The organism is Arthrobacter sp. MA-N2 (assembly GCF_000517125.1).
Classification (GTDB): Bacteria; Actinomycetota; Actinomycetes; order Actinomycetales; family Micrococcaceae; genus Arthrobacter; species Arthrobacter methylotrophus.
This window is the reverse complement of sequence record NZ_KI912155.1, coordinates 827,179-882,064: the sequence shown is the minus strand read 5'-3', so window position 1 is coordinate 882,064 and position 54,886 is coordinate 827,179. Positions and strand designations below refer to the sequence as shown.

At 63.6% G+C, this 54,886-nt stretch carries 58 protein-coding genes (1 of these 58 cut by a window edge); 34 read left to right on the top strand and 24 right to left on the bottom strand.

Annotated features, from left to right (window positions below):
* Positions 1-93, bottom strand: partial view of a potassium channel family protein gene (locus A3M3_RS0104605; protein ID WP_028265361.1) — the beginning only. 546 nt of this gene lie to the left of the window's left edge; 93 of the gene's 639 nt are visible here — the first part of the coding sequence; its start codon is at positions 91-93; its stop codon lies off the left edge, out of view.
* 40 nt (positions 94-133) lie between these two features.
* Complete coding sequence (locus A3M3_RS0104600; RefSeq protein ID WP_028265360.1) at positions 134-1,567, bottom strand: TrkH family potassium uptake protein; 1,434 nt, start codon at positions 1,565-1,567, stop codon at positions 134-136.
* Between the two features lie 111 nt (positions 1,568-1,678).
* On the opposite strand from A3M3_RS0104600, the gene A3M3_RS0104595 reads away from it, so the two are divergent.
* Positions 1,679-2,890 (top strand): acetoin utilization protein AcuC, encoded by a 1,212-nt coding sequence (locus A3M3_RS0104595; RefSeq protein ID WP_028265359.1) that lies wholly within the window; start codon positions 1,679-1,681, stop codon positions 2,888-2,890.
* Between the two features lie 96 nt (positions 2,891-2,986).
* On the top strand, positions 2,987-3,577 hold the full coding sequence (locus A3M3_RS0104590; protein WP_028265358.1) for an ArsR/SmtB family transcription factor: 591 nt from the start codon (positions 2,987-2,989) through the stop codon (positions 3,575-3,577).
* 84 nt (positions 3,578-3,661) lie between these two features.
* On the opposite strand, the gene A3M3_RS0104585 is transcribed toward A3M3_RS0104590, so the two are convergent.
* Positions 3,662-4,960: an alpha-hydroxy acid oxidase gene (locus A3M3_RS0104585; RefSeq protein ID WP_028265357.1), complete on the bottom strand. Its 1,299-nt coding sequence runs from the start codon at positions 4,958-4,960 to the stop codon at positions 3,662-3,664.
* 80 nt (positions 4,961-5,040) lie between these two features.
* On the opposite strand from A3M3_RS0104585, the gene A3M3_RS0104580 reads away from it, so the two are divergent.
* On the top strand, positions 5,041-5,745 hold the full coding sequence (locus A3M3_RS0104580; RefSeq protein ID WP_028265356.1) for a FadR/GntR family transcriptional regulator: 705 nt from the start codon (positions 5,041-5,043) through the stop codon (positions 5,743-5,745).
* On the opposite strand, the gene A3M3_RS0104575 is transcribed toward A3M3_RS0104580, so the two are convergent.
* Positions 5,735-6,748, bottom strand: a complete 1,014-nt coding sequence (locus tag A3M3_RS0104575; RefSeq protein WP_028265355.1) for a LacI family DNA-binding transcriptional regulator — start codon at positions 6,746-6,748, stop codon at positions 5,735-5,737. The genes A3M3_RS0104580 and A3M3_RS0104575 overlap by 11 nt on opposite strands.
* 319 nt (positions 6,749-7,067) lie before the next feature.
* On the opposite strand from A3M3_RS0104575, the gene A3M3_RS0104570 reads away from it, so the two are divergent.
* From A3M3_RS0104570 to A3M3_RS27260, 3 genes are all read left to right on the top strand, one after another.
* Positions 7,068-8,243 (top strand): 3-deoxy-7-phosphoheptulonate synthase, encoded by a 1,176-nt coding sequence (locus A3M3_RS0104570; protein ID WP_035741356.1) that lies wholly within the window; start codon positions 7,068-7,070, stop codon positions 8,241-8,243.
* A 158-nt stretch (positions 8,244-8,401) separates the two neighbouring features.
* The gene (locus tag A3M3_RS0104565) at positions 8,402-8,614 is read left to right on the top strand and encodes a helix-turn-helix domain-containing protein (protein ID WP_028265353.1); all 213 of its coding nucleotides are present in this window, start codon (positions 8,402-8,404) and stop codon (positions 8,612-8,614) included.
* Positions 8,615-8,786: 172 nt separating this feature from the next.
* On the top strand, positions 8,787-8,885 hold the full coding sequence (locus A3M3_RS27260) for a 30S ribosomal protein bS22 (protein ID WP_003792170.1): 99 nt from the start codon (positions 8,787-8,789) through the stop codon (positions 8,883-8,885).
* 239 nt (positions 8,886-9,124) lie between these two features.
* Here A3M3_RS27260 and A3M3_RS0104555 read toward each other — a convergent pair whose 3' ends face one another.
* Positions 9,125-9,943 carry an HAD family hydrolase gene (locus tag A3M3_RS0104555; RefSeq protein WP_028265352.1) on the bottom strand — a complete coding sequence of 273 codons (819 nt, stop codon included), beginning with the start codon at positions 9,941-9,943 and terminating at the stop codon, positions 9,125-9,127.
* Positions 9,944-10,048: 105 nt separating this feature from the next.
* Between A3M3_RS0104555 and A3M3_RS0104550 the strand changes: the two genes are divergently transcribed.
* Together A3M3_RS0104550 and A3M3_RS0104545 are read left to right on the top strand one after the other, a co-directional pair.
* Positions 10,049-10,303: a glutaredoxin family protein gene (locus A3M3_RS0104550; protein ID WP_028265351.1), complete on the top strand. Its 255-nt coding sequence runs from the start codon at positions 10,049-10,051 to the stop codon at positions 10,301-10,303.
* A 51-nt stretch (positions 10,304-10,354) separates the two neighbouring features.
* Positions 10,355-11,077 (top strand): redox-sensing transcriptional repressor Rex, encoded by a 723-nt coding sequence (locus A3M3_RS0104545; protein WP_035741354.1) that lies wholly within the window; start codon positions 10,355-10,357, stop codon positions 11,075-11,077.
* A gap of 73 nt (positions 11,078-11,150) precedes the next feature.
* On the opposite strand, the gene A3M3_RS0104540 is transcribed toward A3M3_RS0104545, so the two are convergent.
* The 3 genes from A3M3_RS0104540 to A3M3_RS0104530 form a co-directional block, all read right to left on the bottom strand.
* Positions 11,151-11,966 carry a hypothetical protein gene (locus A3M3_RS0104540; RefSeq protein ID WP_028265349.1) on the bottom strand — a complete coding sequence of 272 codons (816 nt, stop codon included), beginning with the start codon at positions 11,964-11,966 and terminating at the stop codon, positions 11,151-11,153.
* Positions 11,967-12,137: 171 nt separating this feature from the next.
* Positions 12,138-12,824 (bottom strand): hypothetical protein, encoded by a 687-nt coding sequence (locus A3M3_RS27855; RefSeq protein ID WP_155854284.1) that lies wholly within the window; start codon positions 12,822-12,824, stop codon positions 12,138-12,140.
* A 183-nt stretch (positions 12,825-13,007) separates the two neighbouring features.
* The gene (locus A3M3_RS0104530) at positions 13,008-13,556 is read right to left on the bottom strand and encodes a YceI family protein (protein WP_028265347.1); all 549 of its coding nucleotides are present in this window, start codon (positions 13,554-13,556) and stop codon (positions 13,008-13,010) included.
* Between the two features lie 202 nt (positions 13,557-13,758).
* Between A3M3_RS0104530 and A3M3_RS0104525 the strand changes: the two genes are divergently transcribed.
* From A3M3_RS0104525 to ccsB, 5 genes are read left to right on the top strand one after another with little or no spacing between them, the layout of a single operon-like run.
* Positions 13,759-14,424, top strand: coding sequence for a histidine phosphatase family protein (locus A3M3_RS0104525; protein ID WP_028265346.1), 666 nt, complete (start codon positions 13,759-13,761; stop codon positions 14,422-14,424).
* A complete protein-coding gene (locus tag A3M3_RS0104520; RefSeq protein ID WP_081736684.1) occupies positions 14,421-15,047 on the top strand; it encodes a TlpA disulfide reductase family protein in 627 nt (208 codons plus the stop codon). Before A3M3_RS0104525 ends, A3M3_RS0104520 begins: the two co-directional genes overlap by 4 nt.
* Before the next feature lie 14 nt (positions 15,048-15,061).
* Positions 15,062-15,817: a cytochrome c biogenesis CcdA family protein gene (locus A3M3_RS0104515; protein WP_028265344.1), complete on the top strand. Its 756-nt coding sequence runs from the start codon at positions 15,062-15,064 to the stop codon at positions 15,815-15,817.
* Entirely contained in the window at positions 15,817-17,502 is a 1,686-nt protein-coding gene (resB, locus tag A3M3_RS0104510) for a cytochrome c biogenesis protein ResB (RefSeq protein WP_028265343.1), read from the top strand. The genes A3M3_RS0104515 and resB overlap by 1 nt, the downstream gene beginning before the upstream one ends.
* Positions 17,502-18,566 carry a c-type cytochrome biogenesis protein CcsB gene (ccsB, locus tag A3M3_RS0104505; RefSeq protein ID WP_028265342.1) on the top strand — a complete coding sequence of 355 codons (1,065 nt, stop codon included), beginning with the start codon at positions 17,502-17,504 and terminating at the stop codon, positions 18,564-18,566. The genes resB and ccsB overlap by 1 nt, the downstream gene beginning before the upstream one ends.
* A 117-nt stretch (positions 18,567-18,683) precedes the next feature.
* On the opposite strand, the gene A3M3_RS0104500 is transcribed toward ccsB, so the two are convergent.
* Positions 18,684-19,061 (bottom strand): PLD nuclease N-terminal domain-containing protein, encoded by a 378-nt coding sequence (locus A3M3_RS0104500; protein ID WP_028265341.1) that lies wholly within the window; start codon positions 19,059-19,061, stop codon positions 18,684-18,686.
* A gap of 81 nt (positions 19,062-19,142) precedes the next feature.
* On the opposite strand from A3M3_RS0104500, the gene A3M3_RS0104495 reads away from it, so the two are divergent.
* Positions 19,143-19,451: a DUF4229 domain-containing protein gene (locus tag A3M3_RS0104495; protein WP_028265340.1), complete on the top strand. Its 309-nt coding sequence runs from the start codon at positions 19,143-19,145 to the stop codon at positions 19,449-19,451.
* 91 nt (positions 19,452-19,542) lie between these two features.
* Here A3M3_RS0104495 and A3M3_RS0104490 read toward each other — a convergent pair whose 3' ends face one another.
* From A3M3_RS0104490 to A3M3_RS0104470, 5 genes are all read right to left on the bottom strand, one after another.
* Positions 19,543-20,424 (bottom strand): 1,4-dihydroxy-2-naphthoate polyprenyltransferase, encoded by an 882-nt coding sequence (locus A3M3_RS0104490; protein WP_028265339.1) that lies wholly within the window; start codon positions 20,422-20,424, stop codon positions 19,543-19,545.
* Between the two features lie 62 nt (positions 20,425-20,486).
* On the bottom strand, positions 20,487-21,617 hold the full coding sequence (locus A3M3_RS0104485; protein WP_028265338.1) for an AMP-binding protein: 1,131 nt from the start codon (positions 21,615-21,617) through the stop codon (positions 20,487-20,489).
* Between the two features lie 9 nt (positions 21,618-21,626).
* Positions 21,627-22,595: a 1,4-dihydroxy-2-naphthoyl-CoA synthase gene (locus A3M3_RS0104480; RefSeq protein ID WP_028265337.1), complete on the bottom strand. Its 969-nt coding sequence runs from the start codon at positions 22,593-22,595 to the stop codon at positions 21,627-21,629.
* Between the two features lie 21 nt (positions 22,596-22,616).
* Entirely contained in the window at positions 22,617-23,054 is a 438-nt protein-coding gene (locus A3M3_RS0104475; RefSeq protein ID WP_028265336.1) for a VOC family protein, read from the bottom strand.
* 161 nt (positions 23,055-23,215) lie between these two features.
* Entirely contained in the window at positions 23,216-23,944 is a 729-nt protein-coding gene (locus A3M3_RS0104470) for a CPBP family intramembrane glutamic endopeptidase (RefSeq protein ID WP_028265335.1), read from the bottom strand.
* Positions 23,945-24,146: 202 nt separating this feature from the next.
* Between A3M3_RS0104470 and A3M3_RS0104465 the strand changes: the two genes are divergently transcribed.
* Positions 24,147-25,625 carry an amino acid permease gene (locus A3M3_RS0104465; RefSeq protein ID WP_028265334.1) on the top strand — a complete coding sequence of 493 codons (1,479 nt, stop codon included), beginning with the start codon at positions 24,147-24,149 and terminating at the stop codon, positions 25,623-25,625.
* On the opposite strand, the gene A3M3_RS0104460 is transcribed toward A3M3_RS0104465, so the two are convergent.
* On the bottom strand, positions 25,618-26,349 hold the full coding sequence (locus A3M3_RS0104460; protein WP_051422928.1) for a dienelactone hydrolase family protein: 732 nt from the start codon (positions 26,347-26,349) through the stop codon (positions 25,618-25,620). The two genes, A3M3_RS0104465 and A3M3_RS0104460, sit on opposite strands and share 8 nt — an antisense overlap.
* A 196-nt stretch (positions 26,350-26,545) precedes the next feature.
* On the opposite strand from A3M3_RS0104460, the gene A3M3_RS0104455 reads away from it, so the two are divergent.
* The 4 genes from A3M3_RS0104455 (at position 26,546) to A3M3_RS0104440 (ending at position 30,231) form a co-directional block, all read left to right on the top strand.
* On the top strand, positions 26,546-27,202 hold the full coding sequence (locus tag A3M3_RS0104455) for a pentapeptide repeat-containing protein (RefSeq protein WP_028265332.1): 657 nt from the start codon (positions 26,546-26,548) through the stop codon (positions 27,200-27,202).
* A gap of 148 nt (positions 27,203-27,350) precedes the next feature.
* Positions 27,351-28,580 carry a thiolase family protein gene (locus A3M3_RS0104450; RefSeq protein ID WP_028265331.1) on the top strand — a complete coding sequence of 410 codons (1,230 nt, stop codon included), beginning with the start codon at positions 27,351-27,353 and terminating at the stop codon, positions 28,578-28,580.
* Entirely contained in the window at positions 28,580-29,371 is a 792-nt protein-coding gene (locus A3M3_RS0104445; protein ID WP_028265330.1) for an enoyl-CoA hydratase/isomerase family protein, read from the top strand. The genes A3M3_RS0104450 and A3M3_RS0104445 overlap by 1 nt, the downstream gene beginning before the upstream one ends.
* Positions 29,368-30,231 (top strand): 3-hydroxyacyl-CoA dehydrogenase family protein, encoded by an 864-nt coding sequence (locus tag A3M3_RS0104440; RefSeq protein WP_028265329.1) that lies wholly within the window; start codon positions 29,368-29,370, stop codon positions 30,229-30,231. The genes A3M3_RS0104445 and A3M3_RS0104440 overlap by 4 nt, the downstream gene beginning before the upstream one ends.
* A gap of 98 nt (positions 30,232-30,329) precedes the next feature.
* On the opposite strand, the gene A3M3_RS0104435 is transcribed toward A3M3_RS0104440, so the two are convergent.
* Entirely contained in the window at positions 30,330-31,283 is a 954-nt protein-coding gene (locus tag A3M3_RS0104435; protein ID WP_028265328.1) for an endonuclease domain-containing protein, read from the bottom strand.
* A gap of 146 nt (positions 31,284-31,429) precedes the next feature.
* Between A3M3_RS0104435 and A3M3_RS0104430 the strand changes: the two genes are divergently transcribed.
* The 4 genes from A3M3_RS0104430 (at position 31,430) to paaZ (ending at position 35,965) form a co-directional block, all read left to right on the top strand.
* Positions 31,430-32,029, top strand: coding sequence for a GNAT family N-acetyltransferase (locus tag A3M3_RS0104430; RefSeq protein WP_028265327.1), 600 nt, complete (start codon positions 31,430-31,432; stop codon positions 32,027-32,029).
* A gap of 161 nt (positions 32,030-32,190) precedes the next feature.
* Positions 32,191-32,826 (top strand): LysE family translocator, encoded by a 636-nt coding sequence (locus A3M3_RS0104425; protein ID WP_051422927.1) that lies wholly within the window; start codon positions 32,191-32,193, stop codon positions 32,824-32,826.
* Between the two features lie 70 nt (positions 32,827-32,896).
* Positions 32,897-33,646, top strand: coding sequence for a tyrosine-protein phosphatase (locus A3M3_RS0104420; RefSeq protein WP_028265325.1), 750 nt, complete (start codon positions 32,897-32,899; stop codon positions 33,644-33,646).
* A 216-nt stretch (positions 33,647-33,862) separates the two neighbouring features.
* Positions 33,863-35,965 (top strand): phenylacetic acid degradation bifunctional protein PaaZ, encoded by a 2,103-nt coding sequence (paaZ, locus tag A3M3_RS0104415; protein ID WP_028265324.1) that lies wholly within the window; start codon positions 33,863-33,865, stop codon positions 35,963-35,965.
* Between the two features lie 90 nt (positions 35,966-36,055).
* Here paaZ and A3M3_RS0104410 read toward each other — a convergent pair whose 3' ends face one another.
* Positions 36,056-36,376: a GYD domain-containing protein gene (locus A3M3_RS0104410; protein ID WP_028265323.1), complete on the bottom strand. Its 321-nt coding sequence runs from the start codon at positions 36,374-36,376 to the stop codon at positions 36,056-36,058.
* A 209-nt stretch (positions 36,377-36,585) separates the two neighbouring features.
* Between A3M3_RS0104410 and A3M3_RS0104405 the strand changes: the two genes are divergently transcribed.
* Positions 36,586-36,993 carry a VOC family protein gene (locus tag A3M3_RS0104405; protein WP_028265322.1) on the top strand — a complete coding sequence of 136 codons (408 nt, stop codon included), beginning with the start codon at positions 36,586-36,588 and terminating at the stop codon, positions 36,991-36,993.
* 122 nt (positions 36,994-37,115) lie between these two features.
* Here A3M3_RS0104405 and A3M3_RS0104400 read toward each other — a convergent pair whose 3' ends face one another.
* From A3M3_RS0104400 to A3M3_RS0104390, 3 genes are read right to left on the bottom strand one after another with little or no spacing between them, the layout of a single operon-like run.
* On the bottom strand, positions 37,116-37,718 hold the full coding sequence (locus A3M3_RS0104400; protein WP_028265321.1) for a TetR/AcrR family transcriptional regulator: 603 nt from the start codon (positions 37,716-37,718) through the stop codon (positions 37,116-37,118).
* Between the two features lie 53 nt (positions 37,719-37,771).
* Positions 37,772-39,124: a phenylacetate--CoA ligase PaaK gene (paaK, locus tag A3M3_RS0104395; RefSeq protein WP_028265320.1), complete on the bottom strand. Its 1,353-nt coding sequence runs from the start codon at positions 39,122-39,124 to the stop codon at positions 37,772-37,774.
* A gap of 7 nt (positions 39,125-39,131) precedes the next feature.
* Positions 39,132-39,650, bottom strand: a complete 519-nt coding sequence (locus tag A3M3_RS0104390; RefSeq protein WP_028265319.1) for a hotdog fold thioesterase — start codon at positions 39,648-39,650, stop codon at positions 39,132-39,134.
* A gap of 137 nt (positions 39,651-39,787) precedes the next feature.
* Here A3M3_RS0104390 and A3M3_RS0104385 point away from each other — a divergent pair, with 137 nt between their 5' ends.
* The 3 genes from A3M3_RS0104385 (at position 39,788) to A3M3_RS0104375 (ending at position 41,562) form a co-directional block, all read left to right on the top strand.
* The gene (locus A3M3_RS0104385; protein WP_028265318.1) at positions 39,788-40,363 is read left to right on the top strand and encodes a GNAT family N-acetyltransferase; all 576 of its coding nucleotides are present in this window, start codon (positions 39,788-39,790) and stop codon (positions 40,361-40,363) included.
* A 78-nt stretch (positions 40,364-40,441) separates the two neighbouring features.
* Positions 40,442-41,293, top strand: a complete 852-nt coding sequence (locus A3M3_RS0104380) for a response regulator transcription factor (protein ID WP_028265317.1) — start codon at positions 40,442-40,444, stop codon at positions 41,291-41,293.
* 83 nt (positions 41,294-41,376) lie between these two features.
* A complete protein-coding gene (locus A3M3_RS0104375; protein ID WP_028265316.1) occupies positions 41,377-41,562 on the top strand; it encodes a hypothetical protein in 186 nt (61 codons plus the stop codon).
* 117 nt (positions 41,563-41,679) lie between these two features.
* Here the strand turns inward: A3M3_RS0104375 and A3M3_RS0104370 are convergent, their stop codons facing one another.
* From A3M3_RS0104370 to A3M3_RS0104355, 4 genes are all read right to left on the bottom strand, one after another.
* Positions 41,680-43,317 carry a hybrid sensor histidine kinase/response regulator gene (locus A3M3_RS0104370; RefSeq protein ID WP_051422926.1) on the bottom strand — a complete coding sequence of 546 codons (1,638 nt, stop codon included), beginning with the start codon at positions 43,315-43,317 and terminating at the stop codon, positions 41,680-41,682.
* A gap of 53 nt (positions 43,318-43,370) precedes the next feature.
* Positions 43,371-45,605 carry a S9 family peptidase gene (locus tag A3M3_RS0104365; RefSeq protein ID WP_028265314.1) on the bottom strand — a complete coding sequence of 745 codons (2,235 nt, stop codon included), beginning with the start codon at positions 45,603-45,605 and terminating at the stop codon, positions 43,371-43,373.
* A 71-nt stretch (positions 45,606-45,676) separates the two neighbouring features.
* Positions 45,677-46,705: an LCP family protein gene (locus A3M3_RS23760; protein WP_035741344.1), complete on the bottom strand. Its 1,029-nt coding sequence runs from the start codon at positions 46,703-46,705 to the stop codon at positions 45,677-45,679.
* Positions 46,706-46,807: 102 nt separating this feature from the next.
* Complete coding sequence (locus A3M3_RS0104355) at positions 46,808-47,725, bottom strand: DUF5996 family protein (RefSeq protein ID WP_028265313.1); 918 nt, start codon at positions 47,723-47,725, stop codon at positions 46,808-46,810.
* A gap of 159 nt (positions 47,726-47,884) precedes the next feature.
* Here A3M3_RS0104355 and A3M3_RS0104350 point away from each other — a divergent pair, with 159 nt between their 5' ends.
* The 7 genes from A3M3_RS0104350 (at position 47,885) to A3M3_RS0104325 (ending at position 54,270) form a co-directional block, all read left to right on the top strand.
* Positions 47,885-48,232, top strand: coding sequence for a UBP-type zinc finger domain-containing protein (locus A3M3_RS0104350; protein ID WP_028265312.1), 348 nt, complete (start codon positions 47,885-47,887; stop codon positions 48,230-48,232).
* A 344-nt stretch (positions 48,233-48,576) separates the two neighbouring features.
* On the top strand, positions 48,577-49,023 hold the full coding sequence (locus A3M3_RS27850; RefSeq protein WP_155854283.1) for a hypothetical protein: 447 nt from the start codon (positions 48,577-48,579) through the stop codon (positions 49,021-49,023).
* Between the two features lie 63 nt (positions 49,024-49,086).
* Positions 49,087-49,707, top strand: a complete 621-nt coding sequence (locus A3M3_RS0104345) for a signal peptidase I (RefSeq protein ID WP_028265311.1) — start codon at positions 49,087-49,089, stop codon at positions 49,705-49,707.
* Positions 49,708-49,745: 38 nt separating this feature from the next.
* The gene (locus A3M3_RS26845; RefSeq protein WP_051422925.1) at positions 49,746-50,414 is read left to right on the top strand and encodes a TasA family protein; all 669 of its coding nucleotides are present in this window, start codon (positions 49,746-49,748) and stop codon (positions 50,412-50,414) included.
* 6 nt (positions 50,415-50,420) lie between these two features.
* Entirely contained in the window at positions 50,421-51,026 is a 606-nt protein-coding gene (locus tag A3M3_RS0104335) for a hypothetical protein (RefSeq protein WP_028265310.1), read from the top strand.
* Positions 51,027-51,084: 58 nt separating this feature from the next.
* Positions 51,085-51,486, top strand: a complete 402-nt coding sequence (locus tag A3M3_RS23750) for an Hpt domain-containing protein (RefSeq protein WP_035741340.1) — start codon at positions 51,085-51,087, stop codon at positions 51,484-51,486.
* Between the two features lie 93 nt (positions 51,487-51,579).
* Entirely contained in the window at positions 51,580-54,270 is a 2,691-nt protein-coding gene (locus tag A3M3_RS0104325) for a PEP/pyruvate-binding domain-containing protein (RefSeq protein WP_028265309.1), read from the top strand.
* The last annotated feature ends 616 nt before the right edge of the window (positions 54,271-54,886 follow it).

The following is a 54,886-nucleotide window of genomic DNA, read 5'->3' as shown; positions in this document are numbered from 1 at the left end:
GCGGTCCCGCTCGATGGCCAGGACTTCGCGTCCCTGCTTGACGAGCTGCTCGGCGGTGGCCGCACCGAAGCGGCCCAGACCTATCACCAGCACGGGCGCGTTGTGCGCCGGTCGGTTGGGGGCGCCTGTTGAATTAGCCAATGATCGGCCTCTCTTCGGGGTAATGGAACAGCTGCCTGCGTTGGCGGAGGGCCAGTGCGGAGGCAAGGGTAATGGTGCCGATACGGCCGGCGAACATGACCGCGGCGAGGATGTAGACCCCCGCGGGCGGCAGCTCGGCACTAAGGTTCGTGCTGAGGCCCACCGTTGCGAAGGCCGAAATGGTTTCAAAGAGTACCCGGTCCAGGCTGGCCCCGCTGATGGACAAGAGCAGGAATGCTGCCACGCACACCAACGTGGCACCGGCCACGATGACCGAGATGGCAACGCGCATGGTGCCCTCCGGAATGGTGCGGCCGTAGGCCTTGACGTCGGCGTCGCCTCGCGCCTCGGCGACAATGGCAAGGAACATGACCGCGATGGTGGTCACCTTGATGCCGCCCGCTGTCGACGCCGAACCGCCGCCGGCAAACATCAGTGCGTCGGACAAGAGCCGAGTGGTGGCATCCATATGGCTCTGGTCAACGAGGTTGAAGCCTCCGGAGCGCGTCATGACGGAGGCGAAAATGGAATGCGTGATCTTGTCGCCGACGCTCATGTTGGCAATAGTGCGGGTGTTGTCCCACTCCATCAAAGCCCAGAGGACGGAGCCCGCAACCAGCAGGATCAGGGACACCTGAATGGTCAGCTTGGTGTGGAGGCTCCATTTCTTCCACCGGAGGCCGTGCCTCCGGAGCACCAGCATGACGGGGAAACCGAGGCTGCCGAGGAAAACGCCCAGCATGAGCGGCACCAGGATCCACAAGTCCATCTGGTACGGCACGATGCCGTCGGAGTGGGGCGTGAACCCGGCGTTGTTGAACGAGGAAATCGAGTAGAAGACCCCGTGCCATAACGCCTCCCAGAAGCCTTCCCCCAGTGTCAGGAAGCGCGGAACCAGTGCGATGGCCAAGATGGCCTCGATGGTCACGGACGTCGAGATGACGGTCCGCAACAGAGTGCCCACTTCGCCTAGACGACCTGCGTTGTTCATAGCCTCCTGGGCGATGAGCTTGCCCCGTACGCCCAGCCGTTTGCTGACCATGAGGGCCAGGAGGGAAGCGAGGGTCAAGGTTCCCAAACCGCCCACGAAGATGCCTACAAGGATGACCAGCTGGCCGAAGAAGGTCCAGTGGACCGCCGTTGAGACAACCGTCAAACCGGTCACGCACACGGCGGATACGGCTGTGAACAACGCCTGGTAGAGGGGAGTGACACCGCCGTCGGCCGACGCGGCTGGCAGCGAAAGCAGGCCCGTGAACAAGAAAATTGCAAGGCAGTAGGCCGTCAGGGCCAATCGCGCCGGCGAGGTGTTGGCGATATTGTCGACGAAGTCCCGGATCCCCGTGAAAATCCACAGGCTTCCGCGCTCCGGCTGGACGGTTTGCCAGGTGGCCGGGTCTCGGGTCCTCGACTGGCTCTGAGTCATGGCAGTGCTGTTCGCTTCTGGTCGATTGATTCTGCTTTCTTGAGTAGTAAACCACTAATCGCCCGCTGTAACGGGCGGATGCCTTCCCGCCGCTCGGGTAGCCTGTGATTGATGACTTCCTGGGCTGGCCTCCGTCCGTCCGCGCTGCCAACGACGGTCGCGTGGGATCCCGCCATGACCGCATACAATTTCGGTCCCTCCCACCCCATGGCCCCGGAGCGGCTTGAACTGACGGCCAGGCTGGCCGAGGCGCTCGGACTGTTCAACCTGGAGCACGTGTCGGTTCAAGCGCCCGACCCCGCGTCCGACGTCGAACTCCTGGCAGTCCACAGTGCCGAATATGTCGCCGCCGTGCGGCGTGCAAGCGAAGACCCGACGACGCCGGACCCGGAACGCGGACTGGGTACCGAAGATGACCCGGCCTTCGCAGGAATGCACGAAGCAAGCGCCCGGCTGGCCGGCGGTTCCTTGCTCGCCGCTGAGGCGATCCTGTCCGGAACGGCCGTCCGGGCCGTGAACTTCGGCGGCGGCATGCATCACGCCTCGCGGGAGCGGGCCAGTGGCTTCTGTATCTACAACGACGCCGCACTCGCGGTCCAGAGGCTGCTCGACGGCGGCGTCGGGAAAGTCGCGTACATCGACGTCGATGCCCACCACGGGGATGGCACCCAGAGCATCTTCTGGAACGACCCAAGGGTCCTCACGATCTCTCTCCACGAAAGCGGCCTTTCGTTGTTCCCGGGAACGGGATTCGCCAATGAGATCGGTGGCCCGGATGCGCTGGGGACCGCCGTCAATGTGGCCTTGCCTGCATGGACGGGCGACGCCGGGTGGTTGCGGGCCTTCCATGCCGTGGTCCCGCAACTCGTGCAGGCCTTTGAACCGGAGGTCATCGTGAGCCAGCACGGCTGCGACTCCCACAAACTCGATCCCCTCACTCACCTCAACCTCAGCGTGGATGGCCAACGCGAGGCGGCCACCGCCGTCGCAGGCCTTGCTGCCAGGTTCTGCGAAGACCGTTGGATTGCCACCGGGGGAGGGGGCTACGAAGTTACAGGGGTGGTACCGCGCACGTGGAGCCACTTGATAGGCATCGTCGCGCAACATCCCGTGCAGTTGACGGCCCCGGTCCCGGAAATATTCCGAAGCTACGTCAAGGAGAAGTACGGGGAATCGGTTCCGGAACTCATGGGCGACGGCGTGGATACCTGGTGGCGCTCATGGGAGGTCGGATACGATCCCTCCGACGCCGTGGACCGGACTGTCATTGCCACGCGCAAGGAGATCTTCCCGCTTTACGGGCTGGACCCATGGTTCGACTAGATTTCCCTGCACCATCCGGGCGTTGGGATGACCGCAAAGCCCGCCAGCGTGAAATAGTTGATGCCTTTTGGCGTATATGTCGCTAGGGTGGGAGTCATGGTGACTGACGACGTATTTGCCGTCATTGCTGAGGCAACCCGGCGTGACATTCTGGTTTCCCTCCGCTCTGGGGATAAGGCTGTGGGGGAACTGGTGGAGGAGCTCGCAGCGAGCCAGCCCACTATTTCGAAACATTTGAAGGTACTCCGCGAGGCGGATCTTGTCAGCATGCGCGCCCAGGGGCAGAAACGTTACTACGCGTTGAACCCGAAGCCGCTCGCGGGGGTTGCCAGCTGGCTGGAGACATTCGACGTCGCTCGCGTCCAGCCCGCGGCCGAAGCCGCCACCCCGGCCCGCAACACGCGCCCCCGTGCGGTTGCGCAGCAGGGTGCGGTTGGCCAGCAGGGTGCCGCCCAGCTCAAGCAGCCCGACGGCGAGTCGATCGGCACATCTCAGCCGAGCACCGACGTCGGGCGCTCGCTGGAACCGGCGCCGGTCTCCGGTGCTGTTGTCGCAGTCGCCGGAATCGACGACACGATGCCGCAGCAGATCGGCCGCACCGTTGGACGTGCAGCCACGAAGGCAGCAGACCTCTTGGCGAACCTGCCCAATCTGCCCAATCTGCCGAAGTTCGGCCGCAAGAAGTGACACCCAACTAACTCGCAGTTGTTGTCGTTTTGAGGCGTCATAACGACAACAACTGCGAGTCAGTTGGGCCAGTCCAGCGGGAGCCTAGTGCTGCAGCAACCGCACGTGGTCCGGGTTGAGTTCCGAAACCTTGGTGACTCCAAGCAGGGCCATGGTACGGGCCATATCCTTCTCCAGGATCTGGATGGTGCGGTCCACGCCGGCCCGGCCACCGGCCATGAGCCCGTAGAGGTAGGCCCGGCCGATCAGCGTGAATTCGGCACCGAGCGCCAAAGCTGCCACGATGTCCGCGCCACTCATGATGCCAGTGTCCAGGATAACGGCGGCATTGCTGCCTTTCAGCGCGGCGGCAACCTCCGGAACGAGGTGCAGCGGAATCGGGGCCCGGTCGAGTTGACGACCGCCATGGTTGGAGATGACCACGCCGTCCGCACCGTGGTCAACCACTTTGCGGGCATCTTCGACCGTCTGGATGCCCTTGACCACCAGCTTGCCCTTCCAGGTTTCCCGCAGCCAGTCGAGGTCATCGAAGGTCAGGGTGGGATCGAACATGGAGTTGATGAGGTCCGCCACGGTGCCCGTGTATCGGGAGAGCGAGGCGAAGGTCAGCGGTTCGTGGGTGAGGAAGTTGAACCACCAGGCGGGCCGGTAGGAGGCGTCCAGCACGGTCTTCACCGTAAGCGCCGGCGGAATGGTCATGCCGTTGCGGACATCCCGCAGCCGGGCGCCCGCGACGGCGGTGTCCACTGTGACCATGAGGGTGTCGTTTCCGGCTCGGGCGGCGCGCTCGATCAGTTCCAGGGAGCGGTCGCGGTCGGTCCACAGGTATAGCTGGAACCAGTTCCGTCCGTTCGGCGCTGCCGCTGCAACGTCCTCGATGGAGGCGGTGCCCATCGTGGACAGAGTGTAGGGAATGCCAGCGGCTTCGGCAGCCTGCGATCCCGCGTACTCACCCTCTGACTGCATCATGCGTGTGAAGCCGGTGGGAGCGATGCCGAAGGGAAGCCGGGACTGCTTGCCCAGGATGGCCGTGCTGAGGTCGACGCCGGAGACGTCCCGCAGGATCCCGGGCCGGAATTCGATGTCCTGGAACGCCTGGCGGGCCCGGCGAAGGGTGATCTCCGCCTCCGCCGCACCATCTGTGTAATCGAACGGTGCCCGGGGAGTGCGTCGCTCGGCCATGTCCCGCAGTTCCCAGATGGTGGATGCGCGGCGCAGCTTTGCCGAGTTGCTGAACTCGGGCTTCTTGAATTTCATCAGGGGCGCAAGGTCCGAATACTTGGGAACCCGGCGCTTGAGCGCGGCTGGGCGCCCGACGGCGGTGGGGACGTTCGTGGGCACCTCACCGGAAGGGGCGCTGCTCGGCTGGGCGGTCTGCGTCATGGTGCTGTCTCCAGAGTCGACTATGTGGTTGGACCACACTCTAGGCCATGTGGTCCAACCACATCAACTACTATTTATGAATGCGCACGCACGAGCTCGTCCTGGGGTGGATCGAAAAGCAATTGTCCGAGGGGCACTTGCTGCTGGGCGGCCGGCTTCCCGCTGAGCGGGCGCTGGCCGAACAGCTGGAAGTCTCAAGGACATCGGTCCGCGAAGCCATCCGGATCCTCGAGGCAATGGGCGTCGTGCGGGCGGGCGTGGGCTCAGGCAAGGACGCTGGAACGGTGGTCATCGCGGAACCGGCGGCGGCACTCGGCTCGGCGCTCCGCCTCCATGTGGCCACGCAGCATTTGCCTGTCGCCGACATCGTGGAAACGCGGGTCCTGCTCGAATCATGGGCGGTGTCCCACGCGAAAGCCGACGCCCCCGAACTCAAAGAAGCAGAGAGGCTCCTGGACGAAATGGACGTGAGTCCTGCCGTCGACGACTTCCTTGCGCTGGACGTGGCTTTCCACTTGGCGCTTGCGGAAGCCGCAGGAAATGCCGTGGTGAGCACCATCATGGGCTCGCTGCGTGAAGCGATTGAGGGGTACGCCGAGGCGCTCACGGCAAATCTGCCGAACTGGAAGAACACCGCCGATCGCCTGCGGTCCGAGCACCGCGCCATTTTGGCGGCAGTGACCGATGGCGACGGCGGCCGGGCCGCGACGCTCGTGACCTCCCACATCGAGGGGTACTACCGTGAGGCCGGGCTAGGGCAGGCCCCTGCGGAACCTACGCCTTGACGGGTCCGGTGCTGCCCCTGAGCTCAATCCGTGGCGGGAAGTAGTTCGTGGGGGACGCGGCGTCGTTGGTCTGGATCTGCTCACGCATGCGCCGCCACGCAAGATCCCCGAGGTCGGAAATGGGCACGGCGGCGGTGGTCAGGGGAGGCATGGTGTATCGGGCAAACGGCATGTCGTCGAAGCCCGTGAGTGACAAGTCTTCCGGCACGCGGACCCCCCGCTGGCTCAGTCCGCTCAAGAGGCCCATCGCCGCGACGTCGTTGAAGACGAGGATGCCGGTGGCGCCGCATGAGACGACGGCGTCGCTCGACTCGAATCCGGCGTCGAACGTGTTGCCGCCGGGAATGAATTGCAGTTCGACGTCCGGGAAATCTGCCTTGAACTTCTCGAGCCCGCGGAGCCGCTGCACGTTGGACGCGCTGCGGTCCGGTCCCGTCAGATAGGCAAGTTTGCGATGGCCCAGCCCAACGAGATGGGCGGCAAGTTCCTGGATGCCTTGGCCATAGTCCACCACGAGGCTCGGCGTCGGAACCGACTCGGTGGTCCGGTTGATGAGGACGAGCGGGTAGAGCGTGGGGGCGAGTTCTTCGAGCTCGGCGTCGCTCATGCGAGGGGCGCAGAGGACGACGCCGTCGCAACGCCGCCGGGCTTCCCCCGCGAGGATTGCCTCTTCACTGGAGACCTCGGAAGAGTCGGCGATCAGCACGCGGTAGCCGTCGCGGGCCGCGGCAATGCTGAGCCCGCGAAGAATGGCCTGGAACGTGGGGTTGGACAGGTCCGGAACCACGATTCCGATCGTGTCTGTTTTGCCGAGGGCCAGGCTTCGTCCGACCGGGTTCGGCTTGTATTTCAGCTCGGAGGCGGCTGCGCGAACGCGCGCGGCGATGTCCGCGTCGACGGTTGTATTACCGTTCATGACACGGGAAACGGTGGCATGCGAAACGCCGGCCATGGATGCCACATCTGCGATGCCCACCCGCCGGCTGTTTCTTCTGCCTGGCATGGTTTCCTTCCTGGGGCTGCCTGCTTGCTCATGGGCGGGCAACGTTGTTCTAAGGTGAAGTTTATAGTGCGCGGGGAAACGGTTTCCCTTGATGTCGTTGCATTTCGATTTGCGGACGTTGCCGGGCCGAAGCTATGGTTTGGCTATGACTAACCGTTGGTATGCGTATTTTTCGTTGGCTCTGGAGGGGCCCGCGTCTAACTGACACGCATCCAACTTTCCTTCAGAGCCAACAGGGCAGAGATCATTCTCTGCCCTTCGCCATTTCCAGGCGGGCTCTGACCAGGGTCCGCACCTCTTTCGGAACAGGACCCCTTTCATGACCAGCATCGCCGCAGAGCCCGCCACACATCACTCCGACGCCGGGAACGCCGGCGTCGAGGCCATCGCCGCGCAGCCGACGTCGAACGCGCAGCCGACGTCGAACCTGCGCGTCAGTCGCTTCGAACCGCTCCCCACACCACAGGAGATTAGCGCTGAACTGCCGCTGGACGCGAGGGCCTCCGCCGTCGTCGAGCGTGGACGCGATGGAGTCCGCGCCATCATGGACGGCGTGGACGATCGCCTTCTGGTGATCGTGGGCCCGTGTTCCATCCACGATCCGAAAGCGGGCCTGGAATACGCACGCCGGCTGGTCAGCCAGGCGGAGAAACACAAGGAAGACCTCCTGATCGTCATGCGGGCCTACTTCGAGAAGCCGCGCACCACGGTGGGTTGGAAAGGCCTCATCAACGATCCCCGCCTTGACGGCAGCCATGACATCGCCGCCGGGCTCCGGGCGGCGCGGGGATTCCTGCAGCAAGTCACGGCCCTGGGCCTGCCGACGGCCACCGAGTTTCTGGAACCGATCAGTCCGCAGTACATGGCCGACCTTGTTGCGTGGGGAGCCATCGGTGCCCGTACCACCGAGAGCCAGATCCACCGTCAGCTGGCCTCCGGGCTGTCCATGCCGATCGGCTTCAAGAACGGGACCGACGGCGACCTCCAAGTAGCGATCGATGCCTGCGGTGCGTCCGCCGCCCCTCAGGCGTTCTTGGGGATCGACGGCGACGGCCGCGCCGCCCTCGTTGCGACCTCGGGGAACCCGGATACCCACGTGATTCTGCGCGGTGGACGCAAGGGGCCGAATTACTCCGCGGACGATGTCGCTGCGGCCTCGGAGAAGCTCTCGGCAAAGGGACTGAATCCCCGGCTGATTGTGGACGCGAGCCACGCCAACAGCGGCAAGAACCACCATCGCCAGGCCGAGGTTGCCCTGGAGATCGGTGCCCAGCTGGAGGATGGTGCAGCGTCACCGATTGCCGGGATCATGCTGGAAAGCTTCCTGGTGGGAGGGGCCCAGAACCTGGATGTGGAGCTGCAGCTGACTGGCGAACAGGAGCTGGTGTACGGCCAGAGCGTTACCGACGCCTGCATGGAGTGGGACGTCACAGTGTCCGTGTTGGACCAACTGGCTGCCTCGTCCCGCAAGCGTCGGGTGGCGGCTGAGGACTAGCCGAAACCAAGCTCTGAATTGGCCGAAATACTTTCACTTTGGTACCTCTAGCCTCTAGAGTGTCTAGCACATGGTTGTTTGATGGCTCAGCATCGGCACGCCAGGTAATGAATGCTGGGGGTCGCCGCTAACAGCTGAGAGCAAAGGAATATGGAGAAATGTCCGCAGAGGCTAACTTCTCGAACGCGCGTTTCATGACTGTGGCTGAAGTCGCCGAAGTCCTCCGGGTTTCCAAAATGACGGTGTACCGCCTGGTCCACTCAGGAGAAATGCCAGCCGTCCGATTTGGGCGATCATTCCGTGTCCCCGAGGAAGCAGTGGGCAACTACCTCAAAGGCGCGGTTGTCGATGGACACTCGGAGACCGCTTGAGTCTTGCTGGGTTCCCTTCGGAACGGCGGTCATTGGGTACCCCCGATAGGCGGTACCCTGTTAAGGAACGTTTTACGTCATTGTAAGAATCTGTCAGTTGTAAAGTCTATTGCTCAGTTCAAGGACCTCACCCAGCAGACAGAATCTCAATCTAGTTTGGTAAGGAACTTACGTGGGTTCAGTTATTAAGAAGCGCCGCAAGCGTATGGCCAAGAAGAAGCACCGCAAATTGCTTCGCAAGACTCGCCACCAGCGCCGCAACAAGAAGTAGAGATACTTCCTACAGCGTGAATGCCCGTCGCCTCTCGAGGCTGCGGGCATTTTTGCGTGCATTCCCGGCCGACGCCCGCTCACCTATGCGGCCAATTTCGACGACGCCCGCTCACCTATCGCGGCCAAACGGCAAACCCTCCTTCACGTGATGATGTGCAGGAGGGTTCCGTCATTTGGCTTCATAGCTGAGCGAGGGACGCTGGTTAGGTGGTCATAGCTGAGCGAGGGACGCTGAAGCTAGGCTTTCGGGCCGCGGAACCTGGAGAAACCCCGCCACAAGCCGTAGACGGCGCCGCCGACCGTTGCGGCTTTGAGGCCCAGCGTGGCTGCCCTCCGGCCTGATCGGAAGTCATAGACCGGCCAATTGTTCTCGCGCGCATGGCGGCGTAGCTTGGCGTCGGGATTGATGCACACCGGGTGGCCCACCAAAGTGAGCAGCGGGATGTCGTTATGTGAATCGCTGTATGCCCAGCAGCGGTTCAGATCAAGGCCCTGTTCGTCCGCTACGCGCTGTACGGCCACGGCTTTGGCTGGACCGTGCAGGATCTCTCCGACCAATCGGCCTGTATATGCGCCGTCTTCAACCTCGCCCACGGTACCCAGGGCGCCCGTCAGACCGAGGCGCGTGGAAATTACGGTGGCGACTTCGATGGGGGTGGCCGTCACAAGCCACACCTTCCGGCCAACACGCAGGTGCTGTTCCGCCAAGGCCTTGGTACCCGGCCAGATCCGGGACTCGATCATCTCGTCGTAGACCTCTTCGCCCAGCTCCCTGATCTCGGACACCTTGATGCCCGCAGCAAGGACCAGCGCGGAATCCCGGACGGAATGGACGTCCTCCATCTTCTCGCCCCGGAGGACAAACTTGAACTGCTTCCAGGCGAATCCCGCAGCTTGGGAGAGGGTGAACGCCTTGCGTTCGTACATCTTCCGTGCAACATGGAAAAGGCTGGCACCCTTCATCAGGGTGTTGTCGACGTCGAAGAATGCAGCTTCGCCGTGCTGCTGCGTTGCGGCCGGCGCGGTGGCCACAGCGGCGTTCTTCTCGACGGGCATGCCATGAGTCTAGTCAATCGCCCGGCCCCGTGCCGTCCGCGGAGCTGCCGAAGCCTTCCGCGTCGAGTCTTCGGGCCGCGGCCGTCGAGTTGATACCTTTAAAACATGCCAAACCCCGACGTCGTGCTCCTCACCAAAGCTGACTGCCACCTGTGCGCCGCGGCGCGTGACGCCGTCGAACGCGTGACCTCAAGCCTGGGGCTCGGGTGGACAGAACAGTCGATCGACGCCGACCCGACCCTGCGCGAGCGCTATGCCGAGGAGATTCCCGTGGTGTTCGTGGACGGAGTCCAGCGGGATTTCTGGAAGATTGACGAGGCGCGGTTGGTGCGCGTCTTGAAGAAGGCCTTGGCTGCCTGAACATGCATGCAGTGCTTTGTTGGCAATAGAGTGGGAAAACAAAGCGATGCAATGGAGAAGAACGTGACTGCGCTGGAACCGTCCGCCGAAGCAGTACCCGGGGATGCTGTGCCTACGGACAGGGACCCTGCTGCCAAGCAAATACCACCCGCGGCCGTGGCCCGGATGACGCTCTACCTGCGCGCGCTGAATTCCCTGCTGGGCGAAGGAGTGGAACGGGTTTCCTCCGAGGCGTTGGCCGAGGCATCAGGAGTCAGCTCCTCCACTCTCCGCAAGGATCTCTCATACGTTGGTTCGTATGGAACGCGTGGTGTGGGCTACGAGGTCCAGTATCTGAGCCGGCACATCGCGGCTGCGCTCGGCCTGACCCACGATTGGAAAGTCGCCATTGTGGGCGCCGGTAACCTTGGCAAAGCCTTGGCGCGGTACGGCGGATTCGAGTCGCGCGGTTTTGACGTGGTGGCAATCCTCGACGCAGATCCCATGATCATCGGTAACGAAGTGGGCTGGCTGCGGGTCAGCAATGCCGCGAATCTTGAAGTGGTCCTCAAACGGACCGGCGCAAACATGGTGGTGTTGGCTCTGCCCGCCGCGGTTGCCCAGGACGTCTGCGACCGCGTCATCAATGCGGGAATCCGCAGCATCCTCAGCTTTGCTCCCGTGCTGCTGCAGGTTCCGCCCCATGTGAATCTGCGCAAGGTGGACATGGCCACCGAGCTTCAGATCCTTGCGTATCACGCACAACGGGCGCAGACCCCGGGCCAGGCCGTTTAGGCCGGGCCGGGACTGCGCCCATTGCTGGTTTCGGGTTCGTGTTGTTCCAGACAGCGAGGCCGGGAACAGAAGCCTAGCGGCCGTATGGCGCCTGGCTGTAAGGATTCGAGAAGGGCTGGGCCTTCCGGAAATACGGTGCTGAGCCCGGCAAATACAACATCACGATTGCGGCGATGCCCAAGAGGATGGTGATAGTCCCGAGGCCGATCTGGGTCAGGCCGAGGAGGGAAACTGCCGCAAAGACGGTTCCCAGGATGCGGGCCCAGTTCTTGCCCTTACGGACATTGAAGGCAACCAGCGCATAGAGCCCGGCAAAGATGACCGAGAAGACCACGAGGATGGTCACCATGATGTTGATGAAGCTGCTGGTGTCTATGCCTGAAGCGTTGGCTCCCTGCGCTGTCAAAGCCTGGTCGATCATGTTCTTGCCCGCCGGGGAATTCAGCGAAGCGACGACGAACGGGATGCCGATCAGAGTCAGTGCGCCGGCGGCAATGATGAGCCAGAATGAAATATTGACTAGCTGGGGGATACCGGAGGTCGCCGCGGGCTGCTGGCTTGGCCACGTAGTCGGAGTGCCCTGGCCGTACTGGGGGACGGAAGGCTGGCCGTACTGGGACTGACCCGGTTGCGGTGCTTGCTGGCCGTACTGCGGGACGGAAGGCTGGCCGTACTGCGGGGCTTGCTGGCCGTATTGGGGTTGACCTGGTTGCGGTGCTTGCTGGCCGTATTGGGGTTGACCTGGTTGCGGGGCCTGCTGCCCATACTGGGGGGCTTGCTGGCCGTACTGCGGCTGCTGACCCGGTTGCGGTGCCTGCTGGCCGTACTGCGGCTGCTCAGGCGTGGGGTTTTCGCCGGGAGTGGACGGCGGATACGGAGGGGTGCTCATGGCATTCCTTTGCGATTCGACTGCAGATACGGCTGCCGGGTGCAACGTGCCCTGCCCCCAGCTCGGCTTGATTCCACCGTACCCCGGCGGCACTACCCCGCGGCTGATTCACGGGAAGAATTCTCCCTTGTGGGACCTGCCGCGGCCTTCGGTGCTAGGCGCTGGGAGCTGCTACGCGAAGTGCCTCTTGGACTCCGGAAGCCACATCAAGACCGCTGCAGCGACGGCTACCGCCGATCCGATGAAGTTGAGATTCAAGGTGATCACTTGGAATAGAAGGGAAAATACCGCTAGCGCGCCCAGGATGGTCAGGACAAGCCGTGCCCATCGCGAGCCCTCTTTGAGCCGGATGGCAATGAAAATGTAAAGCGCCGCGAAAATCAGGCTGAAAATCAGGCCCACAATTCCTGGGCCCACCATCATTTCTCCGAACAATCCGCGGACCGTGAAGATATTGATGAAACTGGCGACAACACCCAAAGCTGCAGCCGCAACCCACAACCAGTAGGAAACGGTCAGCTGCTGCGGCACGCCTGTAGTGTCCTGAAAGCGCTGTGCGACGTTTTTGAAGTGGAGCCCAAAGGTATTCCGCGCGGGGGCAGGATAGCTAAGTCCGGCGGGCGGGGCAGTGCTCGCGCCGGCCTGGGGCATGCCATAACCGGGTTGCCCTGGCTGGGGGTAGCCAAGTCCAGGCGCCTGGTAGCCCGGGGCTGGCTGCTGGTAGGAGGGTGGTGCTTGGTATGAAGGGGGTTCCGGGATTCCCTGCGGAGGCTGGTAACCCGCAGGAGGGACGTTGCCTGGCTGCGGTGGCTGGGCACCGGGCTGCTGAGGCTGGGGAGCTTCATTTGGGTTACTCATGGCATCACTTTAGACCTGAGGTTTAAGGATTCCTAGGAAATTCTTGGCTAATTCGCCGCTAAGTACCGGGTTTTGGCCGAACAATGGGCGGGTGATTCCGCAACGACAAAATGGCGCCTTCGGGGCTGCACGATGAATTGCGTGCAGCGCCGAAAGCGCCATTCGGGAGAGGAGCCGCGGGTATTAAGCCGCCGGTGCGATAAAGGCCAGTTCGAGGTTGATGACGACCTTGTCGCTGACCAGTACGCCACCGGCTTCGAGCACTGCGTTCCAGGTCAGGCCGAAGTCCTTGCGGCTGATGGTGGTCTCACCGGAGACGCCTGCGCGGGTGTTGCCGAACGGGTCCACCGCTACGCCGTTGAATTCGGTTTCGATGGTCACCTCTTTGCTGACGCCCTTGATGGTCAGATCGCCCACGAGATCGAAGCCGTCGCCATTGGCGGTGACGTGGCGGGAAACGAAAGTGATTACCGGGAACTTCTCCACGTCGAAGAAGTCCTCGCCCTTGACGTGGCCGTCGCGGTTGGCGTCGCCCGAGTCGAAGCTGGCCGTCTGGATGGTGGCGGTGATCTTGGAATCGCTCAGGCTGCTACCGAGTTCCAGGGTGGCGTCGGCTTCGGTGAACTGGCCGCGTACCTTGCTGATGCCCGCGTGCCGGACGCTGAAGCCGATCTCGCTGTGGGAGTTATCGAGGGTCCAGACGCCGGCGGTGACGTTTGCGGGAAGAGTCATGGGGTTCTCCTTGGGAAGGTGTGGTCGTAGGTCATCGGGCGTTCGATCAAGCTTAGTTGAAGTGTCAACCGAACCTTGTGCCCAGTATAAACATGCAAATACATCTTTTATTCCACCTAGAGGGAACATTCTGAAGAAACTTTCAGTTCTACGAAACGTAGAAGATTTCAGATCGCCCGCCATCTTTGAGAAACTGGTAAACATGCCCCAAGCAACTGTCCATCTGCTCCGCCATGGCGAGGTCTACAATCCCGACGGCATTCTGTACGGCAGGTTGCCGGAATTCCACCTCTCCGAACGCGGCCGCGAGATGGCCAAGATGCTCGCGGAGCATTTCGCTGCCCGCGTCGCGCAGGGGGCGAACATCGTCCACCTTGCCTCCTCGCCGTTGACCCGCGCGCAGGAAACCGCCCTTCCCACTTCCCAGGCGTTGGACCTCCGGATCCACACGGAACCGCGGATCATCGAGGCCGGGAACCACTTCGAAGGACTCAAGGCCAACATCTCCGAATTCATCAAGCCCAAGCACTGGATCGAGTACCGCAATCCGCTGCGACCGTCCTGGGGCGAGTCCTACCAGGATCAGGTCACCCGCATGCGTGCCGCCGTCGAAGACGCCCGCCTGAAGGCCATCGAGCTCGGTGGCGACGGCGCGGAAGCCATCCTCGTCAGCCACCAGCTTCCCATCTACGCCACGCGCCTCAGCGCGGAAGGCCGCCGCCTGTGGCACGATCCCCGCAAGCGCGAATGCACCTTGACCTCCCTGACGTCACTGGTGTTCGGCGACGAAGGCAAGATCGTGCGGGTGGAGTACAGCGAACCCGCCGCCGTGCTGTTGCCCGGTGCCGCGAGGACCCCCGGAGCATGACAATGGACCGAACAAGCAACAGCAAGGCCACCTCCCGCCGGAGCTTCCTCGCCGTCGGTGGAGTGGCCCTCTCTGCCTTGACCATGGGTTTGTCCGCCTGCGCCCAGGAAGACGCGCTTGCCCAGCAAGCCAAAGCCGGAGACAACAAGAATTACGTCGCCGGGGACGGCTCGGTGACCGAATTCGCCAAAGCAGACCGTAAGGCCGCCGTCGAGCTCAAAGGCACTTTGTTTGACGGAACCGCCGTAGCCCCGAAGGACCTGATCGGCAAGGTCACTGTCCTCAACTTCTGGTTCGCCGCGTGCGCCCCATGCCGGGTCGAGGCTCCGGTCCTTGAAGAACTGCACCAGGAATTCAAGAGCAAAGGCGTCCAGTTCTACGGCGTGAACCTCCGGGACGAGAAGGCGACCGCCGATGCGTTCGATCAGACCTTCAACCTCACGTACCCCAGCTTCAATGACAAGGACGGCGCGGTGCTGCTGTCTGTCTCCGGCATCGTGCCTCCCGGTGCGGTGCCCACCACGCTGGTCCTGGACAAAGAGGGCAAAGTTGCTGCCCGCGTCCTCGGCGAGATCGAGAAGAGCACCCTCAAAGCACTCATCACCACCGCGGTTGCCGAGTAGGTGGCCCGGACAGCGTGAACAGCCCTTTCGCCGAGACCATCCTGAGCGGTTCCTTGCTGCTGGCCATCCCCGTGGCCTTGCTGGCCGGACTCGTGTCCTTCCTGTCGCCGTGCGTCCTGCCTTTGGTACCCGGCTACCTCGGCTACGTGACCGGGCTGACCGGCGTCGACCTCCAGAAACAGAAGCGCGGGCGCATGCTCGCCGGGATCGGTCTGTTCGTTCTTGGCTTCTCCCTGATTTTCGTGCTGCTTGGTGGTGCCTTCGGCCAACTGGGGACCCTCATCACGGGCCCGCAGAACGCGTGGATCACCCAATTGCTGGGCGTACTGGTGATTATCATGGGCGTCGTCTTCCTGGGCGGCTTCGGCTGGTTGCAGCGTGACGCCAAAATCCATGCCAAGGCCCCTGCCGGACTGTGGGGTGCGCCGTTGTTGGGCATCACCTTCGGGCTGGGCTGGGCGCCCTGCATTGGACCCACCTATTCCGCAGTCCAGTTGCTAAGCCTTTCCGGAGGATCGTCCGCGGCGAAGGGGGCACTCCTGGCGTTTGTCTATAGTCTTGGCCTGGGTCTTCCCTTCCTGCTGATCGCCCTCGCAGTCCGCCGGGGGATGGGCGTCATGTCCTTCTTCCGCAAGCACCGCCTGGCTATCCAGCGGATGGGTGGGGGCATTCTGATCCTCCTCGGAGTCCTGATGGCCACAGGAGTGTGGGGCACCTGGGTGACCGGGTTGCAGTACTGGTTCCAAACCGATGTGAAGTTGCCGATCTGATGAGCGAGCCCGTGCAAGGTATAAAGAAGTCCAAGAAGTCAGCCGATAAAGCAATTGACACAGCTAAAGCCGAGGCAGCCCTGCCGGTCCTCGGGATCCTGGGCATGCTCCGCTGGGCCTGGACCCAGCTGACCAGCATGCGTACTGCCCTGTTCCTGCTCCTGCTCCTGGCAGTCGCGGCGGTGCCCGGTTCGCTGTTCCCGCAGCGTCCCGCGAACCCTTCGATCGTGACGCAGTACATCAGCGACCATCCGGACTATGGCAAGCTCCTCGACTCTGTGCAGCTGTACGACGTGTACTCCTCTGCCTGGTTCTCGGCCATCTACATTCTTCTGTTCATTTCCCTGATCGGGTGTGTCACGCCCCGGGCCATCGCCCACTACAAGGCAATGCGCTCGCAGCCGCCGCGGACCCCCAAGCGTCTTTCCCGCCTCCCGGAGTACGGCACGCTGGTGCTGCCCGCCGACGCCGGGATCCCGGCGTCGAAGGCTATTTCGGATGCCGCCGCAGTGCTGAAGAAACGCGGCTACCGCGTGGAAGTGCGCGACGTCGACGGCGCCATGCCCTCGCTGGGTGCCGAGCGTGGCTTCCTCAAGGAAGTGGGCAACCTCGTCTTCCATGCATCGCTGATCGGGGTGCTGGTTTCGGTGGCCGTCGGCGGGCTGTTCGGCTACAGCGGCCAGCGGATCCTGGTGGAAGGCGACACCTTCGTGAACACCTTGGTGGGTTATGACCAATTCAGCCCCGGGACCAACTTCCAGAGCAGCTGGCTCCAGCCGTACTCCATCCAGCTGGACAAGTTCGACGTCCAGTTCGATCGCGAATCGCCGGCGCACTTCGGCCAGCCCATCGACTTCACCGCGGACGTCACCACCAAGGACACCCCGGATGCGCCCGCCAAGAAGCAGGTCCTCAAGGTGAACGACCCCGTGATGCTGGGCGACACCAGCATCTACCTGACGGGTAATGGCTACGCCCCGGTAGTGACTGTCCGGGACGGCGCCGGCAAGGTCGCCATGCAGGGACCAGTGGTGGCCAAGCTGCAAGGGGACAACTACTACTCTTCGGTAGTCATCAAAGTTCCCGATGCCAAGCCCGATCAGCTCGGTTTCGCAGGATTCTTCCTGCCTACCGCGATGGTGACCGACACGGGAGTCGCCTACAGCGGCGATCCCGAGCTCATCAACCCTCAGTTGAACCTCAACTCGTACTACGGCGATCTCGGCCTGAACAAGGGCACCCCGCAGAATGTCTTCGAGCTCGACGTAGCGAAGCTGACCCCGCTCAATGGCCGCGGGATGGCTGATAAGGCCATCGCACTGGCCCCCGGCGGCACCTATACGCTCCCGAACGGCAAGGGCACTATCACTTTTGACGGCGTCAAGAAGTACGTTGGCGTTGATATCCACCACAACCCGGGCCAAGCCACTGCGCTCGTCTTTGCGCTTTTGGCGGTTGCCGGATTGATTCTCTCGCTCTACCTGAACCGTCGCCGCGTATGGGTCCGCACGGGAACCCACGACGATGGGCGCACAATGGTGGAGTATGGTCTCCTTGCCCGCGGCGAGGACCACAGGCTTGCCGGCGAAGCCGCCGCCATCCGCGAATTGCTGCACCGTGAATGGCTGCTCCCCACGGAACAGTCCACCGACACCGTTTCTTCCTCAACCTCGAAGGATCAGTAATGCTCCCCATCAACGAAACCATGGGCCAGTACAGCGAGCTCTTCATGCTGCTCGCGGCCGGCACCTACGCGGTGGCGTTCATCGCTTTCGCGTGGGACCTCGCCAAGAGCAGCAAAGTGCTGAGGGCAGTGGACCTCAAGGCGGCCTCTTCGGTGGCAGCCGAGGCCAAGGTTCCGGTCGCCGCCGGCCGTGCGGGTGGGAACGACGTCGGGGGACCTGCCGGCCGTACTGAGCGTCCGACGTCGGCGATCACCTCCGTCAGCCAGACCGCCGGCGGTGACATGAAGTATGCCGCCGAGCGCCGCATTCCCGCCCGCGTGGCCGTGGCTGTCGCGATAATCGGCGTGGCGATCCACGGTGCCGGGGTCATCACCCGCGCGATCGGCGCAGGCCGTGTGCCGTGGGGCAACATGTACGAGTTCCTGACCACTGGTGCTTTCCTGGTGGTCGCAGTCTTCCTGCTCTCGCTCATCCGCCGAGACCTGCGTTTCCTGGGCACCTTCGTCCTGGGTCTGGCCGTGATCATGATGACGGCGGCGTCGGTGACTTACTGGACCCCGGTAGGCCACTTGGTTCCGGCGCTGCAAAGCTACTGGCTGGTCATCCACGTCTCCATCGCCGTGATGTCCGCGTCCCTGTTCACCCTGACGTTCGCCATGTCAGCCCTGCAGTTGCTGCAATCGCACCGGCAGAAAACCTTGGCGGCCGGCGGCGTGGACAAGCTGGGCTTCATGCGGCTCGTGCCGAACGCGCTGAGCTTGGAGAACCTGTCTTACCGCATCAACACCGTGGGATTCGTGGGCTGGACCTTCACCCTCATGTTCGGCGCCATCTGGGCCGAGAAAGCCTGGGGCCGTTTCTGGGGTTGGGACACCAAGGAAGTCTGGACCTTCGTGATCTGGGTGGTTTACGCCGGCTACCTGCACGCGCGCGCCACCCGCGGCTGGACGGGAACCCGCGCGGCTTGGCTGTCCATTGCGGGCTACCTGTGCGTGATCTTCAACTTCACCGTGGTCAACGTGTTCTTCAATGGCTTGCACTCATACTCGGGGCTCCCGCAGTAGCTCGGGGCCGGATCCGCACCATTCCTGACCCTTATTGAATTAACGACGACGGCGACACTCCGCACAGGCGGGCGTGTCGCCGTCGTTCGCGTTTCAAAAGAGGTCAGGAACGGTGTGTCAGGTGTTGACGTCACCGCTGTCTTCGGCGTTGGAACCACCCTTGAGTTTGCGTGCCTTGGCTTCGAGTTCGGCCTTGAGCTTCTTTAGCCGTTCGGCTTCGGCCTGGTTCCGGCGGCGGATTTCCAGGTTGCGGAGGAAATCGGGGTCGTCGTCGGGAGCGATGGGGTGGCTCGCCGGCTGCGGGGTGGGGCGGATGGTGTAGGGGCGGCCAATCAGGAACCAGAGAAGCGCGCCAAGCACGGGCAGCAGGATCATCACGATTATCCAAGCGGTTTTGGAGATCCCCCGTGTGGTGCGCCGATCCGTGCGGATGACGTCCACCAGCCCATAGACGAAGACGAGCAAGACGGCGACAACTACAACAACGCGGAGCATACCGTCAAGTCTAGTCGCCGTAGAGTTCCGCGATAGCTGTCCGTTCAGAGTGCAATCAGGCTGGGACGCTAAACTTGATCCGTGGCTTTCCTCAAATACTCCCTGATCCGACTTGCGCTCTTCGTCCCGCTCTTCATCATCTTCGCTTTGCTGCAGACGGGTTTGTTGCTTGCGGCACTTTTCGCGGGCCTCATCGCGTTCGCTATCAGCTACCTGTTCTTCAAGAAGCAGCGCGACGCCGCCACGGCATCCATGCGTGAGCGTTTCTCCGGTCGTGCCAAGCCCATCCGCTCCGCATTGGAAATTGAAGATGCCGAGATCGAGGACCGTCTGGTGGATGAAAACCCCGCGGTTGCTGTCGAGAACGATCGGCGCCCCAAGGAAGCCTAGAGGCTTAAAGCTGCAGGAGCGTCGGGCCGAAACGCGACATATGTGAGCGAGCGTCGGGGGAGGATGCTCGCTCACATATGTGAGCGAGCCCCTAGAAGCCGTGGCTCAGTATCAGGCCCAGCGAGAACAAGACGCTGTAGCCAAGATTGATCAAGCCGGTCTGCTTCAGCACCGGGATAAGGCTCTTGCGCTTCCGTCCGTTGACCATGAGCCATGCCGGCATGAGGCAGGCCGGGATCAGCAGCAACACGATCAGCATCCACGGTCTGGTCGGTGCAAGCACCACAACCAGCAGGATGGCGACTGCCAACATCAGGACGTAGCTCTCACGGGCATGCCGGTCGCCAAGCCGCACCGCCAGGGTCCGCTTGCCGGCCACCATGTCGGTCGGGATATCCCGTACGTTGTTGGCCATCAGCAGGGCGCATGCGATCAATCCTGTTCCAATGGCGCCGATAACCGCCGGAAGGCTCACTTGTCCGGCCTGCGTGTAGGTGGTGCCCAGCGTTGCCACCAGTCCGAAGAAGACAAAGACAAACAAGTCACCCAGGCCCATGTAGCCGTACGGGTTCTTGCCACCGGTGTAACCCCACGCGGCGAGTACGCAGCCGATGCCCACCAGGAGCAGCCACCAGGTCTGCGTCATGATTACCAGGACCAAGCCGGACATCATGGCGAGGCCGAACGCGCCGAATGCCGCCCACTTGACATGGTTTGGGCGTGCCGCGCCGGAACCTACCAGTCGGAGCGGACCCACCCGGTCCTGATCGGTGCCACGGACGCCGTCTGAGTAATCGTTGGCGTAGTTGACCCCGATCTGCAGCAGCAGCGCCACAAGGGCAGCGAGGATGGCATTCAAGATCCGGAAAGACTGCAGCTCGTAGGCGGCCGCTGTGCCGATCAGCACTGGCGCGATGGCCGCCGGCAGGGTGCGCAAGCGGGCGCCTTGAATCCATTGTGCAGCTGTTGCCACGTTCAGTACCTCGTGTTGTTTCGCATTGGGGGGAAGGCAAATGACGATCAGGGGGGCTAGGTCTATTCTCCCTGATGCACCTCGGTGAGCAGCTCGATCATCGCCAGTCTGTCCGGCTTTCCATTGGGGAGCATGATGAGCCCGTCCGTGGTCAGCACCGTTTTGGGAGCGAGAGCCCCCAGGGATTCCTGGCAGCGGGCCTTGTAGTCCGCAATGCTTTCCGCAGAGCTGTCCTCGACGGCAACATATGCTGCCACCGCCTGGCCCCACTCCCGGGAGGGGACCCCGGCCACGAAAGCCGCCGTGACGCCGTCGAACTTTTCGAGCTCAGCTTGGATGAATGCGGCGGAGGCTTTGACACCGCCCGTGATGATGACGTCGTCGGCCCGTCCCAGCACGGTGAGTGTACCGTCGCCTGCGAGCTCCCCGAGATCGTTGGTGCGGTACCAACGGGTGCCGTCCTCGTCGAAGAACGCCTCGGCAGTCGCCTCCGGCGCGTCCAGATAACCGGAAGCGACGGTGTCGCCGCCCAGGAGGACCCGGCCGTCGTCGAGCCTGACGCTGACACCGTCCAGCGGCCTTCCGTCGTATACGCAACCGCCGCACGTCTCGGCCGAGCCATAGGTGGTCACCACCTTCACCCCGGCCTCCCTGGCGGCGTGCAGCAGCGCGGCCGGCGCCGGCGCGCCGCCCAGGAGGATGGCGTTGAAGCGGCGGAGGGCCGCGAGGGTTTCCGCGGAGGGCGAGTCCAGGAGGCGCTGCAACTGGGTGGGCACCAAGGACGTGAAGCGGACGGTGTCCGTCAGCTCCCCCGCGGCGGCAGTGAAGGCCTCCGGAGTGAAGCCGTTCGAGAGGTCCATGGCCCATGGGCGTGTTCCGGCGAAAAGGGAACGGACCAACACCTGGACCCCGGCAACGAATTGCAACGGCAAGGCAAGGAGCCATTGTCCCTCGCCCCGGAGCGCCATCGCCGTGGCCATGGAGGACGCCGCGAGCTGATCGACGGTGAGCACCGTGGCTTTGGGCGTTCCGGTGGAACCGGAGGTGCGCACCACCACTGCGGCGTCCTCGAAACCGGGCGTTTCGACGGCGACGGCACGCGGGGTGCCGTCCTCCGCAGCGACGATTCCGACGGCGGGACCCTCCCCGTGGAGGGCGGCGGCCAAGGCCTTGAGAACGGGATCGATGTTCACGGGCGAGTCCTAGAAGTAGTAAGGGAAAGCGGACCAGTCCGGATCGCGCTTCTCGAGGAAGGCTTCTTTGCCCTCCACGGCCTCGTCCGTCATGTAGGCCAGGCGGGTGGCTTCACCCGCGAATACTTGCTGACCGGCCAGGCCGTCGTCGGCCAAGTTGAAGGCGAACTTGAGCATGCGGATGGCCTGCGGGGATTGGCGGGCTATGTCCGCGGCATACTCCAGGGCAACTTCCTCCAGGCGCTCATGGTCCACGGCCTCGTTCACGGCACCCATTCTGACCATGTCCTCCGCGGAATACTCGCGGGCCAGGAAGAAGATCTCGCGGGCGGCTTTCTGCCCGATCTGGCGGGCCAGAAGCGTAGAGCCGTATCCGGCGTCGAAACTTCCCACGGTGGCGTCGGTCTGCTTGAACTTGCCGTGCTGGCGCGAGGCAATGGTGAGGTCCGAGACGACGTGCAGCGAGTGACCGCCGCCAGCTGCCCAGCCGTTCACGACCGCGATGACAACCTTCGGCATGGTCCGCATGAGCCGCTGGACTTCCAGGATGTGCAGGCGGCCGGCCCGGGCGGGGTCGATGCTCTCCTGGGTCTCGCCGTCAGCCGTGTTTTGTACTACGTACCGGTACCCGTCCCTGCCGCGGATCCGCTGGTCCCCGCCCGAACAGAAGGAATGGCCGCCATCCTTGGGGGACGGACCATTGCCGGTGAGGAGCACCGTGGCGACATCCGGGGTCATGCGGGCGTGGTCCATGGCGCGGTAGAGCTCGTCAACAGTTCCGGGCCGGAAGGCGTTACGGACTTCCGGGCGGTTGAAGGCAATCCGGACCGTGGGGAGGTCCTTCGTGACTTTCCCGTCTGCGTCCCGCTCCACCTGTCTGTGGTACGTCATGTCCTGGAAATCGTCGAAACCGGACACAGTGCGCCAGCGCGATGGGTCAAAGACGTCGGATACCTTGGCTGGGAAGTCGTTGCTCACCCTCCGAGTGTAGTAATCCGCTCAGCTTATGCAGAACTCGTTGCCTTCGGGATCGGCCATGGTGTGCCATTCGTGCGGGCCTTGCTTGGCGGTCCAGAGGTATTTCGCGCCCCGGGCTTCCAATGCGGCGCGGACCTCGTCCTTGTCCTGGCCGTTGAGGCGTACGTCCCAGTGGACGCGGTTCTTGACGGTCTTGTCTTCCTTGGCGGCTTGGAACAGGAAGCGCCTGCGGGTGTCCTTGTCCTGGTCCTCCGACGGTCCAATAGCGGCGCCGTCCTTCCACACGAGTTTGCCGTGGTGGGTCATGGTTTCAGCCTCCGCGGCGAAGCCTTGATCGATCATGGAACGGATGAACGCTTCGTCCTGGGGTTCCACTGTCCAGTCGAGCGTTTCGGCCCACCAATCTGCGAGGACATGCGGGTTCTTGCAATCGATGACTATCTGGATGTTTAGTGCCATGGACTGAAACTACGACGACGGCGCGTGGCCAGGGAAGTGCCCCGCGGACAGTTCCGGTCCGGGTCGCCCAACTAGCTCGCAGTTGTTGTCGTTATGAGGGCCCAGAACGACAACAAATGCGAGCTAGTTGGGTGGCCGGTGCGGGGGTGAGGGGCGGGTGGTTATCCGCCCAGCAGTTGCGGCGGGATGGCATAGATCAGCAGGACGGCCAGGAGATTCTTGGCTGCGTGGACGAAATAGGAGAACATTACGTTCTTTCCCGTCCAGACATAGACAGCCACCAGGACGGCGCCCATTCCGAGGTACGGAACCAGCGCGGGAAGGACCAGGCCTTCACGCCCCACCACGTGGATGGCGGCGAAGCACAGCACGGACAAGACGCAGCAGAGCCAAACATTAACGTGCCGGGACAGCTTGCCGATGAGCAAGTGCCGGAAAAGGTATTCCTCCACAAAAGGACCGAGCACCACCAGCAACGGCACCACGAACCATACCGGCAGCTGCTGGACCAGCGACTGGAGGCCCAGTTGATTCTGCGATTCCTTGACGGAGCCGGTAACTGTCACGAGAACGGCAGTGAGCACCAGCATCGCAACGATCGATAAGGGAATCATGGCTAGCGTGAACCACGGACGCGTGGCCAAAATCAGGAGGTCGCGGCGAATGACACGCCTCGCAGCCGTAACCGCGACCAGGCCGACCGACGCGTAGAAAGCGAGGTTGATCGCGAAGACGGCCGTAGCGGGATCGGGGAAGATCTGCTCCGCCATGGCTGTCACAGGGGCCGTCGCGAGGCTCAGAACAGCCGCCAGCGCCACATATAGTCCGAAAGCCGCAGCGTCCAGGCCCGTGAAACGGTACAGCCTGCCGGCCGGCGGAATAGTGCCCATGTGTCCAGCGTAGCGTCCCTCTTTGTTGCCCGCGTCACCCTCCGTCGAATTCACCGGGTAAGATGGATTTGCCGGATTTACCTTCGACGCTTCCATGATCTCGCCACTGATTCGACTTGCCAACAGGCCAAAATCTCGAATTGTCTGTGCCGATGCACGTGAAGCCAAGGCCGGCGTCTCCTTCAACCCACAAGGAAAAACTGTGCCTCAAAACACGACAACCGACCTTCAGCGCGCCCCCGGAAACCTGGCCGCGCCCAGTATCGCTGCCGCTTCCGACAACCTCAGCGCCGAGGGCTACCAGAAGACCTTGAGCCGCCGCCACGTCACGATGATCGCGATGGGCGGCGCGATCGGCGTCGGCCTCTTCATGGGTGCGGGCGGACGCCTGGCCTCCACCGGTCCGGCCCTGATTTTCTCCTACGCCATTGCCGGCGTCATCGCCTACCTGCTCATGCGGGCGCTCGGCGAACTGATCATGTACCGCCAGACTTCCGGCTCTTTCGTCAGCTACGCCGGCGAAATGTTCGGCAAGAAGGGCGCCTTCCTCTCCGGCTGGATGTACTTCATCAACTGGGCCATGACGGGGATCGCCGAACTCATCGCCATCGGCCTGTACTTCCAGTTCTTCTTCCCGAACGTCCCCGTTGAACTGTCCGCCATCGCTGCGCTGGTGCTGCTGGTTGCCGTGAACCTGTTCAGCGTCAAGGCCTTCGGCGAGTTCGAATTCTGGGCTTCCTGCCTCAAGGTCGCCGCGATCCTGACCTTCCTGGCCGTGGGCACCTTCATGGTGGTCACCAACGCACAGGTCGGCACCGGCCACGCTTCCGTGGGCAATCTCTTCGCTGCCGACGGCGGCATGTTCCCCAAGGGCGGCTTGGTGATGATCCTGGTCCTGAACGCCGTGATCTTCGCCTACAACGCCATCGAACTGGTCGGCATTACCGCCGGCGAGATGCAGAACCCGGAACGCGAAGTGCCCAAGGCGATTCGCGCCGTCGTGATCCGCATTGTGGTGTTCTACGTCGGTTCCGTCACGCTCCTGGCGATGCTCCTGCCCTCGGACCAGTACCACGCAGGCACCTCCCCGTTCGTTACGGTCTTCGGCCAGATGGGCTTGCCGTGGATGGGCGACGTCATGAACATGATCGTCATCACCGCTGCGCTGTCGTCGTGCAACTCGGGCTTGTACTCAATTGGCCGCATCTTCCGCACCATGGCCAACAACGGACATGCCCCCAAATGGCTCACCAAGATGTCCACCCGCCACGTGCCCTACGCCGCCATCCTGGCCATCGGCGCCGTGTACCTCACGGGCATCGTGCTCAACATCTGGTTGGGCGGCTCCCATGCTTTCGACCTCGCGCTGAACACCGCCTCGATCGGCGTCATCTTCACCTGGGGTTCCATCTTCGCCAGCCAGATTGCGCTGCGCAAGAAGAAGGGCAACGTCTCCAGCCTGCCCATGCCGGGTTCCCCATGGACCAGCTGGGTTGGTCTGGTGGCACTCCTGGCCATCACCGTGCTGATTGGTATGGACACTATGACGGACAAGGCCACGGGTGAGGTGTTCCCCCTGGGTATCTGGACCCTTGCGACCATCCCGTTCTTCGCCTTGGTGCTGTGGCTCGGCTGGCAGAAGGTCAAGAACAACGAGCCCAAGAGCCAGCTCTTCAGCTAGTCCCCTTCAAGTGCTTCTCGAAGTGCTCCTCGATCCGCTGCCAAGCCTCCGGGGCGGCGGCTGGGTCGGGTTTGATGCCCATCACCCGCATGAGCGGCCGTAGCGGCCGGGGTCCAACGGGGACGTCGTTCATGAAGGCGTGGCCCGCCGTCGGGAATTCCTTGATGTCGTGCTCGATCCCAAGGTTAGTGAGCGCGGCTTCCAGCTTCGTGGCCGCTCCCCGCAGGGTCCGGTCCTTCGCACCGTAGTTGGCCACCACCGGACATGCGCCTTCCAGGGCGTGCTCCAGGTCGCGCGGCAATTGACCGTAGTTCACGGAGGCGGCGTCGAAGTCGTCGTTGGCTGCGAGCAGGGCGAACGCGCCTCCCATGCAGAACCCGATGACCCCCACTTTTCCGGTGCACCTGGGGTCGCTGCGGAGCCAGGAGCGTGCCGTGGACAAGTCGGTGAATGCCCGGCCGGCGCCGGACATGAGGGATCGCATGGTCGCTACGAGGCAACGCCTTGCTCCGCCGTCGCTGTAGAGGTCGACGGCGAGGGTCAAGTAGCCGGCTTCGGCGAGCCGGTCCGCGTGGCGACGCATCACGTCGTCGAGCCCGAAGGCCTCATGAACGAGCACGACGCCGGGAAACGGCCCCTCGCCGGCGGGCTCCGCAAGGTACCCCTTGAGGGTACGCGAGCCCCCTGCTGCCACGCTCTCCGTGCTCAAATCGACGTGCGCCATGGGTGGAAGCCTTTCGTTGGCAGATCGGATCGCGGGCGTAGGCCTAGTGTTTGCCATCCCGGCAGTCCGCGCAAGTGTCATTGTCTGCTGTTTGTCGGCTGTTTGTCGGCTGACGCCGGTAGGCTCGATGCATGGACCACAGCACCACTCTCAGCCGGCACATTATCGCCATCCGGATGCTCACGGAGGCGATCTGATGGCGGCATCCAAGGTGGCGGCGCCCCGGATTTCCCCCATCAGGCTCGACGAACTCCGGGACGAGCCCGCCCCGGATTTCCAGCGCGGCGAACGGTACGACGGCGTCCGGCTCACCCGCGCGGTGGCGGACGGGGCGGAGCTGAGCGGATCGGACTTCATCGAGTGCGAATTCAACGGGGTTTCCTTCAACGAGGCCCAGCTGCGGGGTGCGAGCTTCCGTGACTGCATCTTGAACGAGCCCTACGCGCCCGTATTCAACGCTGCGCGCACCTCGTGGCGCGAAGTGGCGATCAGCAATCCGCGTTGGGGATCCGCGGAGATGTATGAGGGCACCTGGCATTCGGTAAAGATCGACGGCGGCAAGCTGGACTTCCTGAACCTGCGTGGGTCCAAACTGACGGATGTCGTGATCACGGGGTGCATCATCAACGAGCTCGAGCTCGGGGCGTGCACTGCGACGCGGATGGTGCTCAAGGACTGCACCATTGGCACCTTGGATGTCACAGGGGCGAAGTTCAAGGATGTGGACCTCCGTGGCTCGGATTTCCGGATGGTCAATGGACTGGGCGGTTTGTCCGGCGTGGTCATCGATGATTACCAGCTCAGCCTGATGGCCCCGCTTTTGGCCGGGCATCTGGGCATTCGGGTGATCTGAGTGAGGCGACTGTGCTGCCACATGGCGGCCCACCGTGTGCCAGTTGGCGGCTGGGCGGTTGACCCTGTGGCGGCGCCGTGTAATCTTTATAGAACGAACGGTCGGTAAATTATTCACCGGCCCCGCTCCCTTCGCGAAGGATGTTCTCATGGTCGAGGCTTTTCTTGTTGGCGGTGCCCGCACCCCTGTAGGCCGGTACGGCGGCGCACTCTCCGCTGTCCGGCCCGATGACCTGGCAGCCCTTGTGATCCGCGAGGCCGTGGCCCGCGCCGGCGTCGACCCCGACGCCATCGACGAGGTCATCCTGGGCAACGCCAACGGCGCTGGCGAGGAAAACCGCAACGTCGCCCGCATGGCCACCCTTCTCGCGGGACTGCCCCTCCACATCCCCGGCATCACGGTCAACCGCCTCTGCGCCTCAGGAATGAGCGCCATCACCATGGCCAGCCATATGATCAAGGCGGGCGCGGCGGACATCGTGGTGGCGGGCGGCGTCGAATCGATGAGCAGGGCCCCGTGGGTGCAGGAGAAGCCCTCCGCAGCCTTTGCCAAGCCGGGCCAAATCTTCGACACCTCCATCGGCTGGCGCTTCGCGAACCCGCTTTTCACCAAGGGTGAGCTCTCCCGGGGCGGAAAGATGACCTACTCCATGCCGGAAACGGCCGAGGAAGTTGCCCGCGTGGATGGCATCTCCCGCGAAGAGGCCGACGCGTTCGCGGTCCGCTCGCACCAACGCGCGCTGGCGGCAATCGCTGGTGGCCGCTTCAAGGACGAAATCGTTCCGGTCACCGTGAAGACCCGCAAGGGCGAAACTGTCGTGGACACCGACGAGGGCCCCCGCGAAGGGACCACTGCGGAAGTCCTCGCGGGCCTCCGTCCCGTGGTTGCCGGGGGATCCGTTGTCACCGCCGGAAACTCCTCCTCGCTCAACGACGGCGCCTCCGCCATCATCGTCGCTTCGGAGGCTGCCATCGAGAAGTTCGGACTCACCCCGAGGGCGCGCATCATCGACGGCGGTTCGGCCGGTTGCGAGCCGGAAATCATGGGCATCGGCCCGGTTCCGGCCACCCAGAAGATCCTGGGCCGTTCGGGGCTCACCGTCGGTGACCTCGGCGCCGTCGAACTCAACGAAGCTTTCGCGACGCAATCGCTTGCGAGCATGCGGCGTTTGGGCTTGGATCCGGACATTGTGAACAACGACGGCGGCGCGATCTCCCTGGGGCACCCGCTGGGTTCCAGCGGCTCGCGCATCGTCATTACCTTGCTGGGGCGCATGGAACGCGAGCTCGCCGGTAGCGCGGACGCTCGGAAGATAGGCCTCGCAACGATGTGCATCGGCGTCGGACAAGGTGCTGCCATCCTCTTGGAAGGCATGTAATGGCACTGAACTCCGAAGGATTCGGAACCCTGCTCATCGAGGAACGCGAAGACCGGGTCACGGTGCTCCTTAACCGGCCCGAGGTCCGCAACGCGATCGACCAGCAGATGGTGGACGAGCTCCATCAGGTGTGTGATTACCTTGAACGCGAGCCGAAGATCCTCATTATCGCCGGCGTCGATGGTGTCTTTGCCTCCGGCGCGGACATCGGCCAGCTGAGGGAACGCCGCCGCGACGACGCCCTGCGCGGGATCAATTCGACCATCTTCGTCCGAATCGCGAAGCTGCCGATGCCCGTCATCGCGGCCTTGGACGGTTATTGCCTCGGAGGCGGTGCCGAACTCGCCTACGCCGCGGACTTCCGCATCGGCACCCCTGGCGTGCGGATCGGCAACCCGGAAACCGGGCTGGGCATCATGGCCGCGGCCGGAGCCACCTGGCGACTCAAGGAACTCGTGGGAGAACCGATCGCCAAGGAAATCCTCTTGGCCGGGGCCGTCCTCCGGGCCGAGGAAGCCCTCCGCATCAACCTCATCACCCAGATCCACGAAGCTCCACTGTTGATGGAAGCTGCCCACAGCCTTGCGGATAGGATCGGCCGGCAGGATCCCCTTGCCGTGAGGATCACCAAGTCGGTGTTCCACGCACCGGCCGGGGCACATCCAGTGATCGACACCTTGGCACAGGGCATGCTCTTCGAATCGCAAGCCAAGTTCGACCGCATGCAGGCGTTCCTGGACAAGAAAAACGACAAGCAGAGCAGCGACAACCCAGACAGGACCCGGAAATGACAGCAGCTCCCTCCATCCCACATGTCGTTGGTGTCCTCGGCGGCGGCCGCATGGGTGCCGGGATCGCCCACGCGTTCCTGATCAAGGGCGCCACGGTAGTGGTCGTCGAGCGAGACCACGAATCCGCCGCCGGTGCGCAAGATCGGGTGGCTGACGCCGTGGCCAAGTCCGCTGCCCGCGGTGCGCTAAACGAACCGGCAGAGGAAGTGCTGTCCCGGTTCAGCACGTCCACCGACTACGGCTCCTTCGTCCATTGCGGGCTGGTGGTGGAAGCCGTACCTGAGGACTACAAGCTCAAGGTTGCAGCCCTCAAAGCCGTGGAGGAACACCTCTCCGCCGATGCCTTCCTGGCTTCCAACACTTCGTCCCTTTCCGTGACAGGCTTGGCTTCGCAGCTCAGGAGGCCTGCCAACTTCGTGGGCCTGCACTTCTTCAACCCGGTTCCGGCTTCCACGCTCATCGAGGTTGTCCTCGCCAAGGAGACCTCGGCCGAGCTCGCTGCCACGGCGAAAAGGTGGACCGAGGCACTCGGCAAGACCGCCGTCGTCGTCCATGACGCCCCTGGCTTTGCGTCCTCGCGGCTGGGCGTCGCGATCGCTCTGGAGGCGATGCGTATGGTCGAAGAGGGCGTTGCCTCGGCTGAGGATATCGACGCCGCCATGGTGCTCGGTTACAAGCACCCCACCGGACCGCTCAAGACAACGGACATCGTGGGCTTGGACGTGCGGCTCGGCATTGCCGAATACTTGCAGTCGACGCTGGGGGAGCGCTTTGCACCTCCGCAGATTCTCCGCGACAAGGTTGCCCGCGGCGAACTGGGACGCAAGACCGGCAAGGGATTCTTCGACTGGACTGAGTGAGTTCTTACGCCCCCGCCCCCGCCCCAGGCCCCGGCCCCGGGCCCAACTAGCTCGCATTTGTTGCCGTTTTCAGGCCCGTTAACGACGCCTACTGCCAGCTACTTGGGGTTCCAGCCTCGGTCCAGGAGCGCTGCGCGGACTTTTGCGACGGCGGATCGTGCGTCGTTCGCCATGTGACGTTTGGAGATTCTGACCAGGTGCCAGCCCGCGCGACTGAAATCCTCTTCGCGGGCGATATCGCGGACGACCTGGGCGGGCTCGGAATGCGTTGCGCCGTCGTATTCGACTGCCACACGGTGTTCGGGATAGCCCAGATCCGGTTGACGCACGACGCCGGCGCTTAGTTCGGTGACCGCGTTTAGTTGGGGTTCGGGCAAGCCGTCCCGTTCAAGCGCCAGCCGGAGCCGCGTTTCGGGGGCGGAGTCTGAGCCGATCCGTGCCTGTTCGAGAGCCAGGCGCGCTTTCCGGATGCCTGGCGTACCCTTGTGCCGATCCAGCATCTCGGCCAGTTGTTCACGTGTCGCGTGCGATTCCGTGCGCCCTTCGAGCTCGGGCCGTGGGAACCGCAGCAAATGGTCTGCCACAACAGTCAGCTCATCGATACTCATTTTCCTGGAAACATCCAGCCAAGTCCGGGTGCGGGTGGTGATCAGAAGCCCGTCAACGCTCGTGATTTCGTCGTCGAAGAACTGTCCCACATGTCCCACCACTCCGGTTCGGCGAGGAATAGCCATGGTGTCCGGGCGTGAGAGGTGGATGCGTGGATCGTCGCCACCCGGAAGGAACCCAGGGAACTGCCATAGCGAGAAGGCCGTGGCGTGGGATGCTGCGGAAAATTCGGTCACCACGGTGAAGGGCCGGATGACCAGCGGCAAACTGACGTCCTTTGCCTGCCCTTCGACCGGGGCGGCCCCCGGAATCCTGATGCCGCGGCTTGGCGAGTGCAGCGATGGGTGCCTTAACCGCCGGTGGCTTACACCGGCGTCGGCCGCTTCTTGACAGGTGAACGGGGCAACCGCCAGCGACGCTGGCAGGGATTGCGGGGTCCTCATCGCCCCATCGTTGCAAATCGAGGCGGACCATTTTGAGTTATCCACAGGCAACCCTCCCGGACCCCCAACTAACTCGCATTTGTTGTCGCTTTGACGCCTCAAAGCGACAACAAATGCGAGTCAGTTGGGTCAGCTAGGCTAGCCGGGTGACTCTCATCGCCCCCGTGACCCTGGACGGTCGCTTCGTAACCCTGGAGCCATTGAGCTCTGAACACCACGACGGCTTGGTGGATGCCGCCAAAGACGGTGAGCTGTGGAAGCTCTGGTATACTCCGGTCCCGACTCCCGAAGGCATGGCCGCTGAGATCACACGACGCCTCGCGCTGCAGGTCCAAGGATCCATGGTCCCGTTCGCCACCCGGTTGAAGGCGAACGGCAAGCTCATCGGCATGACCACGTACATGAACATCGACCCCGTTACACCGCGCGTCGAGATCGGCTCCACCTGGAACGCCGCCTCCGCACACGGCAGCGGCAGCAACGCCGATTCCAAGCTGCTGCTCCTCCGCCACGCTTTCGAAACCCTCGGCTGCCCCGCCGTCGAATTCCGTACGCACTGGCTCAACCACCAGTCGCGCCACGCCATCGCCCGGCTGGGCGCCAAGCAAGACGGTGTGCTCCGGAACCACTCCCGAACTGCGGACGGAGTGCTGCGCGACACCGTGGTGTTCTCCATCCTCGAACACGAATGGCCCGCCGTGCGTACCGGCCTCGAGTTCCGGCTGGCGTCCCGCCCCCCCAACTAGCTGGCAGTTGTTGTCGTTATGAGGGCCCAGAACGACAACAAATGCGAGTTAGTCGGGTTGGCCGGAGGGGAATGGGGGCGCCCCCTCGTGCGGCTACACTTTTGAAGGCGGCCGGTGAAAGTCGGCCTGAGCCACATCCATTCTTCGGAAGCAGTCCCCTTATGGTCGAACAACTGATGGCTTTTGTGCTGACCTGCGTCGTCGTGGTCCTCGTTCCGGGTCCTGATTTTGCCCTTGTACTGAAGAACGCGCCCCGTGGGCCCGGCTCGGCGGCGTCGACTGCGTTCGGAATCATGGTCGGCAACACGATCCTCGCCCTTCTCGCTGTGCTGGGCGTCACGGCTCTCTTGGGGGCGTCGGAAGTAATCGGAAACGTCATCAGGATCTCCGGCGCTGCGTATTTGCTCTATCTGGGGACCCGCGCATTGCTGGAGGCGTTCGGCCGCTCCCACAGTAAACCCACGGCTTCGGCGCCCAGGTTTGGGTTCCGAGGGAACTCACCATTTCTGCAAGGAATGGTGAGCAACCTGCTCAACCCCAAGGTCGCGGTGTTCTATCTGTCCCTTTTCCCTCAGTTCAATCTCGCACCGCTTCCCCCACTGGGGCAGCATGCGTTGATGGCGGGCATCTTCCTCCTCACCGCGTTGGCTTGGTACTTCGTGCTGGTCCATGCGCTCAGGAAGATCTCCACGGCATTGGCCCGGCCCCGCGTGAATCGGATCATCACCGGTGGATCCGGGACAGTCCTGATCGGTGTCGGCGGGACCATCCTGAGCAAATCCCTGGTCTCCGCCTAACGGTCGGCCAGGCGGGAGCACGGCTTTCTTCGCCTTCACTCACTCCGGCTCGTGTGGTTAGCTGTCCGGTATGGATGGGACCTCGACCGACCCCCAGCAGCTGGGCATCCATTGGGACGGCGCAGTGAACGCCTGGCACATCGCCGGGTGCCTTTACCGGATGGGCCGGCGGGAATGGCTCACCGATGCAGGATGGCAGCAAATGTACGACGCCGGCATCCGCACTGTGATCGACTTGCGCACCGTGAGTGAGGGGCAGCCGAGGGAAGCCGATCCCGTGGTTTCCGCGGAGGTAACCTCGCGTATCCAGATCGTCCATTGCCCCACCGAGGACCCGTCGAACGAAGAGTTCACTGCCCTCTTCGGTCCTTACCTGAGAGATCCTGCGCACTACGCCGACTATGTCCGGCTCTTCGCGGATAAGCTCGCGACGGTCTTCAGAGCCATCGCCGCGGCACCCGGCGGAGTGGTGGTGCATTGCGCGGCGGGACGGGATCGGAGCGGAATCATCGCAGTCATCCTGCAGAATCTCGCCGGCGCCAGTGACGAGGAGATCATACGCGGCTACCAGCAGGGGATGCGTGGAATCAACGAGCGCCACCGCCACCACCGGGCGCCGCATGCCCATGATGCCTACTTGGAAGAAGATGCGCTGGAAGCCGTGTTGGCCTCGCGCAGCGCAAGCCTCTTGGAATTCGCGCACTCGCTGGATGCCGTCGCCTTCCTGACTGCGCATGGCGTCTCCGAGGCCGAAGTCACCGCCATTTGTACCAAACTCGGAAGCCGAACGGATCAGCGAAGCCAAGCGGCGCCGTCGTGACCTTCTTTGATGTCGGAAAGCGCGTGCGGCAGGGCGAGTCGCGGCATTCCGGCGCGAAAGTGCGGCAAACAGGGTCGGGAAGGGCGCGGTCCGAGGACGCGTCTAGTGTGCAGATCCGGGCTCTCATGTATTCTGGGGATATTACCGAACGGCCGGTCAGTAAATTGTGGCCGTTCAGTCCATTTCGTGCCCGTGCCTTGGAAGGACCCGTCGAGGATGACCACTACCGCAGTCGCTCCGGAAGCCACAACTGTTGAAACCGTGCCCAGTTTCGTCAAGGGCGAGTGGTGGACCCCCAGCGCCGACGCCTCAGCCGGGGTGCCGGTCCGTGACGCCAGCACAGGAGAAGTCCTGGCCAACGTGAGCACCGACGGACTGGACCTTGCCGCCGTCGTCGATTACGGCCGCACGGTGGGCCAGCGCGAACTGGGGAAGCTCACCTTCCACCAGCGCGCCCTCAAGCTCAAGGAGCTTGCGCAGTACCTCAACGGCCGGCGGGAAGAGCTGTATGCGTCCTCCTCGCAGACCGGCGCAACCAAGATCGACAACATGATCGACATCGACGGCGGCATCGGCGTGCTCTTCACCTTCGGTTCCAAGGGCCGCCGCGAACTGCCCAACTCGCAGGTTGTAGTGGACGGTCCCATGGAGGTACTTTCCAAGGATGGTTCGTTCGCCGGCGAACACATTTATACCCGCATTCCCGGCGTCGCCGTCCAGATCAACGCCTTCAACTTCCCGGTATGGGGCATGCTCGAGAAGTTCGCGCCCGCCTTCCTCGCCGGCGTGCCCACCATCGCCAAACCGGCGACTCCAACGGGCTACGTTGCTGCGGCCGCGGTCAAGGCCATCGTGGAGTCCGGGATCCTGCCGGAAGGGGCGTTGCAGCTTATTTCGGGGTCCGCGCGGACCTTGTTGGACCACCTCGACTACCGCGACATTCTCGCCTTCACCGGTTCCGCTTCCACCGCCAACTCGCTGAAGTCCCACGTCAACGTGGTCCAGGGCGGCGTCCGATTCACCTCGGAAACCGACTCCCTCAACGCCGCCATCCTGGGGCCCGACGCCGTGCCCGGCACCCCCGAGTTCGACGCCTTCATCAAGTCGGTCGTCACCGAAATGACGGTCAAGGCCGGGCAGAAGTGCACCTCGATTCGCCGCACCATCGTGCCCCAGGACTTGGTGTCCGCCGTCGTCTCCGCCATCGGCGCGCGGGTTGACGAGCGCGTCGTGCTGGGTGACCCCCGCGCGGAGGGCGTCACGATGGGCGCCCTCGCGTCCCTTGAACAGCTGGCCGACGTTCGCGCCGCGGTCCAGTCAATGCTCGACGCCGGTGGCGAACTTGCGTACGGGACGCTCGATTCGCCGTCGGTCACCTCGCTGGATGGAACCGTGGGGGTCGTGGAGGGCGGAGCGTTCATGTCGCCGGTCGTGCTGAGCTGGGCTGACGTGGACTCGGACGCTGTCCACTCGCTGGAGGCCTTTGGTCCGGTATCGTCCGTGATCGGGTACTCGGACCTCGACGACGCCGTCCGCCTCGCCGCCCGCGGTGGCGGCTCCCTGGTGGCTTCCGTTTGCACCAACGACCCCGCCGTTGCACGCAAATTGGTGACCGGAATCGCTGCGCACCACGGACGCGTCCTCATGCTCAACCGCGAGGACGCCCGGTCGTCAACCGGGCATGGTTCGCCCGTGCCGCACCTGATTCACGGCGGCCCGGGCCGCGCCGGTGGTGGCGAGGAACTCGGTGGTATCCGCTCCGTCATGCACCACATGCAGCGCACCGCCATCCAGGGTTCACCGAACATGCTCACTGCGGTGACCGGAGTCTGGCACACCGGCGCGGACCGCAACTTCACCGTGGAGACGGAAGGAACGCACCCGTTCCGCAAGACGCTTGCCACTTTGCGTATCGGAGACGCAGTGCGGTCCGAACTCCGACAGGTCACGCTGGACGACATCACTGCCTTCGCCAACTCCACCGGGGACACCTTCTACGCCCACACCAACCAGGAAGCGGCCGAAGCCAACCCCTTCTTCCCCGGAATCGTGGCGCACGGGTACCTGCTGCTCAGCTGGGCGGCCGGACTCTTCGTGGAACCCGCTCCGGGCCCCGTCCTGGCCAACTACGGCCTGGAAAACCTGCGCTTCATCACTCCGGTGGCCGCAGGCGATTCGATCCGCGTCACGCTCACGGCCAAGAAGATCACCCCGCGCGAAACTGATGAATACGGCGAAGTAGCTTGGGATGCCGTCCTCACCAACCAGAACGACGAGATCGTAGCCACCTACGACGTCCTGACCCTCGTGGAGAAGTAACGCTCGCTCACGTTTGTGGTTTTCTGATGGGACGCTCCCTCACTTTTGAACTGGTTCATTGGTGAGGGAGCGTCCCCGTGCTGGGAGGTTCTATTGCCCCGGGGCGCGGTATGCCGGGGTCTTCTTGGCAGCTTCGTCGAGATCCTCAACCGTCATGAGCGGCTTCAAATGCAGGCGCACTGCGCCCGTCGCATTGATCATGAGTGAGAGGGCGGCGGCGCTAGCCGCGTCCGGGATTTCGAAGACCCCGACGACGTCGGTCTCCCCGAAAGCGTAGTAGAAACATTCGAGCGATCCGTCTACGGATTTGAGTGCATCGACCACAGCATCGCGGCGCTTGGTGCCGCCCTCGCGCAACAGCCCCGTGATTCCGTCGCCTACGTAGTTTGCTTCGAATAGATATTTGGTCATTGTCTTCCCGTCCCGTGATGTCCAGGACTCGGGCCTCCTAAGGTGCTCCCATCACCCATTGAGGGAAGGTCCCGGAGTTGTTCCCCTGCGAGGGGCTGTGCACATAGTAGGCCGAGGTCCTCGCCCTGACAACGGTCTACGCTGACGCGCGCTCAGAAGGTCTTTCCAATCCCATCCGGCGTAAGATTTTTTGCGTAGGAGGTGGCGAAATGAACCTAGCTCTCAGAACAGCCACAACCGTCTTGCCAGTCGATGACGTCGCTCGAGCTCGCAGCTTTTACGCTGAGAAACTCGGTCTCCCGCATCGCGGCATGACATGGGATGGAAATGATTTGTTCGGCATCGACGGCGGTCCCATGCTGCAGTTGATCCCCATCAAGGACGGGATGCACTCGTCGCACACTGCCCTTTCCTTTGAAGTCAGCGACATCGAGCGGACAGTCGAGGAAATGGAGGCGAGCGGCGTCGAATTCCGGGACTACGACCTTCCGGACCTCAAGACCGAACACCACATTTGTACAACCGACGCGGAAAAGTGCGCTTGGTTCATGGACACGGAAAACAATGTTCTGTGCGTCCATGAAAACCTGGGCACCCAGGCCGAATATCAGCTCTGATCCGCTAAAAGAACACGCATCAACCACGCAGAACCCTCCTTCACTTTTTAGTGAGGGAGGGTTCTGTCATCTGGCCATATAGGTGAGCGAGCGTCGGGGGAGGAGGGGCAGGCTGGAGAGGGCTACGCCGAGGCGTGCAGGCCGTCGAACGCCATGGTGATGACGTCGTCGGCGAGGCGCTCCGGGGAGAGTGATCCGCCCGGTTTGTACCATTCCACGATCGAGTTGATCGTACCGAACAGGAGCCGGGTTACGGTGCGGGGATCGATGTCCTGGCGGAGGGAGCCTTCTTCGCGGGCAGCCGAAATCAGCGCAGCCACCTTGTGGTCGAAGGTACGACGCCGTTCCAAGGCATCGCGCTCGATGTCCGTGTTGCCGCGGAGCCGCAGGAGCAGCGTGACGAACGGGAGCCGCTCCACCAACACGGCGATGGTCTGCCGCAGCACGAACTCCAGGCGTGCGTCGGCTGCCCCGGTAACAGCCTCGGGCTGCTCCAGGATGCCCTCGAGCCCACCCAAGGCGTGCTCGAGGGCGAGCTTGAGGAGATCGCCCTTGGACGGCACGTGGTGGTAGATGGCCGACTTCGAGATCCCGAGGTTTTCGGCCAGGATGCCCATGGATGTGGCGTCGTAACCGTGGCGGTTGAAGACGTCGACGGCGATGAGCAGCACAGATTGCTGGTCGTATCCGGGGCGTCCCCGCTTGGTTGCTGTTTCACTAGGCATGCTGGCCATTTTCCCATGAACGGTCGGTTGAATAGTGCACCCGCTTTGGCAGGTTACCTCTTGGGTCGCATGTCGTAGACCCGGCGCAGCTTGCCGTTGGAGCGCTCGAGCGATCCGGGGTTGACGACCTCCACCACGCACGAAGAACCCACGTGGATCTTGATCTGCTCGCGCAAGGCGTGTGCCGCCGTCGTGCCAGCCTCCGATGAGACGTTCTCGCGGCGCTCGATCTTGACGGTCAGGGAATCCATGCGCTTGCCCTCGGGGCGGGTGAGTTCGAGCTGGAAGTGCGGGCTGAGCTCGGGGATGCGCAGAGCGATTTCCTCGATTTGCGAGGGGAAGAGGTTCACGCCGCGCAGGATGATCATGTCGTCGCTGCGGCCGGTGATGCGACCCATGCGTCGGTGCGCCGGGCGGGCGGTGCCGGGCAGGAGGCGCGTGAGGTCCTTGGTGCGGTACCTGATGATCGGCAAGGCTTCCTTCGTCAGCGAGGTGAAGACGAGTTCGCCAGGCTCGCCGTCGGGCAGCACGGCACTTACCCCGCGGGAGGGATCGAAGGGGTCGATGATCTCCGGCCGGAAATGGTCCTCCCAGATGTGGCAGCCGTCTTGTGTCTCCACGGCCTCGCCTGCGACGCCCGGGCCCATGACCTCTGACAGCCCGTAAATGTCGCAGGCCTTGATGTTCATGGTGGTTTCGAGCTCGTGCCGCATTTCCTCGGTCCACGGTTCGGCGCCGAGCACAGCGTATTTGAGCGACGTCGACGCCGGGTCGACACCCATCTGGGCCATCGCATCGGCGATCGTCAGCAGGTAGGTGGGGGTTGCGAGGATGGCGTCGGGCTTGAAGTCCTGTATCAGCTGGATCTGGCGTTCGGTCTGGCCGCCGGACATCGGAATGACGGTGCAGCCGAGGGCTTCGGCTCCAGCATGGGCACCCAGGCCACCGGTGAACAGGCCGTATCCGTAGGCGTTGTGGACCTTCATACCCGGGCGGACTCCCGAGGCGCGGAGCGAGCGGGCCACGAGGGAGGCCCAGTTGGCGAGGTCGTTCTTGGTGTACCCGACGACGGTCGGCCGGCCGGTGGTGCCGGAGCTGGCGTGGATGCGGGCCACTTCGTTCTGCGGCACCGCGAACATGCCGAAGGGGTATTCCTCGCGGAGGTCGTCCTTGGTGGTGTACGGGAACTTGCCGAGGTCGGAAAGTTCCCGGAGGTCGGACGGGTGGACGCCGGCGTCGTCGAACTTGCGCTTGTAGAGCGGCACGCGCTCGTAAGCGTAGGCCACGGTGTGCTGGAGGCGGCTGAGCTGCAGGGCCTCGAGCTCGTCGCGGGAGATGGTTTCTTCGCGATCTAGCTGTGCGGTGTTAAGCGGTGCGTCGGGAGCGGCGACGGTGTTCTGTGTCATGGTCTTCCTACTTCTTGGAGATGGTGCGGCTGCGGCCACGGAACTCGGCGATGAGCTCGCCATAGCGGTCCGGATCCTTGGGCACGCGGGTGCCCGCACCGGTGTCGGGGGCGGCACCCGAGCCGGTGCTGGCAAGATCGCCCGGGTCCGCAGCGAAGATCTGGATGTCGTACAGGCCGCTGCGTCCGTTGTCGGCGCGGCGGTTTGCGACGGCGGTGATCACTTGACCTTGATAGGCCGGCTTGAGGAAGTTGATGTCGACGCCGGCGGCGACGGTGATGGAGTCAGCTTCCGACGGCGAGGGGTTGGCCGGGTTGCAGGCGAGGGCGAATGCCGAATCCGCGAAGGCGAAGATCATTCCGCCGTGGGCCATTCCGAAGCCGTTGAGCATCTCTTGGCGGAGGGTCATGCGGACTGTGGCGTGGCCGTCGTCGATCTTGAGGACCTCGAGGCCCATCCACTCGGAGGCGGGGTCGTTCTTGAGGATCTGGTGCTGCGTTGCGCCAGAAAGGGTGGTCTCAACCATGCGTCAGTGCCTCCAGCTTTATTTACCGAATGTTCATTAGGTAATCCCAGTTTCCATGAACTGTCAAGGGGCGGCCGCTCGGCGGAACCGATTTGTTGCTCCTGCCAAGCCAAAAAACCTGCACGTAGTATCGATGCATGCCCCTCATTGAACTTCCCCTCCGGACGCCGAGACTCGTGCTTCGCCGATTCGAGGCCACCGACCTGGAGCGATTCCATGCTTACCAGTCGCTTCCCGGAACGGCGCGATTCCTCCTCCGGCGGGAGCTGACCCTGACGCAGTCCATGGAAGCGCTGGGACGCTACGCCAATTTCAGCTTCGAGCAGGAGGGCGACTGGGTGTGCCTGGCCATAGAGCGCGCCGACTCGCCGGGGCTTCTGGGCGAAGTGGTGCTCAAATGGCTGCCGGGCACCGGGCAGGCTGAGATCGGCTGGATCCTCGCACCGGAAAGCCAGGGTCATGGCTATGCGTCGGAGGCGGCCGAGGCAGTCCTCCGGCTGGCTTTTGAGACGCTCATGTTCCACAGGATCGACGCCAAGCTGGATGCCCTGAACACCTCGTCGTCAAGCTTGTGCGAGCGGCTTGGCATGCGTCGGGAAGCGGTCCTGGTGGACAACTGGCATTATAAAGGCCAGTGGTCCACCCAAGTGATCTTTGCCATACTCGACTCCGAATGGCGCGCACGGAAGCGGCGAAAGAGCATCGATGCGTGATTTACCCCGAAATGCGCAAGAATAGCAGGCACCGACGGCGGTAATGTGGGCTGAGCAGGGGAGATCGGGGGGCGGCAAGTGAGCGCATCTGGCGTGGCCGTAGTAATCGAGGATGACGATGACATTCGTGAGGTGGTTCACGCTGTCCTGGAAGCCTCGGGCTTGGAGGTCTATGCGGCCGGGAACGGTGTGGATGGCGTGGCTGCGGTCCGCCTCCATAATCCGGACGTCATAACTCTGGACCTGGGCCTGCCGGACATTGACGGGATCGAGGTGACCCGCCGTGTCCGCGAGTTCAGCGACGCCTACATCGTCATGCTGACGGCCCGTGCGCGCGAGGTGGATACGCTGCAAGGTCTGGCCGTTGGCGCGGACGACTTTATCACCAAGCCCTTCCGGGCCCGCGAACTCCTGGCCCGGGTCGAGACGCTCCTGCGCCGGCCGCGCGGCAGCAAGTTATTGAGCGGAGTTTCCGGGGGGAGCACGACACCGGAGCTGTCGCGAGCGGAGGGGACCATGGCGCTGAGCGCTCCGGTCGCTTCCCCGCCCCCAACAAGTGGGCAACCGGCAAACGGGCAAGCGGCCGAAGAGCACACGGGCCTGGAACACAACGGCCTCTACCTGGACGTGGCCACGCGGACTACGCGGGTGGGTGCCGAAGAGGTGCAATTGACCCGTACCGAGTTCGATCTCCTCCAAGCGCTCATGGAGGCCGGGCGTGTTGTCCGGAGCACCACGGGTTTGGCCCGCTGGCTCCATGCGAGGGAGTACGAAACCGGTGGCTATGTCAGTGAGTCCGAAGAACGTGCTATCCAGGTTCACATCGCTAATCTGAGGCGGAAGCTCGGCGATTCGGCGCAGTCGCCCCGTTGGGTGGAGACTGTTCGTGGCGTGGGGTACCGTCTGGCAGCTAAGACTTCGGAAAACTGAGCGGATCTTAAGGGAACCTTTAACATGGCTCCGTACCCTTTGAGCGTAACCCTCCGGATTTTAACAGCTCAAAGGAGCACTGGATGAAAAAATTCGCAGCCACCCTTCTCATGACCGGTCTGCTGGCTATTGGCGGATTTGTCACTCCTGCCAACGCTGCGCCGAAGACCTCCCACGTCACGACAACCACAACAACCACGACGGTTACCACCGTTCCTGTTGTGACTGACCCGGTGAACTACGCACAGATCGGTTGGTGGCCCAACTAACTCGCACTTGTTGTCGTTTAGTCGCCTCTTAACGACAACAACTGCTAGCTACTTGGGTGGACGCAAAGCAATTCCAGCATCGCCCCGGGCCACCGCCCGGGGCGATGTTTTTTGCCCCTAGTTCTTGGTATTGAGGGGGAGCCGGACCGAGACGGTGGTTCCCACTCCGAGCCCGGACTCGATATCCAGCGCGCCGGAATGGCGCTCCACAATGTCGTGGACTATCGCGAGGCCAAGGCCGCTCCCTGGGATAGCCGCCGTAGAGGCGTTCGAAGCGCGGAAGAACCGCGTAAACACTTGGTCGATTTCCTTTTCGGGAATTCCGACGCCGGTGTCCTCCACACGCACCACCACACTGGGAACCGGGTCCTGGGTGATCTCGCTGCTGACGGCGACATGGCCGCCGTCGGGGGTGAATTTGATGGCGTTGCTGATGATGTTGGAAAAGACCTGCTCCAGCTTGGCCTCATCGGCCCGTACCGTCACGGTTCCTGGCGCGTGCGCCACGGTGAGCGACAGCGAACGGGACTCGGCGAGGGGCTGCAAGGCCGAGACAACGAGCCGGAGCATGGTCCCCACATTCACGGGGCTCAAGTGGAGTTCACCGGAGCTGTTCTGGTGCGAGACGGTGAGCATGTCCTCGATGAGCCGGCGGAGGCGCTCGGCGTTTCGCGAAATGACGTCCACCATCCGCTCAACGCCCGCGGGAATCGCTCCACCGGCGCCGCTGCGGATCATGTCCAGATAAGCCGTGATTGAGGTCAGGGGCGTCCGGAGTTCGTGGTTCACCGTGGTCAGGAAGTCGGTCTTTGCCTGGTCGAGTTCCTGGAGTTTGTACATGACCTCCTGTTGTGCGCCTATCAGGTGGCTTTGCATCAGGCCATAAGCCAGGTTTCCCGATACGTGCTGGATCAGGCCGATTTCGGCCCGTGTCCATTTCTGTGCGGTGTCCGGGCGGGCGATCCAGATGACCCCCAGAACAAGATCTCCCTCGCCTACCGGCACAACAACAGAGGCCGACGGCGCATGGGCGCCACCCGGCGCACTTGCACCATCGGGCTGCCCCGGCAGAGCCCGCCTAGGCAGCGGCTGAACCTCGGCTTCGGCCCACAGGTGCGCCGCCACTTCGAACCTGCTCACCTCGTCGGTGAGCTCGACAGGCAGGACTCCGTGGGCCAGGCCAGGAGCGTTCCATTCGGCACAGACCTGCGGTACGCGGGCGTCCGGGAACGTGGTGAACCAGACGTGTTCCGCGCCCAGGGCGTCGCCGATTCCATCCACCAGATGCCGGGCGATCTGCGCTGGATCGATGGTTGACCGGATCGCCGAGGACACCTTCCGCAGGCTTTCCCTCAGCGATTCGGTTTCCGCGCGGCGGCGCGTCCTTTCGCTGGCCCGGGCAATCAGTACCAGTGCCCTGCTTGCCCGAACGGCCGGGGGCTGGCCACTGTGCACAAAATCCGCGATGGTCCATGCTTCCAGGGCGGAAACATCGAGCTCGTCGTCCGGGTCCAGCATGAGCAGAACAGGGGCAACATTCCGGGGAAGAAGATCCCGGAGCCCGTTGTCCACCACCAGCACGTCGCTCGGCCCGCTCTCCAGCGCGGCTGCAAGCGAGCCGGCGTCGGACGCTGAACGAACCACGAACCCCGCGGAGGTGAGCGCCGCGTTGGTCTCCGCGCGGCGGATCGGATCGGGGTCGGCCACCAAGGCACTCTTCGGCACCGAGGCGTCGATAGTCAAGCGACTCTCCACTACGCTCCTACTGTTCGATTCGGCTCCCGTGGGAGAGCTTACTATCGAGAACGCTACTTGAGCCCCGCACCGGGCAGCAGTTCGACCGCGCCGAGTGCATCCGCGACGAAGGCGTAGTCCCAAGCACGCTCGCGCCACTGAACGTAGCGCCCCGAAGCTCCGCCGTGTCCACCGTCCATTTCGATCTTCATCACGATCGGCGCTGTCCCGGTGGTCTCCGAACGGAGCACCTGGACCCACTTGGCGGGCTCCACGTAAAGCACGCGTGTGTCGTTGAAAGACGTGACAGCGGCGATCCGGGGGTATGCGGCGGCGCGGATGTTCTCGTAAGGGGTGTAGGACTTCATGTAGTGGTACACCTCGGGATCGGTGATGGGGTTGCCCCATTCCTCCCATTCAAGAGCCGAGAGCGGCAGATCCGGGTCCAGGATGGTGTTCAGCGCGTCGACGAACGGCACCGCGGCCACGATCGCCGCGTATTTCTCCGGTGCGAGGTTCGCTACGGCACCCATGAGCAGGCCGCCCGCGGAGCCACCCATGGCGGCGATCCGGCCCGGCGCCACCCAACCGGAGGACGCAAGCCAGTCCGTTGCCGCGATGAAGTCCGTGAAGGTGTTTTTCTTGTTGAGCTTCTTCCCGTCGTCATACCAGCGCCGGCCGAGCTCGCCGCCGCCGCGGATGTGGGCGATCACCATGACGATTCCGCGGTCCAAGAGGGACAGCCGCGCCACTCCGAAACCCGGATCCATGCTGACCTCGTAGGAGCCATAGCCATACACCAGGCCCGCAGCGCTTGAATCCTGCTTCACGGAAACGTGCCGGAGCACGGACAAGGGCACCCGGGTGCCGTCGGCCGCCGTCGCCCATTCGCGCGTGGCCACGTAGTCCGAGGCGGTGTACCCGCCCAGCACCGGGCTTTCTTTCCGCAACAGCAGTTCGCCTTGCGGCAGTGCGGCGGTGGGCAGCACAAAGTCGTACACCCGCGACGGCGTGAAGAAGGACGTGTAGCCGATCCGGATCACCGGGGCCTCGTAGTCGGAACCCGCCACCCCGGCCGTGTACAGCTCCTCGTCGAAGGCAGGCTCAATAGCCGGGCCCTGCGCCGAGGTTCCCAATCCAGCGAGCGGCAGCACCTGCACGCGCTCGATCGTGTCCTGCCGTACCCCCACCACCAGATGCGTCGAGGTGACGCCGGCACCGTTGACGCGAACGGCGTCGGAATGCTCGACGACGGTGCGCCAGCGCTGCTCGGCCAGCGGCTTGGCGAATTCGGCCGGATCCGCGATGGAAACCATCGAGTTGATGGCGTCCTTGTTGTGCGTCAGGAGGATGGTCTCGGTCTTTTGTCCATCGGCGCCCTCGAGGAGGAACGGCTCGGCCTCGTAGAGAATGTGTTCGTCGCGGGAAATCACGGTGGACAGGCCGGCGTCGACCTCGTCGAAGCGCAGCAGGCGCGTCTCGCTGAACTCCGAGCAGCCGATGCTTAGCACGAGGTACCGCCGGTCGGAGGAGAGCTCGAAGCCGAGCCACATGGCGACGTCGTCCTCCTGGTAGATCACCTGGTCCTCGCTGACGGGCGTTCCCAGGACGTGCGACTTCACCTGGTAAGGCCGCCAGGCGTCGTCCACCACGGTGTAGAAGATCCGGGTGCCGTCTGGGGAGAAGGCCACGCCGTAGAAGATGTTCTCGATGACGTCGGGCAGCAGCTCGCCCGTCCGCAGGTCCTTGATGCGGAGGGTGAAGCGTTCCTCGCCGGAGTTGTCCACAGCGTAGGCAAAGAGGTTGCCGTCGACCGTCACGGCAGTGCCGCCAATGGAGAAGAACGGCTTGCCTTCCGCCTCGGTATTGCCGTCCAGCAGGACTTCTTCGCCGGGGAGTTCGACGCCGGGTTCCACCACGGGCGGGGTCCAGTCCGCCACCGCATCTCCCGAGTTTGCAGCCCGGACACGGCAATGGATCCCGTATTCCTTGCCCTCGACGGTGCGGGTGTAGTACCACCAGTGGTCCTTGCGGCTGGGGACCGAAAGGTCCGTCTCCTGGGTACGGCCCTTGATTTCCTGGAAGATGGCCTCCCGCAGCGGTTCCTGGTGCGCGGTAACGGCCTCTTGGTAGGCGTTTTCAGCCTTCAAATGCTCGATGACCTCGGAGGACTCCTTGTCCCGTAGCCATTCGTAATTGTCCACGAAAACATCACCGTGGTGCTCACGGGTGCTGGGGACCTTTTTCGCGACAGGGGCAGTGGGGCCCTTCGCATGGGACGGCTGGGCGGAACCGGGAGTATGGGTCATGTTCTCAATATATAGAGCCTGCCCGACGCCGGTGCCAGCGTTCGCTGCGGGGGTAGCCGTGCGCCTTTGTTTTAGTATCCGTGCGCCGCCGCATATTGCGGCAGCGTGCCGTCCCGCAGCGCCGCGGCCACTTGCCCGATCCCGGCGTAGTCCGGCACCACGATCGATTGCCCGTCCGGCGAGGTGCCGGTCCCTGCGGTCGGGAGGGTGAAGAAGACGGAGGCGCCGGGATCCACGGTGCGGAGTGCGTAGGCCAGCATGGCGACGCTGGCCGGGTCGAACCCTTGGTCCACAACGAGGTCATTGACCGCGAAGTTGACCAGGCTGAGAACCCCCGCGGGAGTCTGGAGGGCGCCAGAGAGCTTGACCAGCAGGGCGCGGAGGAACGTTTGCTGGTCGCGGACGCGCTGGAAGTCGCCATCCACGAACGAGTAGCGCTCGCGGACGAACTCGAGGGCCGCTTGGCCGTCCAAATGGTTCACTCCGGCGACGAAGACGTGATGGGTTTCAAAGCTGGCAGTGAAGGGCAGTGTGACATTGACGTCGATTTCGCCGAGGCCATCCGTGAGGGTCTTGAAGCCGTTGAAGTCGAGCATGACCGTATGGTCCACGTGCGTGCCGAGCAGCGATTCAACGGTTTTGACCACCAAGGGAATGCCGCCCAGGCCGAGGGCAGCGTTGACTTTTGATGCGCCGAAGCCGGGGATGTTGACCCAGTTGTCGCGCATGATCGAGATGCCGTAGATCTTTTTCCTGTCTGCGGGAACGTGGATCAGCATCAGGCAATCAGAGCGTTGGTCCGACGGTTGTCCGCTTGTCACGGTCTGGTTGTTCTGCTCTTTCGCGTTTGCGCGGCTGTCGCTGCCGATCACCAGGATGTTCATCTCGTTTGCGGGAAGCTCCGGGATGGTCGGCGGGGCCGGCGCCGCCGCAACCGGCGGGGTGTGGGTCGGGGTGGAGGACTTGCTGCCCGCGGAGGCGCTCGCGGGGTTGCTGGAGGGCGAGGACCCGGACCCGGCGACGATCGCAGCAATGACTACAATGACCGCAAGCAGAACTGCGAGCCCTGCCGCTAGCCACAGCCGCCGTCGTCGGTCCATGATCGGAAGTTACCACTCAGCTGGGTTAAATACCCCTTCCTGGTCGGCCTCATTTTGGCCACAAAAACCGGTCGTAGACACCCGCAGCATTCGCGTTCGATGTCAGTCCAGGCGTTCAAGCGCTCGGCGGTTCCAGTGTGCGCAGCTCGCGGCGGCCTCGTAGGTGCTCTGCAGGAACTCCAGGAGGACCGAGTCGGGATCCGCTGCGGTCCGCACCAGCGCGTAAGGCATCACGAATTCGCCCAGTTCCGCGCTGAAATAGGCGCCGGCGGGCCTGATCGGAAACTCCCGGTATCCCTCCGGCTCGGGGTAAATGTACGAATAAAAGATGCCCTCGGGATCGCCTCCGGGCCAGTAGCCGGCGCTGCACACCTCATGGGAGTACGCCTCGAGCATCACGCGTGGTCCGCAATTCGGCGCACCGCCGGGGTGCGGCGGAGCGGGCTGTCCGGAGAAGCGGCTCACTGCCAGATCCAGCGCTCCCCAGAACAGGTGAACCGGGCTGGCCTTGCCCAGGAAACGTCCTCGGAACATCGTGAAAACACGGTCGGCCTCGATCAGGGTGAGCCAGAAACGGCGCACCTCCCCGGCGTTATAGCTGGCATGCGTCCGGTCTTCGGCGAAGGGAACCGCATCGGCGATCTCCACCGGAACGGGCCAGAATTCCGTGGCCAGTCCCAGTTCGTCCAAGCAGCGCAGCAAGCTGGTGTAGAAATCCGCAACGGAGAGGGCCGTCAGACCGAATGACCGCACTGCGCCGGACGTGCTCACAATCTCAAGGCGGTGCGCTTGAAAGTCGAAGTCGATCTGGAACCTTTGGCCCCCGTGGTGGGGCATCAGCGTGGTGGAGAGTCCACGGGCTGTCACACGGAGTGCACAGTTCCACCAATGGTTGACCAGTGGTGCGTTGGCCAGGCTCACTTTTCCGACAATCTGGGTGAATAATTGCAGGGTGTCCCGCGTGTCTTTCCACTGGGCGATGGGCAGATATGGCCACGCCCCTGAATCTGCTGTGTTCATTTCGCCTCCGCCGGGTCGCTGGGAAGCCCGACGGTCAGTTTCCCATCGGGGCCCGGGATCTTCAAGACTTCCGCGAGGCCGCAACCCGGATCACGTATTCATCTATCATGCGAAGGACGCGTCCTCACCGGGGGACGTTCGCGAAGAGGAGGCACTCAGATGAGCTATCCGCCAGGGATCGATCCTGCCGTGGTGCCGAGCGGCACGGGCTGCGCCGACTGCGAGGAGCAGGGCGGGTGGTGGTTCCACCTGCGCCGTTGCGCCCAGTGCGGACACATCGGCTGCTGTGACTCCTCGCCCTCCCAACATGCCAGCGCGCACGCTGCTGCCACCGGTCACCTGTTTGTCCAGTCCTTCGAACCGGGCGAAGAGTGGTTTTGGAACTATGCCACCGAAGAATACTACGAAGGCCCGATGCTGGCCCCGCCCAACCACCACCCGCTCAGCCAGCCCGTCCCTGGCCCGGCGGGGCGGGTGCCGGCCGGCTGGGAGCGCCGTCTGCACTGACGGGCTTGCCGCATGTCTGGTGCTTGTCTGCGGAGTGGCCCGCTGGACACACCTGAGAACTCCCATGGAAGAGGATGCCGGCTGGACTCATTGCCAGGCGACGCGGCCAAGGGCCGATTCTCAATCTACGGGAATACAATTCTCACGTCGTGGACCGCCGCCTGGCCTGGGGAGGGACTGCGAGGAGCGTCGCCTGTGGCCGGATTCGATGTCTCGACAAAATAACGTGGTGGGAGCACGCAGGGACATGGATCACTCGCCTTCACCTGGAGCGGCTTTGCCGTGTCCTTTCGTTCCGTTATGGGGGCGCTTTGCCCGCGGAACCGGACGCTCTCCCTGCGGGCATGGGAGATTGTGCATGGCCCCAATGTCGCGGCGCCGCACCATATTCGGGGGATGGGCAGCAGCCGACGCTGCTGATTTTTCTCCTCGCCTTGGAATTACGGGTGTCGCTCAGCAGCACGGCTGTCGCGGACGGCGGAAAATCCGCGCAGCCATTTGATCCTTCCAACCCGCTGTATTTGCTGGGCCAAGGCGGCACGTCCTACGACGGGCATTCCTATTACAACTCCGGCGTCAGGGCCAACGTGGGAACCGTCCACGGCCTGCGGCCTGCACGATTACATGGGAATGATCGGCAAGGTGGTGGTGAAGGACTAGAAGCCCTGTTTTGGCGGCTAACCACCGCTGCCAGCTCTAGCCTTGGATCTCCTAAAGTTTTGCTCAATATTCGGCTAAATCCTGAAGAAAATTCCTCAACAAACCTTATTGGAATATTTGAGCCGTCTTGATGCGAGGCCAGCAAAGTGGATCTTGTTCCGCTACACGGTCTCAAACGAAACGGAAACGTCCCCATGGACAGCTCTATCAGCTCTGGCACGGGTCCCCGCCTGGGGGCGAGGACCCGCCAACGCATCTCCGCACGCCAGGTGCTCAGGATGATCGCGATGACGGCCGCGACGCTCGCGACTCTGGCCTTCCTCGCGGTCGGCGTCGCGGCCCCGCTGCTGCACATCGGATTCTCCCCGGTCCTGACTGGCAGCATGCGTCCGGCTTACGCTCCCGGGGACCTGCTCATCACGGTTCCAACCGATGTGAGCAGCCTCCGTCCGGGCCAGATCGCCGTCTTTACGCCGCCCGGTGAAAGCGTCCCGTTCGCCCACCGCATCACCGCTATTGCCGGCACCCCGTCGAGGCCGATCCTCACCACCAAGGGCGATGCCAACCCGGCCCCTGACCATTGGCAGGCTGTACTGGACCAGACCAAGGTGCCGGTGGTCGTCGCCGTCGTTCCCTCGGTTGGAAACGTCCTGCTGTGGATCGAAAGTCCGCTCCAAAGGGCCCTCCTGACGGCTTTGTTTGGCCTGACGGTCACCGGATCCGCTGTCTGGTGGATCCTCCGAAGCGCCCCTGCCTCATCGGCACGCCGCACATCGGGCCACTCCGGCCGCCGTCGCGCGGTCCACGCTCTCTAAGAACCCATCACGCACCACCCTCCCGTAAAGGATCTGCCATGTCTGAAATCAAAGCCCACCGCGCCGCCCGCTCCACCCGCCGCCCCGCCCTGTTCGCCGCCTGCGCCGTGGCAGCTGCCGGCCTGGCCATCACCGGCGGCGGCGTGTTCGCTGCCTTGAACGCCACCGCCTCCAACACCACCGCCCAGAACGCCACCTCCGGCACCCTGAGCCTGACCATGGCTAACAACGGAGCCGGGTTCGGCCAGTCGGTCTCCAACCTCGCTCCCGGCGACATCGTGAACCGCTACGTCAACCTCACCCAGGGCGACACCATGGATGCCAAGGCCCTGACCCTGGCGGTAGCAGACGGCACCCCGAGCAAGCTCACCACTGACGCCACCAAGGGACTCCACGTCACCGTCACCGACTGCTCCGGCACCTGGACCACCACCGGCGCCGGCGCTTGCACCGGAACGGGGGCCACCACCACCGTCCTGGCGACGGGCGTGCCCCTGAGCTCCCTCACAGCGACGCCCTCGACGTTGATCGCCGGCACGGTCGCAGCAGGTTCCACCCTGAACCTCCAGATCTCCTTGACCCTGCCGGACCAGAACGAAACCACGGTCAACGGCGTCCTTCCCGCCAGCCCCATCCAAGGCCTGGCCTCGGCGCTGACCTGGACCTTCGGCGAAAACCAGCGCACCTCCACGGTCGTCGGAAGCTAAGAACGAGTGAACGTGCACCACTACCCCAGCAGGGCCGTAGCCGCCATCGCGGCCGCGGTCCTGCTGGCGTGCACGTCCACACCAGCCCAAGCCGCCGCCATCGCCACCACCTCCACCGCGGTGCAGCAGGCCGTGGGCAGCGGCACTTGGGGAGCCGTTGCAACGCAGAGCACCGCGCCCTACGCTCCCAGCTCCGTCCTGCTGACACTCACGTTTCAGAACTATGGCAACCCCTCGAGCCCGTCGTTCACTCTCCAGTACTTCACGGTCGGGAACACAGGCAACCTGCCCATCACGGCGGCAAACTACATCACCAGCACCGTGGCCCAGACCAGCGTGCAGTTCATTGTTGAATCCTGTAGCACCACATGGAACGAAACCAGCGGAACCTGCCCGGGCGGAACAGTGGCGCAGGTCCTGGCAACACAATTCGGCTCCAGCTCCGCAACCACCCCCGGCCCCGCCCCGGCAACCCCCGGAACAGGCCTCCGGCTCCGGGCCAGGGTCAGCACGAACGGAAATGTGACCCCCAACAACTTCTCCCCGGCCCTCACCATCAGCACCAACGTGGACCGCACCCAGGTCCGGACCGCGAAGAGCAACGGGAGTTGACCCCCCCGAATACCCGCCACCACGTCAACTGGACACGAACTTCGAACAGGACCAGACCATGGCAGCCACACCACGGTGGGAGGTCTTCCACCCCGACCCCCTGCTCGACCTCGCAGACCAGCTGCAATGCACCACCATTCCCAGGAGATACGCGCTGACCTTCCTGGAATTACTCCAGAAGCGCGTGGAACGCATCCTCTCCGCCATCGTTAGCAGTGATGCTGAGGAGGCCATGGACGCCGTCCTCAGCCTCAAGGTCAATGCCCACATGGTCGGTGCACGCTCGATGGCGGAAACCTGCAACGGCCTTGAACAAAACATCCTTGACGGTGACATGCCAGTGGCAGCACGTAATGCGCGGACCCTTCGCGGCAACATCGGCACCCTCAAAACCGCCATGCACGATTTTCTCTCGTACGCGCTGAAGGAATCTGCCACCAAGGGCGCCTCCCACGCCTAGCCGCAACCATCGCCTCCCGAGCGGTGGCGTGACAGTATGTTGTGAAACGGCCTCGATGAAGGCACCGCATCTCCACAGCGAGGAGCGACGGTCATGAGCTACGTCTACACCTTCGACGAAGTGCAACCGGGCGACATCGCCGTAGCCGGCGGCAAAGGCGCTGGACTGGGCAACCTTGTCCGGGCCGGGCTGCCTGTTCCACCAGGATTTGTGCTGGTCACTGCCGCCTATGGGGCTTTCGTGGATGCCAACGGGATCCAGCCGCGCATCCAGGAGCTGGCGACCCTCCCGCCGCAGGCGGCACCGCAGGACTACGAGGACGCCTCGAAGGCAATCCGGGCGCTTTTCACCGCCGGCACCATGCCGGCAGACGTCGCGGCCGAGCTCGGTGCCGCCTACGGTCGCCTCAGCGATGCCGCCGTCGCGGTCCGTTCCTCCGCGACGGCCGAAGACCTGGCCTCGGCCAGCTTCGCCGGGCAACAGGAGAGCTACCTTAATGTCCGCGGGGCGGAAGCGCTGGCAGCGGCCGTCATCGATTGCTGGTCTTCCTTGTGGACGGGGCGCGCCTTGGCCTACCGCGCGCGCGAAGGCATCGCCCCGGATTCGGTGCGTCTCGCCGTCGTGATCCAACGGATGGTCGAGGCCGCCGGGGTCATGTTCACCGCCAATCCGGCCAACGGGCGCCGCGACCAGACGGTGATCAGTGCGGCTTGGGGCCTCGGGGACTCGGTGGTCAGCGGAACCGTCACCACGGATGACCTGGTTGTCGAAGCTGGAACCGGCCGCGTGCTCTCGCGCCGCACCGCCGACAAGGAAGTCATGACGGTCTACGCGAGCCAGGGGACCGTGCCCGGGGGAACCGTGGAGCAGCCGGTGCCCGCAGCGCTTCGGCACCAGCCGGTGCTGGACGACGCTGCCGCCGCCGAACTTGCCAGTTACGGAACGCGTATTTCGCAGTACTTCAAGGCGCCGCAGGACATCGAGTGGGCGCGGTCCGGTCGCGAATTCTTCATGCTGCAATCCCGGCCCATCACCGCACTGCCCGAACCCTCGGCTGACCCACCGGAGACGTGGCCGGTGCCCTATCCGAAGGGAATGTACTTCCGCGCGAGCATCGTGGAACAGTTGCCGGACCCGCTCTCCCCGCTGTTCGCCGATCTCATTGACGGCTCGGTGACGAGGTCGCTTAAGGCCCTCATGGCAGAAGCCGTCGGCAGCAAAGTCATCCGGGAGAGCGACGTCGGACTACCCACCATCAACGGCTATGCCTACTACTATTACCGAACCTCGGGAATGTGGCGGGTGATGGGCAAATTACCAACGGCCCTCAACGCGCTGGCCCGGGGCAAGGCGCACATGGGCCTGAGTGGTTGGCGGGAATTCTCCCATCCCCGTTACGCGCGGATTGTCCAGGGCTGGTCGACGAGGTCCGTTTCGAGGCTCTCCGGCGAGGAATTGTTGGAGGGCGTCCGGACGTTGTTGGACGCCGGCACCGTGTACTACACGGCGGTGCAGTCGGTCATTCCGATCGCGGCCACCAGCGAAATCTCTTTCCGTGCCTATTACGACAAACTCATCCGACGCGCGGGCGATCCTCCGGCCGAAACGTTCCTCCTCGGCTTCGACAGCGAACCCATCCGGGCGGAGAAGTCCTTGTACGACCTCGCCGTCTGGGTCCGCGCATTACCGGAGTTGGCTGCTGCGATCCTCAATGAGCCGACGCCGGCGCTCGCCGAGTCCCAGCGCAACGGGTCCACGCCTGGCTTCGTGGACCCGGCGCTTTGGCAGCAATGGCATTCCCGGTTCCAGGACCACCTCGACCGTTTCGGCCACGCGGTCTATAACCTGGATTTCGTCTGCCCTGTGCCAGCCGACGATCCAACGGCGCAGCTGGAACAGGTGAAGTTCTACCTGCGAGGACAGGGCAATGATCCGTACGAGCGACAGCGGCTCGCGGCCGCTCGGCGGAAGGAGCAGACAGATCGAGTGACCACCCGTCTCGGGCGGAGGCGCAAGGCGGTGTTCCTCCGGCTGCTCCGGTGGGCGCAGAACGCGGCGCCTGTTCGCGAAGACGCCCTGTCCGACGTCGGACTGGCCTGGCCGCTGATACGGCGGATGCTGCTGGAACTCGGGCCGCGGCTGGTGCACTCGGGGGTGATCGCCGCGCCCGCCGACGTATTCTGGTTGCGCCATCAGGAGCTGCAGAGCGCCGTCGAGTTCGGTCTCGGCGAGCCGGACGCTCCCGAAGCGCCGGGCGCCCCTGCGCCGGTGGCAATCACCGGGACCGAGCGTCCTGTCCGCGCTGACGTCGTCGAGGAGCGCAAGATGCTGTGGCGAGGCCAGGTCAAAGCCGCGGCTCCTCAAATGTTGCCCGAAAGCCGGTGGATGAAGCGAACCTTCGAATCGATGATGCCAGCGGGTTCCGAGGACCAGCAGGGCGACGTCATCAAGGGAGTCGGCGCCAGCGCGGGCCGCGTCAGTGCTCCTGCCCGTGTCCTGAGCGGGCCGCAGGACTTCGCGCAGATGGCGCCCGGAGAGGTGCTGGTGGCCCGGATCACCACTCCCGCGTGGACCTCGCTGTTCGCGATGGCGTCCGCCGTGGTCACCGACGTCGGCGGTCCGTTGAGCCACAGCTCCATCGTGGCCCGCGAATACGGAATTCCCGCCGTGCTCGGCACCGGGGTTGCCACCCAGCGGCTCAAGAGTGGCCAACTGATCACGGTCGACGGCGACGCCGGCACGGTCACCCCCGACGCGGTGACCCCCGATCACTCGGCCGGCTAGCTCCCGCCCGACGCTCGCTCACCTTTGGGGCGTTTCCCGAGGACGCTCGATCACTAGAGGTGAGCGAGGGCCCTGCCTGCAAATGTGCTTGGTGTCATGAGACGTGATCTCTGTGGCATTAGGTTCCTCCTTGTGATGGTGGGTTACCGGCCAGCGTTTTCAGAGCGACGGACGGGTTCCCGTCAGGACCACTTGAAAGAATTTGCCTTTAGTTTTCGCTACGAATGAGTGGCTGCCGGGGCGCGCAGATGGGAAATCGGGGCTGGCCCCGAGAAGTGAGGTCTCGACTCTTTGGGCCTGCGAAAACGCCAAGATGTCACCTTTGAATCGCGTTCGGCGTGGCACCCAGACGCTCGCGCTCACTAGAGCTGAGCGAGCGTTCCGTGTTTTGCCGCGATAGCTGAGCGAGCGTCGTGTTTTGGTTCGCGGGCGGGGGGGGTCGTTAGTGCCCGACGGCGGGGGCCTCGTTGCGCTGGAGTGTCCCCTCTGAATGAAGCTCGCCGTCGCCGACGACGCTCGTTACCTTTTTCGTAGCCCTTTCCTGGTGCAGGATATGGGTGTGTTGGCCTGCCGTCCCGGCATGATTGTGACGCTCTGTCGATGCATGATCCTGAGC

Excerpts from the sequence above, each read along its gene's own strand:
- A3M3_RS0104600 (WP_028265360.1), bottom strand. The coding sequence starts at position 1,567 with ATGACTCAGAGCCAGTCGAGGACCCGAGACCCGGCCACCTGGCAAACC.
- A3M3_RS0104595 (WP_028265359.1), top strand. The coding sequence starts at position 1,679 with ATGACTTCCTGGGCTGGCCTCCGTCCGTCCGCGCTGCCAACGACGGTC.
- A3M3_RS0104590 (WP_028265358.1), top strand. The coding sequence starts at position 2,987 with ATGGTGACTGACGACGTATTTGCCGTCATTGCTGAGGCAACCCGGCGT.
- A3M3_RS0104585 (WP_028265357.1), bottom strand. The coding sequence starts at position 4,960 with ATGACGCAGACCGCCCAGCCGAGCAGCGCCCCTTCCGGTGAGGTGCCC.
- A3M3_RS0104580 (WP_028265356.1), top strand. The coding sequence starts at position 5,041 with ATGCGCACGCACGAGCTCGTCCTGGGGTGGATCGAAAAGCAATTGTCC.
- A3M3_RS0104575 (WP_028265355.1), bottom strand. The coding sequence starts at position 6,748 with ATGCCAGGCAGAAGAAACAGCCGGCGGGTGGGCATCGCAGATGTGGCA.
- A3M3_RS0104570 (WP_035741356.1), top strand. The coding sequence starts at position 7,068 with ATGACCAGCATCGCCGCAGAGCCCGCCACACATCACTCCGACGCCGGG.
- A3M3_RS0104565 (WP_028265353.1), top strand. The coding sequence starts at position 8,402 with ATGTCCGCAGAGGCTAACTTCTCGAACGCGCGTTTCATGACTGTGGCT.
- A3M3_RS0104555 (WP_028265352.1), bottom strand. The coding sequence starts at position 9,943 with ATGCCCGTCGAGAAGAACGCCGCTGTGGCCACCGCGCCGGCCGCAACG.
- A3M3_RS0104550 (WP_028265351.1), top strand. The coding sequence starts at position 10,049 with ATGCCAAACCCCGACGTCGTGCTCCTCACCAAAGCTGACTGCCACCTG.
- A3M3_RS0104545 (WP_035741354.1), top strand. The coding sequence starts at position 10,355 with ATGGAGAAGAACGTGACTGCGCTGGAACCGTCCGCCGAAGCAGTACCC.
- A3M3_RS0104540 (WP_028265349.1), bottom strand. The coding sequence starts at position 11,966 with ATGAGCACCCCTCCGTATCCGCCGTCCACTCCCGGCGAAAACCCCACG.
- A3M3_RS27855 (WP_155854284.1), bottom strand. The coding sequence starts at position 12,824 with ATGAGTAACCCAAATGAAGCTCCCCAGCCTCAGCAGCCCGGTGCCCAG.
- A3M3_RS0104530 (WP_028265347.1), bottom strand. The coding sequence starts at position 13,556 with ATGACTCTTCCCGCAAACGTCACCGCCGGCGTCTGGACCCTCGATAAC.
- A3M3_RS0104525 (WP_028265346.1), top strand. The coding sequence starts at position 13,759 with ATGCCCCAAGCAACTGTCCATCTGCTCCGCCATGGCGAGGTCTACAAT.
- A3M3_RS0104520 (WP_081736684.1), top strand. The coding sequence starts at position 14,421 with ATGACAATGGACCGAACAAGCAACAGCAAGGCCACCTCCCGCCGGAGC.
- resB (WP_028265343.1), top strand. The coding sequence starts at position 15,817 with ATGAGCGAGCCCGTGCAAGGTATAAAGAAGTCCAAGAAGTCAGCCGAT.
- ccsB (WP_028265342.1), top strand. The coding sequence starts at position 17,502 with ATGCTCCCCATCAACGAAACCATGGGCCAGTACAGCGAGCTCTTCATG.
- A3M3_RS0104500 (WP_028265341.1), bottom strand. The coding sequence starts at position 19,061 with ATGCTCCGCGTTGTTGTAGTTGTCGCCGTCTTGCTCGTCTTCGTCTAT.
- A3M3_RS0104475 (WP_028265336.1), bottom strand. The coding sequence starts at position 23,054 with ATGGCACTAAACATCCAGATAGTCATCGATTGCAAGAACCCGCATGTC.
- A3M3_RS0104470 (WP_028265335.1), bottom strand. The coding sequence starts at position 23,944 with ATGGGCACTATTCCGCCGGCCGGCAGGCTGTACCGTTTCACGGGCCTG.
- A3M3_RS0104460 (WP_051422928.1), bottom strand. The coding sequence starts at position 26,349 with ATGGCGCACGTCGATTTGAGCACGGAGAGCGTGGCAGCAGGGGGCTCG.
- A3M3_RS0104455 (WP_028265332.1), top strand. The coding sequence starts at position 26,546 with ATGGCGGCATCCAAGGTGGCGGCGCCCCGGATTTCCCCCATCAGGCTC.
- A3M3_RS0104450 (WP_028265331.1), top strand. The coding sequence starts at position 27,351 with ATGGTCGAGGCTTTTCTTGTTGGCGGTGCCCGCACCCCTGTAGGCCGG.
- A3M3_RS0104445 (WP_028265330.1), top strand. The coding sequence starts at position 28,580 with ATGGCACTGAACTCCGAAGGATTCGGAACCCTGCTCATCGAGGAACGC.
- A3M3_RS0104440 (WP_028265329.1), top strand. The coding sequence starts at position 29,368 with ATGACAGCAGCTCCCTCCATCCCACATGTCGTTGGTGTCCTCGGCGGC.
- A3M3_RS0104435 (WP_028265328.1), bottom strand. The coding sequence starts at position 31,283 with ATGAGGACCCCGCAATCCCTGCCAGCGTCGCTGGCGGTTGCCCCGTTC.
- A3M3_RS0104425 (WP_051422927.1), top strand. The coding sequence starts at position 32,191 with ATGGTCGAACAACTGATGGCTTTTGTGCTGACCTGCGTCGTCGTGGTC.
- A3M3_RS0104420 (WP_028265325.1), top strand. The coding sequence starts at position 32,897 with ATGGATGGGACCTCGACCGACCCCCAGCAGCTGGGCATCCATTGGGAC.
- paaZ (WP_028265324.1), top strand. The coding sequence starts at position 33,863 with ATGACCACTACCGCAGTCGCTCCGGAAGCCACAACTGTTGAAACCGTG.
- A3M3_RS0104410 (WP_028265323.1), bottom strand. The coding sequence starts at position 36,376 with ATGACCAAATATCTATTCGAAGCAAACTACGTAGGCGACGGAATCACG.
- A3M3_RS0104405 (WP_028265322.1), top strand. The coding sequence starts at position 36,586 with ATGAACCTAGCTCTCAGAACAGCCACAACCGTCTTGCCAGTCGATGAC.
- A3M3_RS0104400 (WP_028265321.1), bottom strand. The coding sequence starts at position 37,718 with ATGCCTAGTGAAACAGCAACCAAGCGGGGACGCCCCGGATACGACCAG.
- paaK (WP_028265320.1), bottom strand. The coding sequence starts at position 39,124 with ATGACACAGAACACCGTCGCCGCTCCCGACGCACCGCTTAACACCGCA.
- A3M3_RS0104390 (WP_028265319.1), bottom strand. The coding sequence starts at position 39,650 with ATGGTTGAGACCACCCTTTCTGGCGCAACGCAGCACCAGATCCTCAAG.
- A3M3_RS0104385 (WP_028265318.1), top strand. The coding sequence starts at position 39,788 with ATGCCCCTCATTGAACTTCCCCTCCGGACGCCGAGACTCGTGCTTCGC.
- A3M3_RS0104375 (WP_028265316.1), top strand. The coding sequence starts at position 41,377 with ATGAAAAAATTCGCAGCCACCCTTCTCATGACCGGTCTGCTGGCTATT.
- A3M3_RS0104365 (WP_028265314.1), bottom strand. The coding sequence starts at position 45,605 with ATGACCCATACTCCCGGTTCCGCCCAGCCGTCCCATGCGAAGGGCCCC.
- A3M3_RS23760 (WP_035741344.1), bottom strand. The coding sequence starts at position 46,705 with ATGGACCGACGACGGCGGCTGTGGCTAGCGGCAGGGCTCGCAGTTCTG.
- A3M3_RS0104355 (WP_028265313.1), bottom strand. The coding sequence starts at position 47,725 with ATGAACACAGCAGATTCAGGGGCGTGGCCATATCTGCCCATCGCCCAG.
- A3M3_RS0104350 (WP_028265312.1), top strand. The coding sequence starts at position 47,885 with ATGAGCTATCCGCCAGGGATCGATCCTGCCGTGGTGCCGAGCGGCACG.
- A3M3_RS27850 (WP_155854283.1), top strand. The coding sequence starts at position 48,577 with ATGGGAGATTGTGCATGGCCCCAATGTCGCGGCGCCGCACCATATTCG.
- A3M3_RS0104345 (WP_028265311.1), top strand. The coding sequence starts at position 49,087 with ATGGACAGCTCTATCAGCTCTGGCACGGGTCCCCGCCTGGGGGCGAGG.
- A3M3_RS26845 (WP_051422925.1), top strand. The coding sequence starts at position 49,746 with ATGTCTGAAATCAAAGCCCACCGCGCCGCCCGCTCCACCCGCCGCCCC.
- A3M3_RS23750 (WP_035741340.1), top strand. The coding sequence starts at position 51,085 with ATGGCAGCCACACCACGGTGGGAGGTCTTCCACCCCGACCCCCTGCTC.
- A3M3_RS0104325 (WP_028265309.1), top strand. The coding sequence starts at position 51,580 with ATGAGCTACGTCTACACCTTCGACGAAGTGCAACCGGGCGACATCGCC.